The sequence below is a fragment of the Exiguobacterium sp. s50 genome (genome assembly GCF_018618175.1).
Lineage (GTDB): Bacteria > Bacillota > Bacilli > Exiguobacteriales > Exiguobacteriaceae > Exiguobacterium > Exiguobacterium chiriqhucha.
On the sequence record NZ_JACSLP010000007.1, the window covers coordinates 114,179 to 171,193 of the forward strand.

Genomic DNA, 57,015 nt, shown 5'->3' on the forward strand with positions numbered 1-57,015 from the left:
GATAATGCGCTCGCCGATTATCAAGCTTTAAAAATGCTCGAGCTAGAATTGCTCGTCGAACGCGGCTTGTTATCTGAGGCCGAACAAAAATTGTTCGCCGAATATATCCCGTTCTTCTCGCATCGTTCTGAACCGTTCAAAGTGTATGTCAATATGCTTGAAAGTCATGGACATACGAATGAAACGAAACGATTGCGTCGTCTCGCCAAAGAAAAGCGCATCCAGTTGTAACCTCATGCTGCATACGAAAAAAAGGGAGTCAATCGACATCGTCGGTTGACTCCAATACATGATATGAACGAGGGGTGTTCATCTGAAAAGGAGGGGAAGTTGGTGCAGAACTTCCTTCCTACACGTTTAGTATAAATCAGATTTGAAACCGCTTCCGTTTTAGATATTGCATTTTTGTGAACGTTTTCACGTTATTCGATGGCATTAATAATTCCAAGACCGATGACGGACAGTAACACGATCAGCACAAAAATAAAGACCATCTCATTCGGGGAGCGAAACCCCTCATATAGTTCTACCGCCTCGTCGACGATGACATTCTCGTGGACCACAATCGGTTCTTCTGTATCCGCTTGAGCCACGAGCGGCGTCCCCGCCAACAGCACTACTATCAACCACAAGCCTGTCAAATATCGCATAGTCGTCTCCTCGGTTCGTTTCTTTACATCAATTATAGCATGTCGATTTCAAAGTCATGACACGGTTTTCTTCGTTTCCCCCCAGTTAAATAATTCTCACACCCATTTCCGTTTAAAAGATCTGGTTTTGTTTTTTTCGATTCAGTTTGATACAAACCTATTTCTGAAGCCATTCTCCTGTTCTTTTTAAACGGGACTCTCAGGAAAACGCCTTAAATTCATCCCTATTTTAACCAAATAATGTTCATCATTTTAATACGAGCATTTTAAAGTGGTAACGCTTACAATTTAAGGGTGTTCCAATAAATGTAGAAAGTAGGTTGCTTTCATGAAGCACACCTTTATCGTCAAAGAAAGCCGACAACTCAAGCCCCATGAACGGTCCCTGCTCCACTCTCTCTATCCAGCAGGTCAACTTCCACATCTTTTCTGTCTGCCTGCTGACTGCTACCACTATACTGGATGGTTTCGTAACAAGCCAGTCGCCGCTGTCACAGTTGACTGCAAGGATTTCAAAACCTCGCATTTGATTCGCTTGAGCGACACCACTTGCAAAAATCGCATGATGTTAAGCGGTTTAATCGATCAGGTCCTGTTCCAACTTCGATTAGAGGTTCGTCACAACACAACGGTTTCGGTAACTCTCCCAACTGACGCACCAGGCAATTTGTTGAATGGTTTCAAGGACATTGGATTTCTTCCCCACCTCGAGGCGACGTCGTTTGAGTTCCCTTTCGTTCCGTACACAAAAACAACTTTTGACCAATGGCAATTTTGTATAGAGTATCCCGAGACGCATGGAGATTGGTTACGAAAACGAAATCAATATTTCTGGCTCTTGCCTGGAGCCGTCCCCCTTACGGCTCGGACACTTGATATGCTCCATCGAAGGCAAACAATCTTTTATTCGTTAAAATGGAAAGGCACCGTGGTCGGTACGATGTATGGCGAGATTAAGCAAGGTCAATTGTACCTCCACGAGTTGCATATCGTTGGCCAAAAAGAATTTACTCAAGAAGGCATCTCATTTTTTCAGCAATCATACTATGATAAATTTAAAAAGACAGAATTGATGAGTGTCACTGCCACTTCGATGCAGACACACGTCCTACACGCTTTATACGAGCAAGGTGCCCGTCCAACGCCATCATCCACTTATACATTATTGAAGTACTTGACCCCAGCGCGAACCGATTAATAAAAAAACACGAAACGTCCGCGGTCCGTCAATCAGACTCGTTCGTTTCGTGTTTTTATTCGGCAGCGTTTGTCGAATCCATCGCGAGCGGTGGCATCTTTTCAAAGAGATCGGTCCGAAGACCCGTATCACGTCGGTCCAACGATTCAATCCGGTCGAACTGAATTTCACGATCCGTCACACTGAACCAGTACGTGATGTGGGGCTCGTCTGTAAACCGCAGGGCGTAGTTCGAACCGTTCAAGTGAAAGTCCACTTCTGTGGATAGAAGTTCAGATGGGCCAATTTTTTTATGGGTCGTCAAGCGTTCCAGAACGACTTGCTCTTCATTGATCCGATAGTCGACAAACGTCGCAAGTGAGAGTCCAAACACAAATGACACCAGCGCGAACGCGCTGACCAATCCAAGAGTGATCTTACCGTTCATTTCGCCGTCCCTCCCTCTTTTAGTATATCGGATTCCGACAAAACGTTGTGAAGTGACAATTTGTTCAAGTTTCGTCAAACTAGAGCGAGAGGAGGGAACAACCATGCACATTGACCATACCGGAATCGCCGTCCGTGACTTAGACGAGGCGATCACATTTTACACGACCGTTCTACAAGGAAAGTTGGTCGACCGTTATACGAACACAGCCATCGGCGTCGAGACGGAGATTGCCGTCATCCACGTGGGTGACGACGTAATTGAACTGTTATTGCCGACGAGTCCGACCAGCCCAATCGCTCGCTTCATGAAAGCGCGTGGTAAAGGTGTTCACCATATCGCCTATCGCGTCGAGGATTTGGACGAGTCAATCGAGTCACTTAAACGTGACGGTGTAACTTTTTTAGAGGACACGTTGCGGACGACGGCCAAAGGCCGGCGCCTCATCTATATGGACCCCCGTCATTCCGGAGGCGTCATCGTCGAACTATGTGATTATCCAACAATAAAGCAGTGAGCGCTCCCCTCACTGCTTTTGTAATGCCTGTTCGATGATATCCCGGTTCTTCGTTTTCAATCGTTCGTTATGGGATGATACCATTGCGGTTTTCGTCGCGTCCGGATCGATGAACGTTTTCGCTCGGTTGACAGCGTTGGCCGCATCTTGGAAAGCACCCGCAATCAGATGGACTTTCCCTTCATGCGTCAAAATGTCGCCCGCTGCGTATAGACCTGGCACCGACGACTCACTGCTCGCATTGCCTTTCACGTAAAAATCGTTCACCATCTCGACTTGAAGCTCACATTCCCCGAGAAGCGCTGTATCCTGCTCATACCCATGATTGATGACGACCTCGTCCACTTCCACAACCTCGCGGGCGCCTGTTCCGCAATCGACGAGAGCGACGGCATGAATCGTCGTCCCGTCCCGGGAAATCAAATCCTCGATTTGCGTATGCAATCGACAGTCGACACGTCCACAGAGGAGCTTATCGACTTGCGACTCATGTCCTTTAAGCGCCTCTTTTCGATACGTCAAAATGACACGCTCGGCAATCGGTTCAAGCTCGTTGGCCCAATCAATCGCACTGTTGCCGCCACCCGAAATCAACACCGTCTTCCCTTTGAACGCCATGAGCGATTTGACCGTATAGTGTAAGTTGGAGACCTCGAAGCGCTCCGCTCCGCTAATATCAATTTTCTGCGGTTGCAGGATACCACTTCCTGTCGCGACAATGACCGTTTTCGATCGATGTTGCCCGTGCGTCGTATCCAATACGAAATGGCCATCGTGATCTTTCGTCATCGATTCGACCTTTTCTCCGAGCACGACGGTCGGGTCGAACGTCAAGCCTTGTTCTACCAGTTGTTCGATGAGTCGAGCCCCGGTCGTCGGCGTGACACCCCCGACGTCCCAAATCATCTTCTCTGGATAGACATGGATTTTCCCGCCGAGATGCGGTTGAAACTCAATCAACTTCGTTTTCATCCCCCGCAATCCGCTGTAAAACGTCGCATATAGCCCGGCCGGTCCGCCTCCAATAATCGTTACATCATATAGGTCCTGTTCGCTCATCGTCCTCACCCTTCCTCAAAACTCCTGCGCCATTGATTCTCATTCTCATTCACTATACCGCGAATTAGACCGCTCGACAATCTATTTTGACATCAAACAAACATTGACACGATGTGTCGCACTTGCTATAGTAAACTCGATATTGAGAATCATTATCACGGGCGTCATTTACGGAAAGGGGGAATCCATCATGTCACGGATACATACGACGGATATCGAGGTCGGATATGGGGACAAGACGATTGTAAAACAATTGAGCTTGTCGATTCCCGACCATAAAATCACGACGATTATCGGACCGAACGGTTGTGGAAAATCGACGCTCTTAAAAGCGATGACACGGATTCTTTCTCCATCTGCTGGCGCTGTGCATTTAGACGGGGCCGACATCGCGAAATGTAATACGAAAGAGATTGCCCGTAAAATGGCCATCTTGCCGCAAACGCCGGAAGGTGCCGGCGGCTTGACCGTCGGCGAACTCGTCTCCTACGGTCGATTCCCTTATCAGTCCGGATTTGGACGCCTCTCGAAACATGACCATGAAGTCATCGATTGGGCACTCGATGTGACCGGGACGCTCGCTTATAAAGACCGCAGCGTCGACGCCCTGTCTGGGGGACAACGTCAACGCGTGTGGATTGCGATGGCACTCGCCCAAGAGACCGATTTAATCTTCTTGGATGAACCGACGACTTACCTTGATTTGGCCCATCAGCTCGAAGTGCTCGAACTGCTCGAAACGCTCAATCGAGAGCAAGGGCGGACCATCGTCATGGTGCTCCACGATTTGAACCAGGCCGCTCGCTTTGCCGATCATATCGTTGCGATGAAAGACGGCGAGGTGCTCGCGACCGGTTCGGCTGAGGAAGTCATTTGTCCGCTCGTGCTCAGACAAGTGTTCCATATCGATGCCATCATCGGGCGTGACCCCCGGACCGAAAAACCGATGTGTCTCACTTACCATTTGATTAAAGATGAGCTAAAAGAAGCGCCCCCTGCCCAGCAGGCCGCCGCAACTTTGCTTGCCAATGCCCGTTAGGCTTTCTTGACGTCCCGCACATCGCGAGACGTTTTTTCGTCTCCTGCACGTTAGTGAGGAGGAAGACACGGGTAATACATCGAAGGTATTGAAAAAGGAGGCACGTTATGGATTGGCTCGATGGATTATTTGTTCTCACCTCGGTCGCTTGGCTATATGAAATTTGGCGATACCGAAACCGGTCCGAACCGACCGATGGTGCCAGTGAGCACGCCAGTTTTTATATCGTCTCATTGATGATGGTTACCGTATTCGCTATCTCGATCGGACTTTCTGTTTGGACCGATACACGTCAGGCCACACTGCAACGCCTGCTCGGCCTGAGCGGGTTCATCGCCGGTGTCTCACTTCGCTATTGGGGCATCCGACAATTGCGCCATCAGTTCACCCGCCACGTCGTCGTCCGGCCCGCGGATGAGCTCGTCAGTTCGGGACCGTATCGTTATTTACGCCACCCCCTCTACACAGGGCTCTTATTTATCACGTTCGGATTTTCACTCTTTTTCGCGCCTTGGACGATTGCTCTCGTCGGTACATGTTTGATGAGTCTCGCTCTCTTATGGCGCATCCATATCGAGGAGAAAATGTTGACATCTCACTTCGGTGTGACGTATCAGACGTGGGCCAAGTCACGTAAACGCTTGATCCCGTTCATTTATTAAGCAAAAAACATGCACGCTCGTCTTCATTGACGGGCGTGCATGTTTGGTTAAACGGAGAAACGTCCAAGTAGACGGACGATGATGAATCCAGCGAAGAACGAGAGGACACTGAGTATCCACATGATTGTCGTGTCCGGCAGACCTGGGAATACGACCGCAAGCGAGCCGATGACCAACCCGATGATGACCGAAAACGTCATGCCCGGAAAATGACCGAGCAAATAGCGAATCACTTTACTGCTGACGATAAAACCGACGGCCACTCCAAGACCGACGATGCCGATAATGAGCAGGTTCAAGTTCGACAACGCGCTGATGACGGTCGGATACACCCCGATCAAAAGCAATACGAATGAGCCACTGATTCCCGGCAACAACATCGCCATACTGCCGAGCCATCCTGAGAAGAACAAGAGAATCGTCGTCCCTGTCGAGAGTTCCGTGATGATCGCCGTATCTGCTGGTTTGATGATCGCCATGCTGGCCACAAGAATCGCCCCGATGACCATCGCGACGATATGTACCGGTCGCATGACGGCTCTCGTTCGAAATTCAAAGAAGAGCATCGGGATAATCCCGAGAATCAATCCGATGAAAAAGAACTGGGTCGGTTCATAATATTCGAGCAAGAGGAACTCAATCACGCGGCTGAGTCCTAAAATCGCCCCTGCCATCCCAATCCCGAGCGGAATCAAGAACAACAAGTGCTGTTTCCAATGCCGACTGAAGATACCGCTGATGGCTTCAATCAAACGGTCATAAATTCCTAAAATGACTGCAATCGTCCCGCCGCTGACGCCAGGAATCAAATCACTCGTTCCCATCGCGATGCCGCGCAACATATTCTTCCACTCCATACACAATCTCCTTTTTCTCTCTCAATGTGATCAAGCCTATAGTATAGCCGAGTCCCGATCGGTTTGCATCGGTTTCGTGACGTGTTCAGGCGTTCTCGCTTACCGTAAACGTCATATAATCGAACCGTCCCCCGGATATCTCAATCTCTTTCTCTTTCATAAAGCCGAGACGTTCATACAATCGACCTGCTGCCGGGTTCGTCTGATCGACGTTGAGCGTGACGCGAGGAATGTTCATGGCACGCGCATGAGCAATCGCCTGTTGAATCAAGCCCGTCCCAATCCCGCGTCCGCCGAACGTCGCGTCGACGGCGACCGAGTCGATATACAGGACGTCGCCTTCCGTTTCGACATCCAACTCGTCAGACTGACCGTTTGTCCGGAGCCAAGCTTTAATCGGTTCATCGAGCATTGCCGCCTGCTCGCCATGATACGCAATCAGGATGCCTGCAATCGTCGCATCGGATTCGGCCACCCATATGTTCTCGTAGCTCAAGCGGTTGCCAGGCTGACCAATCCACATCGCGAGTCGAACGAGCATGTGCTCTTGATCGGATGTGCCGGTCAATGAATAGGCGATTTCATGAATCGCCGTATAGACGAGCGGTGCAATCTGCAACTGATCGTCCGGTGTCGCTTTTCGAATATTCATCATTATCGCCTCCACTCAACAGTCTAGCATAAAGCTGTCCACAAAGGGTTTGTCAGTTCATGAAGTGTGGGATGATAGAAACAAAAGGGAGGAATGCATGATGAAAGCAATTTTAACAGGTATGAACGGGACCGTCGCCCCTGTCGTCGCCGAGACGTTAACGCGGCATGGCATCGAGCCCGTGGCCTGGGACCGAACGAAAGTATCGACCACAGATGAGGCCGAGATGCGACGTTTCATCGAATCGGTGCGTCCGAACTACTTTCTTCATATCGGGATGGGTGCCGTCGAATGGGCCGACACGCTAGCTCGGCTATGCGGAGAATATAAGATTCCATTTCTCTTCACGAGCACCGTCTCGGTGTTCTCTGACAACGTGACAGGGCCAATCACACCGGACATGCCTCCTGACGCGACCGATGAATACGGGGCCTATAAGCGGGCCTGCGAAGAGACGATTGCCCGGACCAATCCTGGTGCCCAAATCGTACGGCTCGGTTGGCAAATCGGGCATCGTGCCGGTTCGAATAACATGATGGATTATTTCGAGAACGAGATGAAACGACATGGCGTCATCGTCGCGAGCGCTCACTGGTACCCGTCTTGCTCGTTTTTGGAAGACACGGCCGATGCCTTGTTCGAGATTTTGACGAAGCGAGGGCCCGGGCTGTACCAATTGAACGGCAATTCGAGTCACTCTCTGTATGACATCGCGATGGCGCTCAAAGAGTCACATGATACGTCGTGGCAAATCGAACAGACTGATGAACCGAAACGTGATAATCGAATGGTCGATACGAATATCACGATTCAACCGATTACAAAACGGCTAGCGTTACACACGAAATGAGTCGCCCGCGGGCGACTCATTTATTCGTTCTTTTGAATTTGATTCAGCACGAAACGGCTCTTCGGTAAACTCGGCAAGTCGACAAAGCTATAACTGAGGTCTTGCGGCGGCACCTCGTAACGGTAACGTGTTAGAAACACGTCGATCGTCTCGCGCATGATTGCAATCGTCACCTGCTCCCCCGCACAGCGGTGTCCGAAATCGACATCCCCGCCGCCTTGCGGAATGAATGTGAACGGACTTTCCGTCCAGTCTTTGAACCGATTGGGGTTGAATGTATCCGGTTCCGTCCACAAGGAAGGGTCATGATTCGTCCCGTATAAGTCGAGCAAGACGAGCGTCCCTTCTTCGAACGTAAATCCGTTCCACGCGAAATCTTGCTTGACCCTCGCAGCGGTCACAGGGAAAAATGGATAAAAGCGTCTCACTTCTTGGACGAACCATGTCGGTTCGGTCTCACCACGCGCCAATCGGTCCCGCGCTTCCGGAAATTGGTGGAGCGCCAATACAGTGAACAACACATAAATCGAGACGGCCACGGTCGGGCGCAATATATTGATCACTTCGACAGCAACGACGTCGGCCGGAAGCAGATGACCCGCTTCATCCCGATGCCAAGAAAATTCATATAATGCTGTTTGTTCGTTTGGGAGAAGCCGGTTCGTCCGCACTTCTTCGACCATGCCACGCACCCACGCCTCGGCCGAGGAGCGGGCCGCTCGCCCACGAACATGTTTTGGTCCGAGCGCAGTCCCAGATTCAAATAGCAATCGCATCTCGTCCGTCCGGCGAGCTACTTCTCTTTCACGGAGCGGGACCCCCGCCCATTCACAGACGGCCCGCATGAGAACTTCTTGCGCCGTGTCATAGAGCACCGTCTCGTCAGCCGACGCGTCGAGCGCCCGTTCCCACTCCCGGCTGACGAGCTTCGTTAACCGCTTGATATTTTGGGGGAACATGAGCGCCATGAACATCTGTTTGCGATGTGTATGGGCCGAGCCGTCTAACGTCTGCACACCATCCTCACCGAATAGTGTTTTCAGCAACCGTTTCGGTGCCGCATCTTTGCGCACGAACTTGTCCGCGTCATAAAACAAGGCTGCCGCCTCGCCGCCTCCGAGACAGATGACGCGTTCGCCGAGCAAGCGTGTTTCAAACAGAGTGGATTGAAAGCTCTTCCGACGGTTCGGGACGTATAAATATCCTTCCCGTAGGAACGCCAGGCTATGATCGAGCCCTTCTTCTTTTGGAATCAGTCGTGTCATCATGATCATCCTCTCCAGTTTTGCTATAAAGGATGTTCCCCTGTTGCTAGCGAACAAACCTATAGGGAAAGGAGGAAATGAAATGCTATCTTTCATCTTGACGTTCCGGCGCATGTTCCGCGGGATTTGGCGTGGCTTGAAGGATGCGGAGTTTCAAGTCTTGTTCAGTCTCGCCTTCCTGACCATCCTCTCCGGGACACTGTTCTACTCACGCTTCGAAGACATGCGTTGGCTCGATGCCCTGTATTTCAGTATCGTCACACTCACGACAATCGGCTATGGGGATTTTGTCCCGACGACCGATATCGGCAAAGTGTTCACGATCGGCTATGTCATCACGGGTGTCGGCATCATGGTCGGTTTCATCACGAAAGTGTTCGACCATCTTCAACAAGCACGGCTCGAAGAGGTTCGCAAACGAAATACGCCACCGTCCCCGTGAGGATGGTGGCGTATTGGTTTAAGAGGCTTTTCGATTTCGATTTTCGAGTTCGAGCTGTTGATTGAATCGCTTCGTCTCAGCAATGACGACACCCGACAAGAACAGTAAGCCAATCAAGTTCGGGATGGCCATCAAGCCGTTGAACACGTCCGAGAGCGCCCAAACCAAGTTGAGGTTCGTCGTCATCGCACCGAGACCGGCAACGAGAACGAACGCAATCCGATAAGGAAGAATCGATTTTTGACCGAACAAGTAATGAATCGACCGTTCCCCGTAGTATGACCACCCGAGCACCGTCGAATAGGCGAACATGACGAGTCCAATCGTCACGATATAACCGCCGGCCGGTCCAAGGAATTGCTCGAACGTCGCCGTCGTCAATTCGACCCCCTCGAGGCCCGAACCGATTTGACCGCCCATGACGAGCGTGATTCCCGTGACAGAACAGACGATGAGCGTATCGAGAAACACTTGCGTCATCGAGACGAGCGCCTGACGTCCCGGCATATCCGTTTTAGCAGCCGCTGCGGCAATCGGCGCCGAACCGAGACCTGCCTCGTTCGAGAAGACGCCGCGCGCCACACCGTAACGAATGGCGGCCCCGATGGCTCCGCCACCAATTGCTTCGGCACTGAACGTGCTGCTGAAGATGAGGGCGATGGCATCCGGAATGAGCGTATAGTTCATCACCATAATCAACAATCCGCTGCCGAGATAAAAGACGATCATGACTGGTACGAAGTAACTGACGACGCGACCGATTGATTTGACACCGCCCAAGATGACCGCGCCTGTGAAAATCATAATCAAGATACCAGAGACATACAACGGCACGTCAAAGGTCGTCTTGAGCGCCATCGCGACCGAGTTCGTCTGCACCCCGTTCCCAATCCCAAATGCCGCGAGCGAGGCGAATCCTGCGAATGCGACGGCGAGCCAACGTTGCTTCAAGCCACGTTCTAAGTAATACATCGGCCCCCCGGCCATTTGTCCGCGTTCATCGGTCACCCGATATTTAACGGCGAGCACGGCTTCGGCGTATTTCGTCGCCATACCGAAAAATCCGGATACCCACATCCAGACGATCGCCCCCGGTCCACCGAGCACGACCGCGGTCGCAACCCCGACGATATTCCCCGTACCGACGGTTGCTGCGAGCGCCGTCATGAGCGCTTGGAAGTGACTGATATCCCCTTTCGATGTTTTGTCTTGATTTTTAGAAAACGCGAGCTTCAATGCGTACGGCAACTTCGTGACTTGAAGTCCCCCGAGCCGTACCGTCAAGTAGATGCCTGTCCCCACAAGCAAAATCAATAACGGTGGTCCCCACACAAAGTTCGAAATCGTACCGATGAGTTCACTGAACGATTGACTCATTTTGAATTCCCCTTCCCCTTATGTAATCGTACACCTCTATTTTTTCAGAATACTTAGAAGATTGTCAAAAGTATTGTAATAAAACAACGATTTGATTTTTAAGCTGTATCTAAAACAGCGAGCCGCCGATTAGACGTCTCGCTGAGAAGGGGGTTTTTCACGTTGTAAAGGGGCGCGCCAATCAAATTCATCCGGCACGTAGTCGAGTCCGCCCGAATGGAACGGTTGGCACCGCATTAAGCGGCGAGTCGTCAAATACCCACCTTTAAGGGCACCATGCTTTTCAATCGCCTCGATTCCATAGTGCGAACACGTCGGATAAAAACGGCAAGTCGGCGGTTTCAACGGCGAGATGAACCGTTGATACCCTTGAATCCCCCGCACTAACACTCGTTTCACTCTCATCGCCTCCAGTTTGATTACTGCCATAATAGCTTGCCCGGGCCAGCTTGTCATCTGTGGCGCATGCGACAATCAAATGACAAACCGCTCATCTTTTTTTCCTTTGTTTTACAATTTGAGCACGATGGGCGCTATTTGTTGCGTCATTTGTTATGATAAGCAACATGTATATATACGACCGAATCTATATGAAGAGGTGACGAGAATGAATATTTTAATGGTAGGTGCAGGATCGATGAGTGAGTCACTCGTACGCGGATGGCTCGCCTCTGGTGTGTCGCCTGAACAAATCACGATGACGAACCGGAGTGACCGGACCCGTTTGACAGCGTTACAGGCCGAGCTCGGCGTGCAAATCGTCGACGAGGAAGATGTCAACGCGTATGACATCGTCGTCCTCGCGATGCAACCGGACGGGGTCATTCCTTACGTGCAATCTAAAACGTGGAGCACACCGCTCCTCGTCTCCGTAGCAGCTCATATCGAACCGAGCGAGATTGAAGAGGCGTCAGGTCTCCCTGCCGTCTGCGCGATGCCGAATACCCCAGTCGCTTATCGGAGCGGGATGACCGGACTCTGGTTCGGCCCAGAGACCGATGATACGGTCCGTGAGACCGCGACGGCGCTGTTTGAACGCGTCGGACGGACGGCCGTGACGGATGCGAAGACGATGTCCGCCTTCATGGCTGCCGCCGGATGCAGCCCCGCTTTCTTTTATGAAATCGTCGGTTCGATGACGCCTGTCTTGACCGATGCCGGTTTCGATGAAGCGACGGCGCGCCAAATCGTCGCCCAGGCGATGAAAGGATCGGCTGAACTGTTGCTTCACGAGACACGGCCGACGAACGACTTGATTGCGGACGTGGCCGCGCCAGACGGTCCGACCGACCGCGGTGTCGGTGTGCTCCGCTCGCGCGATTTAGCAGACGTCATGGCTTCTGCCCTTCGCGAAAGTGCGAGAGAAGAAGTCGAACAACCGAAGAATTGAAAAAATCCGAGAAACGCATCGCGTCTCTCGGATTTTTTTATGGGACGATATGTAAAATCGAGACGATGACCGCGACCATCAAGATTCCCGGCAATAAGTTCGCGACACGAATCCGCGTGATGCCGACCAAGTTCAACCCAATCGCGACAATCATGACACCACCGGTCGCCGTCATCTCTAAAATAAAGTCATCCATGAGCGACTCCGGGATGAACTTCATGATTTGAATGGCGAGCAAGGCGATTGCTCCTTGGTATAAGAGTACCGGGACGGCCGAGAACATGACCCCGATGCCGAGCGTCGAGCTGAGGACGAGTGCCGTGAAACCGTCAATCAATCCTTTCGTATAGAGGACGTCATGATCCCCGCGCAATCCGCTGTCGAGCGCGCCGATGACAGCCATCGCACCAATGACGAAGATGAGCGTCGCCGTGATGAATCCTTCGGCGATACTTGACTTGCTCTTGCCCCCGAGGCGGCGTTCCAATTGATAGCCGACCTCGTTCAACTTCTCATCGAGCTTCCACCATTCGCCGAGTGCGGCCCCGATGACGAGACTGCCGATGACGATTAAAAAGTTCTCACTTTTCATCCCCATTTGAACGCCAAGCAAGACGACGGCGAGACCGATGGCTGCGGTGACCGTCTCTTTCATTCGTTCGGGGATGCGGTGAAACAAGAGTCCAAGTAATGTGCCAATCACGATCAACGCCGCGTTGACGATTGTTCCGGTTAAGACCATCGTATAATTCCCCGTTTCTGTATGTATTGAGAGGAATATACCAACTGTTTATGTAGGCTGTCAATTGAAAGAAAAACAAAAAAAAGCCACTTCTCGCAAGAAGTGGCGTCGCGGAAACCCACGTTCCTATGGGTTTCGCATCGGGTTTGGCACCCAAGTGATTCTGACTGGGCTCGAACCAGCGACCTCTACCCTGTCAAGGTAGTATATGAAAAACACCTTAGTACTCTTACGTATTTATCTATTAGTAAAATATAGCTTCTCCATGACAATCTAACACTTAAATAACCTTTAATATCCTTATTTCATTTATAATCCGTGACCAGTATGTGACCACTTTAATTGATGTTATACCTTCTAGACCTTAACTTAAAGGCGTCTTCCCCTCCCTCCATTACGCCACAGATTTCTGTTCTCACCGAGTCATTTTCCACCGGTCCCTCACATAACACTCTAATACCACTGGTCTCAGAGTCCATACAGAGTACTAATTCTGAATCTCCGTTTACAGGTATATTCGCGTTATGTGTTACAACTATAATCTGTCTCTTTTCTTTTGTTTTCTTTAGTCGTTCCACAATCAGATCGTATATAAGATGGTTATCTAAATCATCTTCCGGTTGATCCAGAATTAAAGGAACTTCTCCAAAAGATAATAAAAAGGTTAGGATTGCAGAAGTTTTTTGTCCAGCTGAAGCATTTGTAAGAACTCGAAATGCACTTGAGCCATTTGGTTTATATTTAACACTAATTTCATCTTCAGGAATTAAAAGCGATAGCTCATCTATTTGTTCATCATTTAGTGCTTTTATTACGTTAATCATTCTCCCGGTGAATTCAGTGTCACCTACCTTCTGATTTCTAATTTGAATAAATTCCTCTACAAGTAGGGAAATATTTGAATTGACGTCCTGACCATGTAAACATCTCTGAACAATTTTATTAATATCTTCATCGAATCCACTATTTTTTTGTAATACCGTTCTGATACTATCAGTAAAGTGGCGTTTGTCTCTATATGGCTTTACTTCTATTTTTATATTATCTGACCCACTTATAACACTTCTGATAAACTCTCTTCTCTTCAATGTAATTCCTTCTCTGCGTGAAAAGTATTGTTCTTTTATTTCAGCATTCTTTTTAATTTCACCTGAGAGGGTTTCTTCAAATGTTCTTATATTCCTCAAATTACCTTCCAAAGACGAGAGCTCACGAGTTGTTTTTTCTAACTTAGATAAATCGTCAATTCCTTTTCGAGCCATATCTTCCTTAGTTGTATTAAATTGATTACTGATTTCACCGTATTTCTTTCGCCATTCTGAATCTTTAATCTTGGTATTGTACTCATTTATTAAAGTAGTAATTCTCTTTTCCGCCTCTTCAATTAATAAATTGATTTGACTATATTCACTTACTGTTTCATTTACTATTTCATCTAATTCTGAGTGATATTGTGGATCAAAATTAGTTATGTCTGGTTTCTCACTCAAATTCATTTTACTAACAATAGAAGACAAATGATTTTTCTTATCTTCTAAATCTTTAACAAAATTCATCAGCTCTATTCGTTGTGAACTGTATTCTTTAAACTCTCGAATTAAGTCTTCAAAACCACTCTCTTTAAAAGAACTAATTAGTTCTTTTTTTTCATCAATATCAGCAATAACCTTACTCTTTCTACTGATTTCACTTTCTATTCTTCTTATTTTTGCTGACTGTTCCATGTATTTCTTTTTTATATTAAATAACTCAATTTTTGTTTCATCAATCTCATATATTGGTGCATCTATTCTTTCTCTTAAAGCATTAGGATTTTTGGCAATTTCATAAATTTGTTTTTGAGAAAATATATCTAATTTAAATGATTCTAGAAGGCTACTTTCCTCTAATTCTTTAAACTCTTCTGTGTCATCATCAAATTTATAAAATGCCATTTTTTTTTAGAACCTGTTTTCTCAAACTCTGTCATTATAATTTTGTACTGTTGTCTAAACCTCACAAGTATAACTTCGATTTCTGAGTCCTTTTTCAATACTCCATCATCGCCATCTTTTAATTTAAAGAAATTCACTTGTTCGTTTTTAAGGCTACTCAATCCTTTTAAATCACTGCTCATATCAAATAGACCTCTGATAAATCTAACTACACTTGATTTTCCAGTACCCCTCCCACCAATAATTGTTGTCATCTGAGGATTAAATGATATTTCAAAATCAGATTCATTCAATTCGGTATTTGAAACTTTCAGACTTTTAATCCAATTGTTCGGTAAAGTATATGGATGGTTTTCACTTTCAAAATCGTTCTTAATTCTGTGTTCAGGTAACAATAATGCTTGTCTCAAACTTTCTAAATTAATTTCTTCCCCCATCTTTATCCACGTATATCTCTGTCCAATTCCCCACAAACCATGTTTACTATCCCCAATTTCATGTGGATTATCTGAAAATGTTAGAATCGCTTTCTTCAATTGTACAGCTTGTCTTACACTTGTTTTCCACTCTCTATATATTCCTTGATCAATATCTTTTCCATAATATTCCGATAGTACAGGTTCAATATCTTCATTCCGTACATCACTGTTTAAAAACATTTTATGAACAACTTGAACTCCATCAATATTACTTAGTGATAATAGTTCTTCTCTACTATTAGGAGCTATATTACAAATTCCATTGAACTCATCAATATGAGCAGGAATTATTATTCCGCCTTTCTCTTTTACAATGTTTGCCATTTCCATTGTAGTCCTTCGTGAAAATGCATTATCAGCCGCAAATCTATCTCTTTCAATACCAATACTCACAAGAAAGTCCTCTACATATTGAGTACTTTTATCTTTTTCAAAAATGACTAACATATGAACTTTAGATTCTGAACATGTTACTTCAACACCTGGAAAAACAGTTAAGTTAGTATTAGCAGCTGCTTCTTTAATTCTGTCAATATATTCTCCGGTGTTATGATCAGTGACTGCAACTACATCTAAACCTTGGTCAATGCATCTCTGAACCCATTGTTCAGGAGTTACCTCCCGATCTCTAAAACATCTACTAGCAGGTGTATGTAAATGAAGATCACTTTTATACCATCTAACTCCTTTATAATCCATACTAACGCCTCCATTTCTTGTTAGTTTCAGTCTAGTGTTTATCATAATTAATTTCCACCGAATTAACTATTTTTTGAAATCAAAATAAGATCCTTCAATCCAGGATCTTATTTGGAGTTTAATTCAAATATAAATACATTTGGTTCATTAAAATTACTTTTTACTTAACATTACATCTATCATTTTAATAACTACCTTTCTGGACTAAAAGAACGAAACATAGAAAAACACCTTTACTATCTCAGATTAGTTGATAAATTCAAAGAAGATGACATTGATGATGATTTCTTTGATTTGATTACACCAAACACCTAAGCATAAAAACAATGACATCGAAAAAAGGAGACAGGCTTGTCCTGCCTCCTTTTTTCGATGCCACCAAGCGACGCGCGGTAGAAAATCATCTATCTGTTTCCTGTGGTGACCATTTCGTGACCCATACATAATTTAAACATAAAAAAAAGCCACTTCTCGCAAGAAGTGGCATCGCGGAAACCCACGTTCCTATGGGTTTCGCATCGGGTTTGGCACCCAAGTGATTCTGACTGGGCTCGAACCAGCGACCTCTACCCTGTCAAGGTAGCGCTCTCCCAGCTGAGCTACAGAATCAGGTCGTGTCCTCTCTTAAGGACACTATTAATATATCAAGAAACTAATGCCTTGGCAACTGTTTTTTAAAACTTTTTTTACTTTTTTTCAACGCGTCATTTCTTCCCGTTTCATATGGCGGCATAACCGCTCTAAATCTCCGGCATAGACAGAGACGAGCATGCCTTGATACTCAGTGTCACGGTCCCAATGCAATCCGTTCGCTTTCGCGACTCGTTGCGATGGGACGTTATCCGGATGAATCAAGGAAATGATCTCTTTCTCACCTTCTTCGAACGCATGACGCATAAGACGAGCCGCTGCCTCGCGTCCGTAGCCCATATGCCAATGCTTCGGCGCCAACCAATATCCGACTTCAAGTTCAATCGTGCCGTCGAGTTCATGGAGCAACGTGCGGGCATGACCGATCGGCTCGTCATTTTCATGCGACATCAATTTAAGCAACCCGGTTTGACGACCCGTCTGATAGCGGGCCAACTGGCGCTCGAACCACTCGATCGTCTGTTCATCCGTATATGGCTTTCCGTCCGGGCTAATAAAACGCATCACGCGCGGATCTTGGAGTAGCGATTTCACGAAATAAAAATCAGCAATCGTGTAAGGTTCGAGTCGTAGACGCTCGGATTGCAGTTTGATATGACTCATCGTCCCCGCCCCTTTCGTTCACAGTCTGAACTATTCAATTCCCGTTTTTATTCGAAGCTAATCCTGATCATGCGACAACTTTCAATCCGATGACGCTTCCGATAATAAGCAATAAGAAGAAGATACGCCACCGGTCCCGGGATTCGTTCAAGTACAGCATGCCGAGCACGACGCCGCCGGCCGCCCCAATCCCGACCCAAATCGAATATGCCAGCCCGAGCGGGAGCGTCTCGAGCGAGCGCGACAACAAATAAAAACTTAAGGCAAACGTTCCGACGGACAAGATCGACCATTTAACAATCTGATAGCCTTTCGATTTTCCCATCCAAAAGACCGCCATCATCTCGGCAAGACCCGCGCCAATCAAAAATACCCAACTCATGCCGATTCTCCTCCTGTCACTTGTTTCAGTCCAATCACACCGATGAGGAGCGTCGCGATAAAGACGAGCTTCATGCCGGTCAGCGCCTCATCGAACAAGACTGCACCGACGATGACCGTTCCGACGGCCCCGATGCCGGTGAACACTGCATAACCGGTCCCGGCCGGTAACGTCCGGAACGACATCGCCAACAACCCAAAGCTCACAACTAATAAGAGAACGGTCACGGTGCTCGGACCGAGCACCGTGAAGCCGTTCGACAGTTTCATCGTCGTGGCCCAGACGATTTCAAGCAGGCCGGCTAGAATGAGCCAAACCCAGGCCATTTGATCTTGTTTCATGTCCATCCGACTCCTTTCTTATAGATGGTGAATGCGGCCTGTTGCCGCTTGACGCGATTCGTCTCGAGCGTGAAGAGTGAGATGAGCGCGCCGTCGAGAAAACAATAGTAGGCATCGTAAACGTCCTCGAGCGACTGTTCGGGTAACGCCCCTTGCTCCATCGCCAATCGAAACTGTTCTTTCTCAAACGCTTGCAAGTCCGTCTCGACCGACCCGAGCGTCGTCTCGATGAACAATCGCAATTCAGGAGGCGGGACGAGCAACATCCGCTTCGTCAGCATCCATGTCTCCTCTTCTTCAAAGAAGCGAATCAACGTCTCGACGATGGCCTCGATCCGTTCGAGCGGTGCCGCGCCCTCAGTGGCGTCCCGCGCTTCTCGCCAGACGCGATCGTAACGATCTGCCATGTCCTCGACGACTTGTTTGAACAATTGCTCTTTTCCTTCGATATGGGCGTATAGCGACGCTTTCTTAATGCCAACATCCTCGGCGAGTGCCGCTAATGATAGTCCTTCATACCCTTCAAGCGCAAAGCGCCGCCGTGCCGCCAGCTCGATTCGTTGTTTCGTATTCATCCGTCATCGACCCCTTTCTTCATTATCACTTTACCTAACGAACGGTAGGTAGTCAAGTGTCGCGATTGCATTTCTCGTCCACACCCGGCAAACTAAAACCAGTTGACTGCGAAAGGAGCGCTTTATATGCTCGACCAATTCAGCTTCACCTTACCGACCGAGGCCATACGTGGCCGGAAGCGGATTGTCCGTGTCTATCGTCCCGACTTCGTGTCGGCTGACGAACGAATCCCGGTCCTCTATATGCACGACGGTCAAAACGTGTTCGACGGCAAGACCGCCACGATCGGCGAAGGTTGGTCAATCGACCGCCACATCGAGGACTTGCAATTGCCGCTCATGGTCGTCGCCATCGCGAGTGCCCCGGACTGGCTCGACCGCTACGATGAGTATTCGTTTTATGAGGATGAGATGCTATATCGCCGAATCGGGCCGGAACTCGCCAAGACACGGCCCACGCTCGGCGGGAGAGGTCGGGCTTACGCCGACTGGCTCATGAAAGAGTTGAAGCCGTGGATTGATGAACGCTACGCGACCGACCCGGACGACGTCGGCGTGATGGGCAGCTCGATGGGCGGGGTCATCTCGCTCTATATGATGACGGCCTATCCGTCCATCCGGCGCGTCGGCTCGCTCTCGACAGCCGCTTGGGCCAATCTCGACTCCCTCATTCGGGATGTGAAGCAGGCCGATGTGACGGCGCGCCTCTATATGGACATCGGGACGAACGAGACGAGCGGACCGATCACGCCCGAGGATTACCTCTATACGAACGCGAAACTCGTCGAGACTGTCGCGCGAACAGGGATTGCCTTCCGCTATGAAGTCGAGCCCGGTGCCGTCCATAATGAAATCGCGTGGCGGCGTCGGCTACCGAATGCCCTCGCCTTCCTCTATGAATTGACATAAAAAAGAGACGAATTCCACGAAGGGATTCGTCTCTTGCTTGATTAAATGACCCAGTTGCCGTCACGCATGATGGCTTCGCGTGAACCGTCTTCGAGTTCACCGTCGATGTTCATCTCGGCCGAGCCAATCATGAAGTCGACGTGTGTCATCGAGTCGTTCGCACCGTTCTCGGCGAGCTCTTCAGCTGACATTTGTGGTCCGCCTTCGAGACATGTCGAGTAGGCGCGTCCGAGCGCCAAGTGGCATGATGCGTTCTCGTCGAATAACGTGTTATAGAAAAGGAGACCCGAGTTCGAGATTGGTGAGTCGTCCGGCACGAGCGCAACTTCTCCGATACGACGCGCCCCTTCATCGAGGTTCAACAACTCATCGAGTGCCTGTTGGCCTTGTTTCGCTTCCGCCTTCACGACTTTCCCGCCTTCGAACCAAAGCGTGAACCCATCAATCAAGTTGCCGCTGTAGCTGAGCGGTTTCGTGCTCGAGACGTGTCCTTCGACCGAATCTTTATCAGCGAGCGTGAACACTTCTTCGGTCGGCATGTTGGCGATGAAATCGACGCCGTCGATGTTCGGACCGCCGCCGCCAAGGAAGACGTGCTTCTTCGGCAAGCCGATCGTCAATTCCGTGCCCGGTGCCTTGTAGTGGAGCTTCGCATACTTCTTATTCGTGAGTAATGTCGCTCGTTCACGGAGCGATGTGTCGTGCGTATCCCACGCCGCAACGACATCCGGTTGGTCCATTCGCGTCGCTTCGAAAATCGCTTTCCAAAGGGCCGGTACAGCGTCTTCACGGTCTGGGAAGACTTTCTTCGCCCATGCTTCCGAAGCGCCAGCGACGATTGACCAGCTGACATTGTCGCTCATGACATATTTGCGCCATTTCGCGAGCGCCACGCCGGCAGCACGGTTCGAGTCCGCGATGCGTGACGACTCAACGCCGTTCAGTGCGTCCGGGTCGTCGCTGACGATCGATAGGAACGCCGTCTTCTCTTCGGCCAATTGCTCAAAGCGGGCCTTGAGCCATTCCGGGTATTCTTTGAAAGCATCCGCCGGGGCGTTGAAGTAACGGACTTTCGTCGTCTCTTCGTCGCTCCAGTTGACATATACTTGTTTCGCGCCAGCTGCGTAAGCTGCTTTCACGATTTGACGGACGAGCGGTGCTTGGCTAATATCAGCTCGGACTTCGAGCTGTTGGCCCGGCTGAATGTTGACGCCTTTTTTGACGGCAAGCTCAGCGTAGCGGGCAAATTCTGCCTCAGTCGGCATGGTTACAGTAGACATATGTACAGTTCCTCCTTTTTCACTTATTTCTATTTTCTTAAATTTTCGGAAAAGTTGCAACCAAATCGCAAAAACGGGCATATTAGTAGATGAAGACAGAAGGAGGAATATACATGTCAGATTGGAAAACAACGTACACACACTTTTTAACGAGCGCGACCGAGGACTATACCGACAATGAAACATTAGGTGACCTCTTGGTCCAAGGCGAACTCGCTCTCGCTAAAGTGACGGTCGACGTCGCTTCGAACGAGATTAGCAATATCGAACGGGAAGAAGAACTGACGCTCTACTTCCAAATGAAACAGTTGCTCAATATGTTGCGCGCCCTCTATAACGACCAGTTCGAGATGCAGCCAGACAAACAGCACGCCCTCGTCGCCGCCGTCCTCTACTTCGTATCCCCATTCGATGCGATTCCGGATGACGCTCCGCTCGGCTTATTCGATGACGCTCAAGTCATCGATTACGTTCATGAACAGCTCGCAAGTGATATCGACCGCTTCCATAATGAATTGTAATCAATCGTCCCTTGAAATTCCGACATCGTCGGAGTACGCTTGAATGAGTTTATGTCAAAGGGGGGCGTATGGCACCTAGCCATGATCTATGTACGCAAAAACTAGAAAACGGATCGCCGTCGAAACGACCTTGTTCCTCATCGCCGGAACGATTTTACAATCCATTTTTGTCGGACTACTGCTCAAACCAAATGAAATCGGGACGGGGGGCATCGTCGGGATCACGTTGATCGTCAATGAATTGTTCAACACGCCAATCGGGTTCACGCAACTCGTCTTGAACATCCCACTCTTCATCGTCGGAATTAAATATCTCGGAAAACGGTTTATCCTTATGACCGGGCTTGTCGTCGTCTTGTCATCCATCTTGATTGACACGCTACCCGTGCTCATCCCACCGACCCCGCTCGATGACCCGCTCGTCGCCTCGGTGTTCAGCGGAATCGTTTCCGGCCTCGGACTCGCCTTGCTGTTATTCGCAGGCGCTTCGACCGGAGGACTCGACATTCTCGGGAAAGTCATTTATACGAACAACCGGAACTTATCACTCCCGAAAATCTTTTTGACACAAGATCTCATCGTCTATATCCTCGTGTTCATCACGTTCGACATTAAAGCGGTCATGTATGCGCTCGTCCTCAGTTTCGTCCGGTCGCGGACGTTGTTGACGATTCACCGGTTCTTCTCGGCGCAAAAGCAGTGTTTCATCATCTGTAAGAAAGCCGATGAAATCAACCTCGTCATCAAGCAGAACTTGAAACGCGGCGTCACGATTATGGACGCGACCGGCGGTTACTCGAACGACTCGAAGAAGATGTTGTATGTCGTCGTCCAGAATAACGAGATTCCAAAACTGCGTCAAATCGTCTCCGAGATTGATTCAGAAGCGTTCATCACCGTCTCTGAAATCGATTCGGTCGTCGGTAACTTCAAAGAACATTCGTATACACTTTAATCGACAGCAACTTGCTGTCGATTTTTTTGTGTAACAAACGCATGAACAATCCGATAATAATGGTGAGCCTCTTAGACATATACAGAAGGAGGTGCATGAGTTGACCAACCACTCGTTGCGCCAAACAGTCCCCGCTTTGCTCGTCGGGACCTTTTTTCTCGGACTTTTATTGATTCTGTTCACCCCTTACGCCTTGAGGGAGACAAGTTTGTTCGTCTATTTCACGGCGGTCACTCTCATCGCGACCGTCTTTAGCGCGACGGCCGTGTTTCAAAATCAAGGGATGCGACGCTACATACATTTACTGATTAGCGCCGGCAATGTCTGCTTCATCGCTTATTTGGTCGGACACCATTTTGGCGCATCGACAGCAATCAACCATATGCCGTTCATTCAGAACTTTTTTTATTTGATTATGTCGCTGATTGTCATCACGCAATCGATTGAAATTCGGACATTGAAACTGCGAACATTCGACATTTTCGCCTTGTTCAGCTTCGTGTTGATCGGGGCGTTGCATCTGTTCATTTATTCGAACGACGGTGGGCGTTATGCGGCTCACTTGAACGGGTTTGAAGAACAGATGGTGTTGATTAGTCTCTACATGATGCTCGGCTTCCTGTACTTGAATCGCATCACCTCGGTCGGCCAAACGTTCCGTGTGCTCTTGTTGATCGGCATTCTCGGCTTCACGACCGCCTCGATTTTGAACCAATTGCTCATCTTCAACGGCATCGGCCATGAGTTGGTGCACCTGCTTCAAGTGAGTAGCATCTTTATCATTTCAATCAGCTACGTGTTCGATGAATCGAGAGAAGATGCCCTCGTCTATGACTCCGTGTTCGACTACGTCGTCTATAGCGCAATCGTCATGCTGTTCATGCTCGCCTCGGATCGTTTGCTCGGCACATCTGTGCTCGACTCGATGACGGCGAACGCCGTCTTGTTGCTGCTCATCCGTCAGTTCGTCGTCGCCAAACAAAACGCATTGATCAGTCACCGTTTACATACCGTCAATACCGACCTCGAAGTCGCGGTGACGACGAAGGCGCATGAACTCGAGGTTCGCGAACAACAGTATCGCTCGCTATTCGCCTATCATGCCGAACCGATTTTCTTGTTCGACCTCCATGGCGAAGTGTTGTCTGTGAACGAGGCCGGCAGCTCGGTGCTTGGTCATGATACGGAAACGTTGATTGGCTCCAACATTTTAGACATTATCGAACAAAAAGACCGGTCCGCCTATGCGACCGTGTTGCACGATTTAACGAACGGTCGCCCCCGGACGCTCGACGTCGATGTCGTCACCGAAGACGGGGCGAAACGGGTGTGGCAGTTGATGAATATTCCAATGATTATCGACGGCGAAGTCGAAGGCATCTATGCGATTGTCAAGGACATCACGCAAATGATCGTCCAACAAGAACAGATTTATTATCAAGCGAACCATGACAGTCTAACCGGGCTTCATAACCGCTACGCCCTGCAAGAACAGATTGAACGGCTGATCGCGGAAGGACGTCCGTTCTCGCTCATGTTCTCCGACCTCGACGGTTTTAAAGAAATTAACGACCAGTTCGGCCATCATATGGGTGACGAGTTGTTGCAACATATCGGTAAACGTCTGCGGGGCGCCTTGTTGCCGAACGAGTATGCGGGCCGGCTCGGTGGTGACGAATTCATCGTTGTCGCCGAGCATGACGACGATGAGATGCTCGTCGAACGGTTACGGCGCTCCGTCTATCGTCCGCCGTACTTCATGGGCGGGACGCTCGTCGAGATTCACGCGTCCATCGGTATCGTCCGCTATCCTGAACACGGTTCGACGCTCAAGCATTTGCTGTCGAACGCCGACCTTGCCATGTATAAGGCGAAGGACAAAGGACGCAACGAGACCGTTTTTTTCGCTCCTGAATTACGGGCCCACAAAGAAGAGCGCAAACTGTTGATGGAAGGGCTTGATACCGCCCTCGAGAAAGGCGAGATCTCACTTTATCTTCAGCCTCAAGTTGACGCTTCGACGAAAGCCATCATCGGGGCCGAGGCGCTCATGCGTTGGCAACGAGATGGCGTCTTCATCCCGCCAAGCCAGTTCATCCCGATTGCCGAAGAGACGGGGCATATCCATGATCTCGGCCGCTGGATGATTCATGAAACATTCCAATTGATGTACGCATTCGAGCAAGGCGATATCGATTTACCAAAACTATCGGTCAACCTATCCGTCCGCCAACTGTTCGATGAGCACTTAATCGAATATTTGACGACGTTATTCGAACGGTTCCCGATTGAACCTGGCCGACTTAACTTCGAGTTGACCGAGACGGTCGCGGCCCATCAATCCGACCGCGTGTTGACACGGATTCTCGAGTTGAAGGCGCTTGGCATCAAACTGTCGATCGACGATTTCGGTACCGGCTACAGCTCGCTCGCCTACCTCGTCCGCTATCCAATCGATGAGCTGAAAATCCCGCGCGAGTTCACGATGCAACTCGAAGAAAACCGGGAGTATCAGACCGTCACCGCGACCATCGTCGCGATGGCCCGGCAACTAGGGATGGCACTCGTCGCTGAAGGTGTCGAGACCGAGTATCAAGAGAATTTCTTACGGAAAATCGGCTGTGATTCGATGCAAGGCTATCGCTATGCGAAACCGATGCCACTCGATGAGTTTGTTATTTACTATATGAAGAAGACGATGTAACGAACATGCCCCGAATCGGTATCCGGTTCGGGGCATTTGCTCATTTCATCTCATAAATCTTCACTTCGCCCGGCTTCAAATCGACCCACAGGTCCCAATTCTCATCGAACGAATGCTCGGCGTACGGCCATGACGTCGGTGAGTACACCATCTCGGCGAAACGGCTCGCGTTCCAGTTGCGGCGTCGCACCCCGTCGAGCGGGACTTTCCCTTGCAACGGTTGGTGCATATCCGTATTGGCCACGACGAGAAGCGTCTCGTTCGTATCCGGACGCAACCAAGCGAGGCCGATGAACGGGGCATCCATATGTGCCATGGCGAGCGGTTCGAAATGACTCGGGTTGACGAGGACGTCCAACCAACGACGACGCACCTCGGCCACTTGATGCATCAGTTCGATCATCTCGTCTCGCTCCGGATGATCCCAATGGAACTGGTACGCATCGAAGAAAGCAAGCTTTCCAAAGTACGGATCGGTCGGGAAGAGTTGATACGCTTCTTCCGGTCGGCAGTCGAGCCCGGTGTTCATCGGCTGTGTCTCATACAGTTCGAGTCCAGAGTTCGTCATCGGGATGCCGTTCGGTACGAAGCCGTTCAAGACGGCGAGCAAGCGACTCGCCTGCCGTCCCCCATCTCGTGTCGCGATACGGCGCGTGTCTGCCGTTTCTCCGGCCGCAAACACCGGTAACGGTAAGAAGCGCGAGTCATATACGAACTGGTGCGTCTCATGTGTATCAAAGCGTGGCTCTTTATAGAACCCGTACCCGATAATCATGTTATAGCCCGCTTCTTTCGCCGCCCACGCACCGATTTCAATCAATTCTTCAGCGATGAAGCTGAAGTTGGCGTCGAGTTCACGCGGTTGCTGTAGAATCCGTTGCGCCAAATCGACCGGCAAGGCGTGCCCCATGTCGATGCGAGCTCCATCAATCCCATATTCACGCTGATAGTGCGGAATGATGTCGGCGAGCATCGCCCAGAGCGGCTCGTTGATTTGATCGCCTCGGAATTGATTCGATTTGATCGAGTCGAACAAGATATAAGGTGCCAAGTTCGCTTCGCTCACGTAAGGTGCTGCCGCTGTCGGGTGGTCCAAGAACAGACGGAAATACGTCACATCTGACCATGGTGGCTGCGGATCATTGATGCAATCGGAGAAGGCTGGAGCGGTCGTCAAGCCGAACTCGCGCTCGATGACGGCAAGCAAGTTCTCTTCTGGATGCTCGAGCAAGTACGCTCTCACCGTCTCCCACTTGTCCGCATCGACGAGATTCGGTGCCATCGAGAAGCGACGTAAGTGCGCCCAGACGTCTTCTGACCCATAAATCATAGGTAAGAAAGCATGCTCTGGTTTCACGTTCTCACCAATTCCTGGTACGTGCGGCGGATGATAGTAATCGAGTTCGGTCACCGGAATCCAATAAAACCATTCCGGATTTTCGAGAATGAGTCGGTTGTCACGAGCACATGTACGCGGGATGACATCGATGACGACACGAATCCCCACCATGTGACATGCTTCGACGAACGCCGCGAACTCTTCTTCGACCGTCAAGCCGTCTCCGGTCAACGTCTCTTTCAGTTCCTCATCGATTCCAAAAAAGTCTTGCACGGCATAAGGAGAACCAAATTCGCCTTTTTTGTTTTTATGACTGTGTTGCGAGATTGGCAATAAGAACAACGTGTCGATTCCCATGTAAAGGAGATGCGGAATCAACGCGAGCGTTTTGACGAACGTCCCTGTGTCTTTCATGCCGATCGAGTTCTCCATTTCGACATAGCCTGATCCATCATGATCCCATGATGTCGACGTCCGGACTTGCATCGAGTAGACCGATGCCCGCTTGATCCAATCGCCGCCAGTTTGCAAATATCCGTCCGCTTGGGCGACCGATTGATGGTAACCCCGTCCGTCGACCGCATGGGGAAGAATCGCTTTTTCAATCGTCTCGATCAAGAAATCATATGGATTGACCCGTTCGACCCCATCACGTACAGGCTCTGAAGCGAATTGCAGCCGGTTCCATAACGTCGGAATCTCATAATGGACGTTCGTTCGTTTTTCTTTCAAGACTTGGTGCAACTTGATTAACGATGAGTTCTCTGGCATGTGTATTCTCCTTATGAATAAAATCGTTCCTCTATCATTGTAAACGATATCAAGAAACGCATTACTATATTTTTATACCTTTACCCGAAATTTTCCTTTTCCAAAAAAATATTTTGCGACAAAATCGGTAAATAATGTACGATTGTATGGAAGGAGGGATGACCATGTCCCAACGAAAATGGCTGACCGTACTCATTTCGTTATCCGTCTTATCCATCCTCGTTCTCGCTAGTTTCGCCTTTCAACTTCGAGACACGAGACATCAACTCGAGTCGATTCATAGTCAACGCCTCGATTCCTATGATGCCATCGAAGAGATCATGTATTTTAACATTGAACGAGCCAACGCCATTCGCGGGTTGCTCGCCTACGAAGACCGGCGTTTTTTAGAATCGTATTACAGTATGTCCCAGCAAGCTGAAGAGTTGAAGACGTCGATCACGAACGACCCGCACACACCGAGCTCGCTGATTGATTTGCTTTACCGTGACGGAATATGGGAGCAAGGCGCCGCCGAAGTGCTTGTCTTTTATGAGCGCGGCGATCTCGAGGCCGCGACCGAGCTAGCCGAGACGATGACCGATCAGCGCCAAACGATCCTCGAAGATTTGCGCGCATTGAAGAAACTACAGTATGAAGACATCCGCAAACAACTCGTCGCGACCGAGAATCAAATCGATGTGTTGATTCAAGCCCTCACGTCGATTGCCACCTTGCTCATCGCCGCACTGCTCGTTTTGCTGTTTCTCCTCTTCAAAACACGAAAAAAAGACCGTCTCCAATGAGACGATCCCTCGACCTCAATTTCCATTGTGAGGTCTTTTTATTTGGAATGAATGAGACGTGCGGCGTTCCCGATGGCGAGCAAGGCAACCCCGACGTCAGCAAACACGGCTTCCCACATCGAGGCTAGTCCGAAGAGACCGAGCAAGAGGAAGAGCGCCTTCATACCGAACGCGAACGTGATGTTTTGCCAAACAATCCGCCGTGTCCGCTTACTCAATTCAATCGCTGCCACGACGTCTCGCGGAGCGTCGTTCATCAGCACGAGGTCGGCTGCCGTGACCGCTGCATCACTCCCGACGCCGCCCATCACGAGTCCGACATCGGCTCGTGCGAGCGCCGCCGCATCGTTCAATCCGTCACCGACAAAAGCGACCTTGCCAGTTGCCGCCAACCGTTCGACTTCTGCGACTTTTTGATGCGGAAGCAATTCGCTTCTCACTTCATCGATTCCAATTGCCGAACCGACGGCGGCTGCGACTTCTTGCCGGTCCCCGGACAACATGACCGTCTGATAACCATAGCGCTTCAAAGCTTGAATCGTTTCTTGCGCATCTGGCTTCACTTGGTCTCTCAACTCGATTCGGCCGAGCCAACGGTCATTTTTGACGATATGGACGATCGTCCCCGATGTCTCCGCCGGGGTTGGATAACCCAATTTTTGAACATAGCGGGCGCTGCCGACGTAAATGCGGTTTTCACCGTCGATCGCCATCAACCCGTATCCCGGTTCTTCTTGAATCATCGAGAACGGTGCGACTGGACCCGCATGCTCGACGATTGCTTTTGCGAGCGGATGCGTGGAGGCCATCTCAACACGGGCGGCAAGCTGAAGCAACTCGTCTGTCGTCAGCTCCCCGTTTGTCACGACATCGGTCACTTCAAAGCGGCCGGTCGTGAGCGTACCGGTCTTATCGAATACGACCGTATCGACTTCGGCGAGCACATCTAAATATTCGCCGCCTTTCACTAGGATGCCCCGCCGTGAACCTGCTCCAATCCCACCGAAATAGCCGAGTGGAATCGAGATCACCAAGGCGCATGGACAACTGATGACGAGGAAAATCAAGGCCCGGTATACCCATTCCTCGAGATTTCCGACAAACAGTGGTGGAACAAATGCGACGACCGCCGCGAGCACGACGACGACCGGCGTGTATACTTTCGCCAACCGTGTGATCATCTGTTCCGTTCTCGCCTTGTTCATGCTCGCTTGTTCGACGAGGGCAATCATTTTTTGCAGGCTCGATTCAGTCGCCGGGCGTTCGACTCGTATTTCGAGCCGCCCGTCAAGGTTGACCATTCCCGCAAGGACGTCTTCCTCGGGACCGATTGGGCGTGGTAACGACTCACCTGTCAGCGACGCCGTATCCAATGAGCTCGAGCCTCGCAGCACACGACCGTCCATCGGGATCTGTTCGCCTGCTCGAACGATGATGATGCTACCGGTTGCGACCTCTTCAGGACGTTTTTCTACTTCTCGTCCATCTTCGAACACGCGCGCAATCGTCGGTTTCATGTTCAACAGCGATTGAATCGACCGTCGCGAGGCGTGGACGGCCCGCGCTTGGAAGTATTCACCGAGCTGGTAGAACAGCATGACGGCGACCGCTTCCGGATACTCCGCAATCGCAATCGCACCGATCGTCGCAATCGACATTAAAAATTTTTCATCAAACCATTCCCGATGCCATACGTTGCGAATTGCGGCATAGACGACGTCATAGCCTGCGACCACATAGGCAATCGCGTACACAAAGAGCAAATCGGTGTACAGACCGACGAGCAGCAGGGCGAACGCGACGCCAAACCGCCACAATAAGCGACCCGACATCGGCACTTCCGCCTCGTCTTTGACAAAATGTGCTCCCGGTTCAATTCGCCCCATCGTCGCTTCGATGGCGCGGAGCGTCTTCGTGTGATCCTTCGCATCATCCCATTCGATAATCATTCGACTTGTCGCAAAATCGATTTGACAAGCGGCGACACCGTCCTCTCCCGTCACGCTTTTCTCGATTTTGGCGGCACAGTTCGTACATGTGATCCCTTCGACAGGTAATACATCCCGTTTCATAATTATCTCGCCCCTTTACATTCAAATGTTCATTTGAATATATCGTAACGCTGTTCCATCACAATTACAACCGAAAAAAGAGCCGACTGGAATCCCAGCTGGCTCTTTGTCACGCATCAATTTGTTCGGCACTGTGGGCCATCGCGATCTCGACGAGTAGCCGGACGTGATCATCGTCGAGTGAGTAGTAGACTACTTTTCCTTCTTTTCGATATTTGACAAGCCCTTGCTCGAGCAACGTCCGTAAATGATGCGACGCCGTCGCGTTTGAATGTCCGATCACGGCCGCCACGTCACAGACGCACAGTTCCCGTTCTAACGTCAGGACGTACAACACTTTAAGCCGGGTCGGATCGGCGAACGCCTTGAACAATCGGCTGACTCGAACCGCATCTAGGTCTGTCAGTGCCCGTTGTAACACCGTCACATCTTCACTTTGAATGGCGATTGTTTCACACTGGGGTGCTTTCATCCGTCTCACCTCGTTTTCTGTACTCTCATTCTAACAAAATCCGATTTATAAATCTGTTATATATTATTGTTGACTTATACACCACTGTTATAATACAATCAAAACAACATAACAGCTACGTTACTTAAATAAAGGGGGCAGTTACAATGAATGAATGGGCAAGCCGACTTGAATCTTCCGTCGAATTTTATCGGAAGTTACCGGACAAGACGTGTCAAGAATGCGGGAAACAGATGGATGAGCAGTGCGAGTCTTACGAGAACACGTGCCCATCCTGTGCTGAAAAACTGCAACTTAGCGAATAAAGCAAATCCCTCGGAACAAGTTTCCGAGGGATTTTTCATGGCAGATGATAACCGAGATAGGCCGCCAGCAGACCAAGTACATAGGTCGCAAGCAAATACATCCCGAAACGAAGCCAGTCTTTGGCGACGAACCGCATCACTTCGAGCTTGAACGTCGAGAACGTCGTGAACGAACCGAGAAAGCCGACACCGAGTCCGAGCATGAGCGTTTGGTGAACACTCGCCCCGTATAAATACCCAAGTCCAAACGAACCAGTCACATTGACGATGAGCGTCGCCCACGGGAACGCCGATGTCGTCCGGGTTTTGACGAACTGACCGACCCCGAATCGCGCCATCGCCCCGAAGAACGCGCCGATCATGATGACGAGAAGCGTCATCGTACTCCCCCCTCTCGCATGACAGCCCGATCGAACCGTCGCCGCCCAAACCAAAATCCGAGCCATGAACTGAACAGCCCAAGTCCGAGACTGAGCGTCACATAAAGCAGAGCTGAACCGAATGCGTCAGCCTCTAGCAATTCAATCGTCTCCACACTGAATGTCGAGAACGTCGTAAACGAGCCGATGAACCCTGTCCCGACCGCGGTGACGACACTCGGGGAGAGTCGTCCGGACCGAAACAAGAAGTGTGTCAGCCAACCGAGCGCGAAACTGCCTGATAAATTGATGAGCAGCGTCCCGAGCGGAAACATACCGACCCAAAACGTCTCGATGCCCGTGCCGATCCCATAACGTGCCAAGGCACCTAGCGCTCCTGCCAAACCGACGTATACATATAGCATCGCCAGGCCTCCCTTCAAAAAAACACCTGCCGCGCGCACGTCGCGAGACAGGTGTTGAGTCTGTAACCATTATACCAAGCGATGCGTGATCACGAAATAGCTGCTGGTGCGAACACGGCCGAGATGGCCTCGAACGCCTCATCGAGCTCCTCTTTCGTGATGACGAGTGGTGGTGCCAATCGAATCACCGTCTCATGTGTCTCTTTGCAGAGTAGGCCACGTTCTTTAAGCGCCTCACAGTATGGACGGGCTGCTTCCGTCAATTCGATCCCGATGAACAGACCGCGACCGCGCACATCTTTAATGAGCGGATTGTCGATTGATTTCAAACGGTCCATGAAATATGTCCCGAGTTCGAGAGAACGTTGTGGCAACTGCTCTTCTTCTAACACTTCGAGTGACGCGATCGACACGGCCGCCGCGAGCGGATTCCCTCCGAACGTCGAACCGTGTGAGCCTGGATTGAATACACTCAAGACGTTTTCATTGGCCGCCACACACGATACCGGGAACACGCCGCCCCCGAGCGCTTTTCCGAGAATATACATATCTGGCTCCACATCTTCCCATTCGATGGCGAACCATTTGCCTGAGCGACCGAGCCCTGACTGAATCTCATCGGCCACAAATAACACGTTATGCTGTTGGCACAACTCGCTGGCACGTTTCAAGTAACCAGCCGGTGGGATGATGATGCCGGCTTCGCCTTGAATCGGTTCGACGATGAACGCCGCCGTATTTTCAGTGATGGCCGCCTCGAACGCATCGATGTCACCGTACGGCACGACTTTAAACCCTGGCAATAGCGGTCCGAATCCACGTTGGTATTCCGCTTCTGTCGACATCGACACCGCCGCCATCGTCCGGCCGTGGAAGTTGCCCGAGCAGACGATGATTTCCGCTTGACCTGGGATTTGTTTCACTTCATACGCCCAGCGCCGCGACGCTTTGACAGCCGTTTCGACCGCTTCCGCACCTGTATTCATCGGCAACACCATCTCTTTGTTTGTAAGCGCTGCCACTTTTTTGTAGAAACGACCGAGTTGATCATTGTAAAACGCACGTGACGTCAGCGTGATTTTATCGGCTTGGTCCTTAAGCGCTTGAATGATTTTCGGATGACAATGACCTTGGTTGACGGCCGAATAGGCACTCAACATATCCATGTAGCGGTTCCCCTCTGGATCTGTCACCCAGATCCCCTTCGCTTCCGAGATGACGATTGGAAGTGGATGATAATTGTGCGCCCCGAATTTCTCTGTCAATTCAATCACTTCTTGTGTCTTTGACATTTGATTTCCCCCTTATCAAAAAACTAACTTACTCCTTCAGTATATGATGACCGTCTTTCTTTTGACAACGACCAACTTGCCCATTCCTCGGTTTGGCAAAATAAGGTACACTGAACGTAGAATACGATTCATTTGATGTAGATTGGAGGAAACAATGTGGCTTCATTGCGTGATTTGCCGATTGACGAGTTTATCGATGCTTTATCTGTCCCATGCTGTTACATCAATCTCGATGGCAACGTCCTGCTGTGGAACGAATATGCGGAAACGCTGTTCGGATGGGGACGAGACGAGGTGCTTCACCATCCGCTCCCTGTTGTCCAACACTTACAGGATGCGCTTGAATCCTGGTCACCGATGCTCCTTCAATATCCGTTCTCGACGACGGCGATGACGCCGTTCAAACATAAAAACGGATCAGTCGTCTATGCGACTGCTTATTTACAATCTTTTTTCATCAACGACTATACCGGGTACTTCCTTGCGTTCCTGCCGAAAGGGTTTGGGCCGCTCATCAGCACGGAACAGTTCAATCTGCTTCACCACTTTCAAGCGATGATTGAACAATCGACGTATTATTTGGCAACAAACGCTTACGGCGAGATTACAGAAATCAATCCGTTGCTATGCGGATTAATCGGCGCACCCGATCATCAATTCATCGGTCGTAACTGGTTCGAGCTCATCCATCCGTCATTTGAGAATCATCCGCTTGCCGAGGACGTGCTTCAAGCACTTACGACCGACCGCATCTGGAACGGTGAAATGCCCGTCCGTTCCGAGCGGCATGTCCGCAACATGTGTTGGCTCAATTTGACGGTCGTCCCGATTTTGAGTGATGAAGGCGAAATCGTACAGTATACCGCCTTCGGCTTTGACGTCTCAGATAAAAAGCGACTCGAGCAAGAGGTCAATTATCTCGCGTACCATAACGACTTGACCGGACTCTTGAACAAGAAAGGATGGCTCCGTCAGTACAGCCACGTGTTGACGGATGTCGATCAAGGAGATGGCTTGGTTCACGTCGCCTTGTTCGATATCGATCGCTTCAAAATCATCAATGAATCGTTCGGTTCACGCGTCGGCAACGAATTGCTCCTTCAAATCAAGGACCGGGCTGCGCAGTTCTTGCCTGAGACGAGCGTCATGTTCCATCCGTCGGGTGGCTTGTTCGGGTTGATTTTCTTTGAACAGTCGAAAGAAGAAGTATTCCAGTTGCTGCGCCAACTGCAACATGAATTGCAGCGTCCGTTCCGGATTTATCATCACTCCATCATGGTATCGATTTCCATCGGGTGCGTCTTCTATCCGTCCGCCACGTCTTCATTAGAAGAACTGTACACGCGCGCCGAGAGCGCCCTGTTCAAAGGCAAACGAATCGGTGTCGGGACAATCCAGTTCGTCACGAAAGATATGGACGATGCGTTCTCACGTCAAATCCATATCGAGAAAGCACTTTATCAAGCACTTGAAGAAAAACACTTCTATTTAGAATATCAACCAAAATATGAGTTAAAGACTGACACGCTCATCGGGTTCGAGGCGCTTCTCCGTTGGCATCATGATGAACTCGGACAAATCCCACCTTCAGAGTTCATCCCGCTCGCCGAGGAGATGGCACTCATCGTCCCAATCAACAACTGGGTCATTCTCGAGGCGGCCAAACAGTTGAAAGTCTGGCAGCAACTCGTCGACCGCCCGTTGTCGATGGCCGTCAACATTTCACCGAATCAATTCCGGAGCGACAGCTTCATCAATACGCTCCGTAATATCAAGCAACAGCTCAATTTGAACCCGTCTGACATCATCCTCGAGATTACCGAGAGTCTCGTCATGCAGCAGACGGACGAGATTATCGCCCGGATGGATCAAATCAAACGTCTCGATTATCGCCTATCCATCGACGACTTCGGGACCGGCTTCTCGTCACTGCAATACTTGAAGTCGTTCCCGGTCGACGAGCTAAAAATCGATAAAGTCTTCCTCGATGATTGGTTGACGTCGAAGTCACACTTACTCGATGTCATCGTCCACCTCGGCAAGAGCCTGAATCTGCACGTCGTGGCCGAGGGTGTCGAGGACCAAGAGATGCTCGACCACTTGAAACAAACCGCTTGCGACTCGTTCCAAGGGTTCTTGTACGCCAAGCCGCTCCCTCCAATTGAAGTCGTTCGCTTATTGACGGACAACAGTCAATGAAAAAAGTCATCGCGCGTCTCCCGACGTACGATGACTTTTTATTATAGGCTAATCGTCGCCGTCCATAGTCCATAGACACCGTACGTGGCTGCCAAGAGGATGACGACCGCAATCATGTATTGCAACCGGCTGAGGTACGGCCGGCCTTGTTCGCGTTCGGCCAACATGAAGACGAACACGCCCGGCGCGTACAAAATCATGGCGATGAGCATATACTCGACACCTGACGCATAAAGGAGCCAGGCCGCATAAACGGTCGCAATCCCGGACATGACGAGCATCGGGCGTGTTCCGGTCCGCCGTGCCTCTTTCCAACCGAACAAGGCCGAGAACAAATACGGCACGAGCGCCGCGATGCCGGCGATGCTCGATAGCACCAAGTACGTCTGTTCCGAGAAGAGAGCGATGATAGTGACGAGTTGCGTGAACGCTTGTGTGATGAACAAGGCACTCACCGGCGTCTCATTTCGATTGAGCCGATTGAACAGTTTCGGAAACACGCCGTCACGACTGGCGACGTACGAAATCTCCGTCGCGAGAATCGTCCACCCGAGCAGGGCACCCGAGAGCGAGACGAGTAGTCCGATGTTGATGATGGTCGCACCGACTGGTCCGACGACGACCTCGAGCACGTACGCCATCGACGGTTCCGAAAGTGCCGCGAGTTGTTCCTGGGTCATCACCCCGAACGATAAAATCGAGATCATCATATAAATAACAAGCGTTCCGACGAGTCCGATCACCGTCGCCCGACCGACGTCTCGTTTGTGGCGGGCACGTGATGATAGGACGACCGCCCCTTCAATCCCGACGAACGCCCAAAGCGTCACGAGCATCGTCGACTTCACTTGCGGGAACACCTGTGACCAACTGAATCCCGATTGACCCCAGAAGTCGATTTGGAACGTATCGATTCGAAACGCAAACAAGATGAGGACAATAAACAAAAAGATGGGTACAAGTTTTGCGATCGTCGTGACGATATTGAGTAGCGCCGCTTCTCTCATACCGCGCGAGATAATCCAAAACAGCCCCCAAATGACGACCGCGCTCATAAGTAAGCGGAACGTCCGGTGCTCGGCCGAAAAGATCGGAAAGAAGTAGCTGAGCGTGCTGAAGATTAACGTGATGTTCGCGACCGTCCCGATCCACGCCGACATCCAGTAGCCCCACCCGCTATTGAATCCGACAAACTTGCCGAATCCTTCTTTCGCATAGGCGTAAATCCCACCTTCAAGTTCAGGACGTGTATTGGCTAAAAATTGAAACACGAACGCGAGCATGACCATCCCGATACCGGTGATCGTCCATCCGATTAACACCGAACCGACTCCAGCACCTTGTGCCATCGCTCCCGGTAAATTAAATGCGCCTCCGCCAATCATCGTTCCAACGACCATGGCAGCAAGCCCAAAAAAGCCGATTCCGGCTGACTGTGACTTCATTTAAAACCCTCCACAAAAAGTTGACGTCTGACGAATAACTATACATCGATAATGTATAATCATTCGATGATTTCCTTATTCTACTGAAACTAATGGTGTTTAGATAGGTATTTTGCTAATGTTTATATTTTCGAATAATTTAAAAAATTTTATTGCGCATTCATCTTGTTTGTAGTTTAATTGCAATATATTCGAAACAATCAGAATTTTCGGGAGGTAACACAATGCGCAACAAAAAATGGTTAGCTTTATCGGGTGTCGCTTTGCTTGCGACAGCAGCATGTGGCGGCGGAGAAGAAACAACAGATTCGTCTGAAGGATCTTCATCAAGTGATGCGAAAAAGGAAATCACGCTCGTCTCGGCGACAGATTTACCACAGCTCGATCCGACGCTCACAACGGACTCGACGTCAATCATCGTGACGAACAACGTCTTCGAGGGACTGTATCGTCTGGATGAAAATAACCAACCGGTACCGGGAATTGCTGAAGACGTAGAAATTTCAGAAGATGGACTTACATACACCTTCAAATTGCGTGACGCGAACTGGTCAGACGGTTCACCGGTCACAGCTGAAGATTTCGTCTACTCATGGAAACGTGCCCTCAATCCTGAGACAGGTGCCGAGTACGCGTATATCCTTCAAGATTTGAAAAACGCCAATAAGATTCTCGCAGGCGAAGAAGAACTCGATACGCTTGGCGCGAAAGCGCTCGATGAGAAGACACTCGAAGTACAATTGGAGGCACCTGCCCCTTACTTCCTCGGGTTGACAGGATTCCCGACGTACATGCCGCAAAAGCAAGAGTTCGTCGAAGAACAAGGCGAGTCGTTTGCGACAGCTGTCGATAAGACACTTTACAACGGACCATACGTGTTAGATAGCTGGCAAGACAATGAAGGTTGGGTCTATAAAAAGAACCCTGAGTATTGGGACGCTGAAAACGTCAAGATGGATACGATCAACGTCAAGGTCGTTAAAGAAGTCGCGACGGGCGTCAACTTGTTCGAATCGGGCGAAGTCGATTACACGCTCTTGTCATCTGAATTCGTTCCACAATTCCAAGACTCGGATGAGTTCAAGACACGTGCCGACGCACGAATCAACTTCCTTCGTTTCAACCAGAAGAACGAATCACTTCAAAACGTCAACATTCGTGAGGCACTCGCAAAAGGCTTCGATAAGCAAGGCGTCACAGACGTCATCTTGACGGACGGTTCACAGCCGGCCAACTATATCGTCGCGAAAGACTTCACGTTCACAGAAGATGGAGCTGACTTCCGTGAGAAGTATCCAGACCTTCAAAGCTATAACGTCGACGAGGCGAAAGCTGCATGGGAGAAAGGTCTTGCCGAACTCGGTGTCGAGACAATCGAACTTGAGTTCCTCTCACGTGACGAAGAAGCGTTCAAGAAAGTCAACGAGTATATCAAAGGTGAGCTCGAGAAGAACCTTCCTGGCCTCACAATTAACATTAAGCAACAGCCGTTCAAAAACTTCCTTGAACTTGAAGGCGCTGGCGACTATGACGTCTCCGCTGCCGGTTGGGGCCCTGACTATCAAGATCCGATGACGTACCTCGACATGTGGGTCACAGACGGTCCGTTCAACCGCATGGCTTACTCGAACGACGAGTACGACAAGTTGATTCAAGGCGCGAAACAAGAAGCCGATCAAATGAAACGTTGGGAAGCGATGCAAGAAGCCGAACGCATCTTGCTCGAAGATGATTTCGCGATCGCACCGATTTACCAAAAAGGTGAAGCTTACCTTGAGCGTTCAAACATCGAAAACATGTACCGCCACCCGTTCGGAGCTGACGCTAGCTTCAAATGGTTGGACGTCAACTAACCCACAAACCCTGCCGCTTGCTTGCGGCAGGGTTTGTTTGTTGGGGCTATGCCGTTGTGACGCAAAAAAAGGGGGCGTACCACGAAGTTGTGGTACGTCCCCTATCTAGATGATTACGCTTCGCGCTCAGCCCGCATATCGGCTGGTACGCGTCCGCGTTTTGAAATGATTTGTGCAATGATGAGAGCCACGATGAACGTCGCGAGGGCTGCAAAGAATCCAATCCACATCGATCCCGAAACACCGAGTACCAAATATCCGACAGCTGCCACGCCCGCTGAAATCAACGCGTATGGAAGTTGCGTCAACACGTGGTCGATATGGTGCGATCCAGCACCCGTCGAACTGAGAATCGTCGTATCCGAGATTGGTGAACAGTGGTCTCCGAACACCGCTCCGGCGAGAACAGCGGCAAGTGTCGGAAGCAAGAGCTCCGGCTCGACTGCCATAATCAAATCGGCTCCGATTGGAAGCATGAGACCGAACGTCCCCCAGCTCGTTCCTGTCGAGAACGCCATGAGACCGGCGATCATGAACAAGAGGAACGGCAAGTAAGATGGTGAAATCGAATCCGTAACGAAACTTGCCAAGTAGTCACCTGTCTTCATGTCACCGATGACGGCGATAATCGTCCAAGCAAACAACAAGATGAGCACTGCTGGCCACATGGCGCGAATTCCGCCCCATGTCGCTTGTCCATAGTCTTTCGCCGGAATCTTGCGGCCAATCAACAATAAGAGGGCGACAATCAAGCTGATGACAGCACCCGTTACCAGGGAACGTGTCACGTCTGTTGATTCGAACGCTCCGATCAACGAGAAGCTCTGACCGTCAGCGGCAAGCGCCTGTCCGCCCGTGTAGAGCATGGCCGACACCGTCGCGATAATCAAGGCGATAATCGGAACGATCAAGTCACGTACTTTTCCACCTTCATGTTCGTTCAAGTCTTCACTCATCCCCATCGGTGCACCTTTCGATGTATCGTAGAGCTCCCCTTGGAGGGCACGGAGTTCATGTGTGCGCATCGGTCCGATGGCAAGTCCCGTGTAGGCGACGTAAGCCGTCAAGAGAAGCGCGAATACCGCGTAGAAGTTCATCGGGATGATTTGGATGAACGCTGAGAACGATGAGTAGCTATCAATCGAATACTTCGCCAGGATACCTGCGATGATGGCGATGATATAAGCTCCCCAACTCGAGAGCGGGCTGATGACGCAGACCGGTGCGGCAGTCGAGTCAATCATGTAGGCGAGTTTTGCACGTGATACTTTTTTACGGTCTGTGAGCGGTCGGCTGATGTTCCCGACGGCTAAACTGTTAAAGTAATCGTCGATGAAAATTAAAATCCCAAGTCCGAACGAGACGAGACGAGCACCGCGGGCTGTCTTGACGTTTGAAGCGGCCCACTCTCCGAACGCGCGGGCGCCGCCCGACGTTTGGATGATCGATGACAAAATCCCAAGCAAGAGCAAGAACGCGATTAACAGCACGTTCCATTCATTGATGGCCCCATCCGCCCAAAATAGCGCAATGATGTTTGACCATAAATACTGAATCGATTCGAGCGGGTTGAAATTGTGAAGCAGTAGCACCCCTGCGATAATCCCGACACCGAGTGACGGAATGACTTTCCGTGTTGTGATGGCCATAATAATGGCGAGTAAAGCCGGTACGAGTGATAGTACCGAAGTTGAATAATCTACCATGCTGATTTCCTCCTCTTCTATTTGAGATGAGGCCCCCCTATGCTTAAAAAAACGCAAAGCGAGGGCATCGGCAACAAAGCCGACACCCTCGCTGGATGTTCCGTCTTTCTTAGCCGACTTGGAGCGCTCCATACGTAAATATGTATGGCAGTCTGACGGGTATTTCCCGTCAGCCCAGCACAAAGTCAGAGACATGACTTTACACTTCGGCGATCTTGCCTTTCTGTAGTCTTCACCGTTGTCATCCTCGGACTACTTACTCATCAGCATCGCACCTCTACCTCATCGATAGCACGAATATTCATTTAAAGTTACGTCTAAATTATCATAGGTCATAGTGACTAATCAATAGTTTTTTTCATCTCGGATGATTTGTTTTAACACAGCGAGTGCGGCTTGATCGTCAGACTCGACCGCTTTAAAGAAATCACTAAAGAAATGATACAAGACGAATCGTTCGGCGTGTGACGATGTATGGTCTTTAATCGTCAGTAAGACGAGTTGACGCAACCGCCGTTTCGTCCGCGTCTCGTCAGGCAATTCTTCACATCGATCCTGGAAGGCACGATACACAGAATTGATCAAATCCTCATGTTCATCATACGACCTGTTGTAAGCAACTTGTTCCATCTGTTATATCCCCCCTTTCCATTTGTACCGATGAAACTTGTCGTAACTATACCAACTTAACCAAGAGCGTTCAATCGTTTCGGGTCGTTCTTAACAAAAATCATACGTTAGACTGACTTACGACTCGATGAATGAGAACGTCGTCACGTCGAATAGTCCCATATCGGTCAATTTCAAATCCGGGATGACCGGAAGCGCCAGGAACGACATCGTCAAATACGGGTTGAAGTGACGATGGGCCCCGACGACGTCGAGCGCATCGTTCAACTGTTCGAGCACGTCCGCCACTTCCGCATAAGGACGTTTCGTCATGAGTCCACCAATTTCAAGCGGTAAGACGGCCAGCACCTTGCCTTCTGACACCGCGACGACCCCACCGCCCACTTTTTCAAGCGTCTCGGCAGCGAGCAACATATCGTCCGGGCTCACCCCGGCGATGACGAGGTTATGGCTGTCGTGCGCGACCGTGGCCGCGAGCGCCCCTCGTTTCAAGCCGAAACCGGTTACCGGTGCGAGGGCCATATGACCCGTCCCGTGGTGGCGTTCGATGACGGCGAGCGTGGCGATATCTTGCTTGAGGTCGGCACCAGAAGCATCCGGATGAAAGACGAGTCGCTCCCGTTTCGTCAAGAGACTATTCGGCAATACTTGAATCACATCGACCGCTTCTTCCTTCACGGCCAAACGGAACGAATCAGCCGTCAAGTCCGGCAGCTTCAGCTCACCTTTCATCGGTTTCGGCACTTCAATCCCGTCAGCCTCGAACGTCGCCTTACCATCTTTAGCGACGACTTTCCCGTTCACGTAGACGGTGTCAATCGTTACCGATTCGACGTCTGACAAGATGACAAAGTTCGCGCGCTTGCCCGGGGCGATAGCACCCACGTCGGTTAGTCCATACGCCTCGGCCGCGTGCAGACTAGCAACGGCATAGGCCGTCTCTGGCTTGACGCCTTGTTTAATCGCCATGCGAATGTTGTAGTCGATCCCACCCTCAACGACGAGATCGTCCAAATGCTTATCGTCCGTACAGAATAAGAACCGGTGGGCGTTGCTCTCCGTGATGGCCCGGCTGACTTTTTCCACGTTCCGGGCAACCGACCCTTCACGAATTTGAACGTAAAAGCCGCGACGCACCCGTTCGAGCGCCTCCTCAGCCGTCGTACACTCATGATCGGTCATGATGCCGGCCGTGCGATACACGTTCAACTGATCCGGGCCAAGACCTGAGGCATGACCGTCGACGACTTTTCCGGCAAGTTCTGTCTGGGCGATCTTTTGAAGCATATCCGCACTACCCGACTCGACGGACGGATAGTCCATCACTTCGCCGAGACCGTGTACGCCCGGATCTCCTAAAAACGGTGCCAAGTCCTCGGCGTATAGCTTCGCACCTGCGTGCTCGAACGGTGTCGCCGGCACACAGCTTGGGAGCATCATGCGCACATCGAGCGGCAAGCCTTTGGCATCCGCCAACATATACTCGATTCCGAGCGCCCCGTTGACGTTCGCAATCTCATGCGGATCGGCGATGACTGTCGTGACTCCGAGCGGCAGGACCGCCTTGGCGAACTCGTGAGGCGGTACCATCGATGATTCAATATGGACGTGTGAATCGATGAACGACGGTGCGAGCGTCCAGGACGGGTCGTGGTATTCCGTCTCCCCTTCGTAACCGTCCCCGATGGCCACGATGTATCCCGCATCGATAGCGACATCCGTGCGAATCGTCTCACGACTGTAGACGTCGATGACCGCCACATCTTTAAAGACGACCGCTGCTTTCTTTTTCTTCGCCGCGATGTCGATCAAATGTTGTTTCTCCATCTGTGTGTCTCCTTTTTCCTACGTATTTTTACTATCTTAACAAGAATAATCTTTCAGGCGCAATTTCTTTTTCAACTTATGCGACAATGAAAGCATATCTGTTTGAAAGGGGTTACACTTATGCAGTACAAATTAGGCAAATTGATGCCGCAAGTTGACGAGACGGTTTTTCTCGCACCTGGGTCCCACGTGATCGGTGATGTCACCATCGGCGCCCATTCCGGCGTCTGGTTCAACACGGTCATTCGAGGCGATGAGGGACCGATTCGCATCGGTTCTTACGTGAATATCCAAGACGGATCGATGGTCCACCAATATGAAGGTTCCCCGACAGTCATTCATGACCGCGTCTCCATCGGACATATGGCGATGATTCACGGCTGTGAGATTGAAGAAGGTTGTCTCATCGGGATGCATGCCACCGTTCTCGACGGTGCAAAAATCGGGAAGGGCTCGTTCATCGCCGCTGGTGCTCTCGTCACACCGAACATGCAAATTCCGGAAGGCGTCATGGTCATGGGCGTCCCTGCCAAAGTCGTCCGTCCGCTTAACGACGAAGATCGCTTCATCATGGAACGGACCGTCAACAAATATGCGAAACGAGCCGAGCAGTACAGACAGACGTGTGAACCACTGACATCCACATAAAGTTTGTGAAAGCGTTTACAAGATTCATAAAATGTTAACGATTTCCCCGATTTTTCTTTATGTTTCCTTTGTATACTGAGGATGTAGTCAAGCCGACGTGTCGAAAGGGGCCAATTTGTATGTATCCAAATCATGCCGAACTGATGTTAGACTTGTACGCTTCGTCCGTTAACCCAAGTTATTGCCTGCATATCGAGGATTCGTTCGATGATACGCTACAAGGTACACATCGAGAGGTTTGGGAACGACTGCAATTGGATAATAATATAGAGAAAGAAATTAAAACTGAGGGAACGTGAACACGATGATTCCAACGAATGTCATTCAAGACTGGCTTGCAGCCAAGTTAAAAAAATAAACCGAGCGCTCACATGAACGGCTCAGTCTCATTGACCTATAAAGATTGGCCCGGTCGTAGTCACCTACGCTCGGGCCTTTTCGTTCACTCAAAAATTGTCAAACTAGCGTCAATCGATTGACGTTGCTTCGTCGGTGGCACGTCTTCGTAACGACCGAGCTGGAGTAACCCGACAAACGTCTCACCTTCAGCTCCAATCATCTCTTGAAGCCTGGCATCCTCAAAAATACCGCCCGTCCGCCAGACGAGGCCGATTTGTTGCTCACTACACAATAAATGAAAGTTTTGAATCATCGTCGCCGTCGCGAGTAGCGCATCTTTCTTCCCTTTGTCCGTCTCGAACGCTTTCGTCGTCACGTAGACACATGCGGCCGCGTTACGAATCCGCCCGGCGATCTTCTCACGTTTCGATTCCGGTCCATCTTGAAACGCCGGTTCGAGCGCCTGAAGCAAGACGTCTTTTCCATCCCCGTTGAACAAATAGAGATTCCACGGTTCGACTTTGTTATGAAACGGCGCTTGGTGAGCTGACGCCAACAACTCATAGAGTACTTTCGTCGCAATTGGTTCTTCCGTGAACATGCGAATCGTCCGCCGCGATTCAATCAACTGTTGTCCTGCTGTCTTTTCCATTGAAGTCACTTCCCCCTCTGTTCTCTCTCCCCCATCATAATTAAAAGCATTTCTCATTTGAAGAAGAACGACTTCCATTAAAAAACGCATCCCTGAATCAGGAATGCGTTTATGGCGTCACGTCGATTGTCCGACAATCTCACAGGCGACCAAGTCTTCGAGCGTCTGTCTCCGGACGACGAGACGATGTGTCCCGTCTTTCACGAAGACGACGGCCGGGCGGAGCATCTGGTTATAGTTGCTTGCCATCGAGAAGTTATACGCTCCCGTCGCTTTGACGAGCAAGAGATCACCAGCTTCGACCGGCGGGATAAGCGAACGGTTCGAGATGATGTCTCCCGACTCGCAGCACGCCCCGACGATTTTCGCCTCGAGCGTCTTCGCTTCATCCATCCGTGTCGCCGCAATGACGTCATATTCAGCGTCATAGAGAGCGGGACGAATGTTATCCGTCATCCCTCCATCGACCGAGACGTACGTGCGGACACCGCTCACTTCTTTCACCGTCCCGACTTCATAGAGCGTCGCGCCGGCGTTGGCGACGAGCCAACGGCCCGGTTCAATGCCGATTTTCGGAAGCGGCAAGCCGAAGCGTTCCACTTCCGCGACGAGCGTGTCCATCACTTGCGTCATCGTGTCGGCGAAGTCGAGCGGGTCGTCCGACTCGAGATAGGCGACACCGAAGCCGCCACCGATATTCAAGACGTCGGCCGTATACCCCGTCTCTTGACGGATCGTCTCGATGAAGTTGACCATCGTTTTGACCGTATTGATGAACAGCGTCGGTTCTTGAATCTGCGAGCCGACGTGACAGTGAATGCCTCGCAGTTGCAGTCGTTCCGCTTGTAGCGTTGCTTTGATTGCTTCGAGATACGTATCATCATGGGTCGGGAAGCCGAATTTCGTATCGACCCCGCCCGTCTGAATCGCCTCATGGGCGCCTCCGACGACTTGTGGGACGATGCGGAGCAAGACATCGACGTCTACCCCTTGCTCAGCGGCCAGACCCGACAACAGCCCAATCTCACGCATGTTGTCGATGGTGAAGTGGGTAATTCCGTTCTCGAGCGCGAACGTGATGTCCTGCACCGTCTTGTTCGAGCCGTGGACGTGAATCCGGTCAGCCGGGACACCGGCGTGGAGCGCGACGAACATCTCGCCCCGCGAGACGACGTCGATGCTCAGACCCGCTGCCATCACTTTATCGTATACGGCCGCAATCGACATCGCTTTCGATGCGTACAGCGCGTACGTGTTCGGATACTTGTCGAGGAACGCGTTCCGGACAAGGTCGAGACGACGTTCGAGTTCAGGCTCGCTCATGATATAGAGCGGTGTCCCGTACGTCGCTTGAAGTTCACGGACGGACACGCCTTCGATCATACAAACTGATTGGTTGGTGGTGTACATACATTGCCTCCTTCAAAGCGATGCGGGACACGCCATGAGCGTGCGCATAATTGTTCTGAGTTATTGGCGTGACCGGTACGGGTCACGTCATCGATTTTCGTAAGATGGCCATACAGCTCCACACGATCTCCGACTTGTACGGTGTCATCGACGCGTAAAAAACTGTGGCTCATGAAAATGTTGCTGATGAACGGATAGGCTCGTCCTTCGATATGGGCTGGTAAGAAGCGCCGGGCTCGCATGAGTCCGTCACCATAGCCGACCGAGAGTACGGCGATGCGTTCTTTCGTCTCGGCCGTGTAGCCCGTACCGTAACCGACGTGGGCACCGGCCTCGATGTCATGCACGGCGACGACTTCTGTTTCCCAGCGAAACGCCGGGATGAGCCAATCGACCGGTTCGACCGAAGAGTAGCCATAGAGAAAGATACCGACACGGACGTGCGTGCAATGCCCGAGACGCGGATCCGCTTGAAGCGTCGCTGCACTGTTGGCTGCGTGCACGATATCGAACGTGTGCCGCTCCATGAGACGATTCGACCAGTCGGCGAACCGCTCCACGTGCACACTGTGCTCGATTTCGGCGTTATCCGCGTCAGCGAGTGGGAAATGTGTACATAACCCGACAAGATCGAGCCCCTCGTCTTGGCAAAAGGCGACGATGGCCAACGCTTCCTGGAACGTCTTCGCACCGAAGCGGTTCATGCCGACGTCGAGCTTCAAATGAAGCCGGACCCCGTCGAGCTGGTCCCGTTGCGAGACGAGCCAGTCATAGGAACCGATGGCGACGTCAAGTTGGTCACGATGGACGCTTGTCCACTCGTATACCGGGTTCATGACAAGAACGCGTGCTTCCGGAGCTGATGCCCGGACCTCGCTCGCCTCGTCAAGCGTCGTCACCATGAAGTGACGCACCCCTTCTTCGTACAGTGTCGTCACAACTGGCTCCATCCCTAAGTTATAGGCGTTGTTTTTTACGACGGCGAACACCGGTCGGCCAAGCGCTTCAATCCGACGTTTGTTTTCGCGAACCGCATTCAAGTCAATTGTGACTCCCATACAAAAAACTCCTTTACTCTTTGACTCCAGCTTTGACGAACGTGACCCAATCACGGTGGCCTGCGATTTGTCCTGTCACAGCCTCACGGTAACGCGAGAGCATATTCGTCGCGACCGTTTGAACGCCGCCACCAATCGAAATATTGTCGATTTCGATGACGCTCGTCACTTCAGCCGCCGTTCCTGTTAAGAAAATCTCATCTGCGACATATAGTTCGTCACGTCCGATGTGGCGTTCGATGACCTCGAACCCTTCCTCACGGGCAAGTTCGATCACCGTTTGACGCGTGATGCCGTCGAGCACCGAGCAATCGAGTGACGGTGTGAAAATTTTGTTTCCTTTTACGAGGAAGATGTTGGCGACGCTCGCCTCGCTGACGTTTCCGTTCATGTCGAGGGCAATCGCTTCGTCATATCCGTCACGGACCGCTTCTCCTTTAAGGAGTTGCGAGTTCATATAGTTCGCTGCCGCTTTCGCTTGCATCGGCATCATCGTCGAAGAGACACGGCGATACGAGGCGACTTTCGCGCGGATTCCAACCGTCTTGCTGAAATATTCGCCGAGCGGCCAGCACGAGATGGCGACGTGTACTTTCGTTTCCTGCGTCGGCATGAGTGCCTGCCAAGGTGTGCCGAGGAAAACGAATGGGCGGATGTAACAAGCTTCGAATCCGTTGCGTTCAATCAATTCGATTGTCGCTTGTTCGAGCTCATCGACCGTGTACGGCAAGTCGACGTGATAGTATGCACACGAACGAACGAGTCGCTCCAAGTGTTCACGGAGTCGGAAGATGGCCGGGCCTTCCTCTGTGTGGTATGCCCGAATCCCTTCAAAGAACCCACTACCGTAGTGAATTGCGTGCGTCATGATACTCGTGTTCGCATCACTCGGCTCGATCCAAGCCCCGTCTTGCCACATCCATTGTCCATACTGTTCCATTGTTCAACTCTCCCATTCATTTTTGATATTTTCTGTCTATTATACGTTACAGGGAGCGTAAGTCATCAACAAGTTGTGTTTTTTCTGCGGTTTTTTCATCTTTTTGCTTAATGACGCGGGCTGGTGTACCGGCAACGACGACGCCTGGCGGTACGTCTTGCGTGACGACACTACCTGCTGCGACGACGGCATTTTCACCGATGCGGACGCCTTCCAAAATGACGGCGTTCGCACCGACCATGACACCGTCTTCGATGATGACCGGATCTTTTGAAGGTGGCTCAAGAACACCCGCCACGACAGCGCCAGCGCCAAGGTGGACGTTTTTCCCGAGTGTCCCGCGGGCACCGATGACCGCGTTCATATCGACCATCGACCCGTCACCGATGACGGCACCGATATTGATGACAGCACCCATCATGACGACGACGTTGTTCCCGATTTGAACGTGGTCGCGAATGAACGAACCTGGTTCGATGCGGGCATTCAACTGCGTCGTATCGAGCATCGGTACGGCGCTGTTCCGGCGATCGTACTCGAGGTGCGTGTCCGTGATGACGGCAGCGTTCGCTTCTAGGAAAGCAGCCGCACGTTCAGCCGTTGTAAGGAACAGTTTCGACTCGTCTGTTCCAAAAGCTTTGGCATCTTCGATTGTCAGACCGGCCAATTGACCGTTAACGTACAATTTGACAGGCGTTTCTTTCTTGGCATCTTTAATGTATTGCGCGATTTCATAAGCGTTTGTGAGTAACATGAGTGGCCTCCTCGTATAGGTTCGTTAAATTGTATAGTCCGGCTGGGCGGTCAAGAATCGTTGCCGCCGCAGCGAGTGCCCCGTTCGCGAAGACGCGTTTGGACAGGGCCGTGTGTTTCAATTCAAGCATTTCGTCGTCTCCGGCAAAGAGGACGGTATGTTCTCCAAAAATCGTCCCCCCGCGTACCGAATGCATGCCGAGTTCATCGGCTGCACGCGCTTCGCGGCGCGGTGTCCGGTCATATACCGGTGTCACGTCGCGTTTCGCCTCGATGGCACGGGCGAGCAATTCCGCCGTCCCGCTCGGTGCATCGACTTTTTTGCGGTGGTGCGCCTCAATCACTTCGATGTCATAACCGAGCGTGAGCGGGACGAGTTGGTCGAGCAACTGTTTCAGGAGCGCGATCCCATAAGACGTATTATACGACTGGAAAATCGGGATCTCCTGAGACGCCGCTTCAATTTTGGCGAGCTCTGCTTCCGAGAAGCCCGTCGTCGCGATGACGAGCGGGATTTGCTTGGCTTTCCCGAACGCGAGTACGTCATCCAACAACGCCGGGTTCGAGAAGTCGATGACGACATCGACGTCGGCCTCGACATCTTGTATCGAGACGGGATGTTCCCCTCCAGCCGGTGAGACGATGGCTGCAACGGTCAAGTTTTGTGTCCGGGCGACTTCTTCGACGATCTGTCCCATCGCGCCGTATCCATGAATGAGTAAGTTCACTGTCTCACCTCATTGAACTGCTCCATTGCCGATAACAAGCGGGCCTCGGCCGTCGCGCTCATCGGGACGAGCGGGAGACGTGGTGCACCGAACTCGAAGCCGCGCGCATTGAGTGCTGCTTTGACCGGAATCGGATTCACTTCCGCGAACAATTCGTCAATGACCGGGAGCAGTCGGAGCTGCCAGCGGCGCGCCGTCTCCAAGTCTCCAGCGAGGAGCGCTTCGGCTAAGGCGACCGTCGCACCCGGATAGACGTTCGAAAGGACCGAGACAACACCTTGCGCCCCCCAAGCCATATAAGGAAGGATTTGATCATCGTTCCCGCAATAGACTGGGAAGCCTTCCGGCACGTGCGCCATCATTTGAGCCATCACCGAGATATCCCCGCTCGCTTCTTTAAGCGCAGCGATGCGTGGGTGATCAGCGAGTTCCCCAACCGTTGCCGGATCAAGGGCGACGCCCGTCCGCGATGGTACGTTGTAGAGCATGAGCGGAATCGGTGACGCGTCGGCGATCGCTGTGAAATGGGCAATCAGACCCGCTTGCGTCGACTTGTTGTAATAAGGCGTGACGACCATCGCCATCTCGGCTCCGAGTTCGGCGGCCCGTTTCGTCTTTTGAATGCTGAGCGCCGTGTTGTTCGACCCGGTTCCAGCGATGATAACGGCGCGGCCGGCAGCGACTTCAATCGCTTTGACGAGAAGCGTCTCGAACTCTTCGTCCGTGATGGTCATGCCCTCACCAGTCGTTCCCCCGATCACGAGACCGCTGACACCTTCTTTAATTTGATCTTCAATCAACGCTTCCCATGCTGTGAGATGTAGCTGACCGTCTGCTTGAAACGGTGTAGCGAGTGCGGTTGCGACTCCTGTGAACATATAATCTCCCCCTTATTTCGTAGCAGTCTGCCCAATCATGCATTGGGCGATTTGGACGGCGTTCGCTGCCGCGCCTTTTCGAACATTATCAGCGACGCACCAGAGATGGAACGTGTTCGGCTGTGACTCATCGACACGGATACGACCGACGTACACGTCGTCTGTCCCGTTCGCATCGAGCGGTGTCGGATAGACGAGCTCCCCTGGGTTATCCATCAAGACGACACCTGGCGCGTCCGCGAGCACGGCTTTCACTTCTGCGAGCGTCGCGTCGCGGTCGAGCGTGACCGTGATGGAGACGGCATGGCTGTTGCGGACCGGGACACGGACACATGTTGCGGTGACACCGAGGTTCGGCGCGTTTAAAATCTTGCGTGTCTCTTCAATCATCTTCTGTTCTTCTTTCGTATAACCGTTCTCTAAGAACACATCAATGTGTGGCAAGACGTTATCGTAAATCGGATACGGATAGTTCTTCGGCTCTTCCCCACGTGCTCCGCGTTCCAAGTCTTCAATCCCTTTTTGGCCCGAGCCAGAGACGGCTTGATACGACGTATAGGCGACACGCGTCAATCCGTATACTTCCGCGAGTGGTGCGAGCGCGACGACCGATTGGATCGTCGAGCAGTTCGGGTTGGCGATGAGCGTCTTGTCCGGGCTCAGTTCGACTCGGTTCACTTCCGGTACGATGAGCGGAATGTCCGCCTGCATCCGGAATGCACTCGAGTTGTCGATGACGATGACACCTTGTTCACTCAGGCGAGGCGCATATTGTTCACTGATGCTCCCACCGGCTGAGAAGAGCGCGATATCGATTGGGTCCGCATAAATCGCGTCCGACAGTTCCCGGATGACGACGTCCTTGCCGTTCACGTTCACGGTCTTCCCGGCCGAACGGGCCGATGCGTACAACATCAATTCGTTAATCGGGAATTCATACTCGGTCAATACTTCAATCATCTTTTGGCCGACGGCACCGGTCGCACCGACGACGGCTACGTTATACATGTGGCGTCCTCCTTATAACTTGAAGCGGGTCGCGATGGCCGCGACGGCTGCTTCGACGTCTTGTTCGTTAATCGTGTACGAGATGCTAATCTCGGATGTCGTGACTTGATAGAATGGGATTCCGCTCTCGCGGAACGTGGCGAACAGTTCGGCTGCGACACCGGTCGCGTCACGCATGCCGATGCCGACGACCGAGATTTTCGCATGCTCGGTATGACGGTCGATTTTGATTTGTGGGAACGTCTCAGTCAGTTCCGCGAGCGCCTCTTCGAGAAACGCTTCTTCATCGAGCGGACAGGTGAACGACAGGAATACTTCACCATCGAACGCGGTCTGACTGATCATATCGATATTGACATGACGCTGTGACAATTTCTCGAAAATGTCGGCAACTCCTGCCACCGAATGTGGAATATGTTTGATTGAGACGCTGAGCACGTTCTTCACGACGCTCACGCTCGTCACCGCTTTTTGTTCCATCGCCTGTGTCATATCCATGATCCATGTTCCTCCTTCGCTCGCAAGCGTCTTTCCTACAAAGATGTTCACATCAAATTTTTTCGCGAGCTCTACGCTACGCATCTCCATCACTTTCGACCCGAGCGCGCTCATCTCCATCATCTCGTCATACGAGACGGTATCTAATCGGCGGGCCGTCGGATGGATGCGCGGGTCAGCCGTATAAACACCGGCGACGTCTGTGTAAATCTCACAGCGTTTGCTGAGGACGGCGGCCAAGGCGACAGCGGTCGTATCCGATCCGCCTCGTCCGAGCGTCGTCACATCACCGAACTCGTTGACACCTTGGAAACCGGCGACGATGACGACGTCATATGTCCGGAGCTTCTCTTCGAGCACTTCTTTGCGAATCGCCTTGATTTTACTTTTCGTGTGAATGCCCATCGTGTCGATCCCGGCTTGTTGTCCGGTAAGCGAGATGGCAGCCACGCCTCGAGAGTTTAAAGCGATGCTGAGCAGGCTGATCGTCTGCTCCTCACCGACCGCGAGCAAGCGGTCCAGTTCACGAATCATCGGGCGTTCCGTGATTTGTTTGGCGAGTGACAACAGTGAGTCAGTCGTTTTCCCCATCGCGGAGACGACGACGACAAGTTTTTCTCCGGCCGCGGCCCGTGTCTGTAAATATTCGGAAATGGCCTGGATTTGTTCAATCGTGGCAACGGAGCTGCCTCCAAATTTCAATACGGTTGTCATCAGGTTCCCCACTTTCATGATGTCCACCAACAGAAAAAGCGGCAGACCGGTAGGAAGCACTCTCCCTACGGTCTGCCGCTTGTACGCGCAGTTGAAAAACGATTAAAGAATCGTTCCGTAGATAGCGCTCCATGGCATTTCATCCATGGCAGTGTAGGCGTTATTCACGACTACCCCAGCCTTCGTTCGTACGCATGCGAACGTCGACTTCGGCGAAATTCCCCTTTCGGCTCGATCCGGAATGCGTCCGTGTCGATCAAGCGTACTCATGTCATTCGCAACCTCTATCTGTCAGTTGTTAGTTTTAGTTATAACAAATGCATCCCGGCTTGCCAACCTTTTTTTATAAAAAAGGAAAATTTCTAAAAACAATCACCACGTCTTTTTCATCATCCGATGCGGGATGTCCGCGTCTAAAAATTCGTCCCCGTACGCCTCATATCCGAGACGCTCATAGAAAGGGAGTGCCGTCAGTTGAGCGCCAAGTTTGAGCTCATGTAACTCGCTCGTCCGGGCGACGGACTCGATAGCGAGCATAACCTCTTTCGCATACCCGTTGCCGCGCGCCGAAGCGAGTGTGGCGACCCGCTCGACTTTCCCGACCGCGTCACCGATTGGACGCAGACGCGCCGTCGTCACCGGCTCACCGTCCACTGTCCCGACGAAATGGATGCAGGCTGGGTCAAGCTCATCATACTCGATTTCAGGGGCGATGCCTTGCTCGTGAATAAACACTGTCGCCCGCACAACCCGTGCCTGTTCAATCAGTTCTGCTCCCGTGCCGTGCTCAATCTTCAACATGATACCATCCCTTCCTGAAGCCGTTTCACGATTTCTGCCGTCGCGCGTTCCAACTCGATGACCGATTCGAATCGGGCCTGGGCTTGTTTATGACTGCCGCCACCGCGACCGATGCCGAGGTCGTCGAGCGTCCGTTTTAAGAATTTACCGATGGCGATGTCATGTGTCCCGTCATGCATGAGCCATAGCTTTTGACCCGTATGATTGGCTCCGACAGCGATTCGGCCCGTCGCGGCGATGCGTTCGACGATGGTCGTCGTCAACGTCTCCGCTTCCGTCTTACCGATATGGGTGATGACGTAATTGTCTTCCTGCAAAAAGGCAGCGACTTTCGCTTTCGCGACGCGCGCCTCGAGCGCCTTCACTTCCTTGTCCCGCTCGAGACGAAGATTTCGTTCCTCGAGGACACGGGCAGCGACCGTCTCGTTCGTCGTCGATAACGTTTGGTGAATCGTCCGCAACGCCGTCCGTGACGAATGGATGGCGGACAAGGCCCGGTGACCGGCAACATACGTCAAACGAACGTTCCCACGAACTTTCTTCATCGAGGTCACATGGACGATCCCAAGTTGGCCGGTCGTCTCGACATGTGTCCCACCGCACGCGTTGTAATCGAGTCCCTCAATGTCGACGATCCGGATCATCCCGGTGCGATCGGTCGGTTTGCGTAACCGATTGACCTCGACCTCTGCGGACGCGAGTTCGTACGTGGAGACGGGACGGTTCTCAAAGATGATGCGTTGCACGTCTCGTTCCAACGACTCGATTTGAGTCCAATCGAGCGTCTCTGTCTCGATTTCAAGCGACGACTCCTCTTGTCCGATGCCGAAGCTGAGCGTCTGAATGCCGTATTCGTCTTCCAATAAAGCCGTCAACACGTGCTGAGCCGTGTGTTGAATCGAGTGGTCGTGACGGACCGCTTCATCGACTATGCCGGTCACGAACGTCCCACGTTCGAGCCCCGGTTCGACTAAATGCCAGACGACCTCCTCGACCCGTTGCACATCGAGAACGGGTTGTCCGTCGAGTGTTCCGACGTCCGGAGGTTGGCCCCCGCCTTCCGCATAAAATAATGTGGATTCAAGCGCGACCCACGTCCCGCGCGCATCGGTGCGCACGTCGGTCACCGTCGTTTCAAATTGCCATGGCTTCATCTTGATCGCCGCCTTTTCTGTAGGATATGTTCAGACAACTAGTCTAATTTGGTCTATAATAAGAAACACTTACTTTAGCAGTCAGGAGCGATATGCATGTTACAGATTGATAAACAATCACCGCTACCTATTTATTATCAAATCGAAGCCTATTTAAAGCAACAAATAGATGCCGGCGAGCTCCAACCCGGGGAATCCATCCCATCCGAACGGGAGTTTTCCGAGCGCTATAACGTGAGTCGGATGACGGTCCGCCAAGCGATCACAAACTTGGTCAACGCCGGTTATTTGAGCCGTCAAAAAGGCCGAGGCACGTTCGTCGCCAACAAGAAAATCACGATGGCCTTGTCCGGATTGACAAGTTTCTCGGAAGAAATCAAACATCGGGGCATGCGTCCGTTTAGCCGCCTGTTGTCGTTCCAGACGATTTCAGCCCCGGCCAAAATCGCCCAAAAATTGAGCGTCGCGCTCGACACGCCCGTCTATGAGATGCGACGTCTCCGTCTCGCCGATGAGAACGTGCTCGCCCTCGAGACGGCATACATCCCGGTCGCCTTACTACCGAACTTGACCGAGACAGATGCCGTCGGTTCGATTTACGAGTTCGCCGAGCAGTCAGGGCTCCGGTTGAAGAATGCGACCCAAACCCTCGAGGCGAGGAGCGCGGGACCGGAGGAAGCAAAGCTGTTGACGATTTCTCCGAACGCCCCTGTGCTCTTAATCGACCAACGGACGTATCTCGAGAACGGGGACATGTTCGAATATAGCCGTTCCTTGTTCCGCGGCGACGCCTACTCGTTCACCGTTGCGATGGAACGCACATAAAAAAATGGTTTGCCGCGGACGGCAAACCATTTTTTTATTGTGCTTCATACGTGATTCCGGCTGGGTCGTACATATACGTCTCAAGCTCGGTATCGGTCATCGGCTCGACTTCATTCCCGGCATCGGCCTGTTGGACGCGGTAACGAACTTCTTCGAGCAACGGCTCGTTCAAGAAGTAATAGAAATGACCGTCGACACCGCGGGCCCCTTCACCGGTCAACTGATATTGAACCGTGTTGTTGAGGGCGCCGACGTCCTCGATTAAACGCATATAATCGTTCGGACCGAGCGTCGTCTGCATGTTGTCCCCGACTGCTTTCAACACTTTGTCGTAGTTGTTGATGAGCGACGTGCCGAGCGCTTGGTCAAGGACGGCATTGATGACTTCCATCTGACGCTGTCCGCGACCGATGTCTCCGCGTGGGTCGTCATAGCGGTTACGGACGTAAGCGAGTGCCTCTTCGCCCGATAACTGCTGAAGCCCTGCTTCGACTTGGACGACTTCTCGTGAGGCGTCGTAACTCTTCTGTTCAGACGAGAACGGGACGTCGATTTCGACCCCGCCGACGGCATCGATGAAGTCGACGAACCCTTGGAAGTTGAGGGAGACGACGTGGTCGATGTCGATGCCGACCAAGTCTTCAATCGTGTTCGTCGCCATCCGCATACCGTTGTTCGGGTTCGATTCATCCATCGACCCGAAGTAATAGGCGTGCGTGATTTTGTCTTGATCGAGACCCGTCTTACCGTACGGGATATTGAAGCCCGTATAGTCGATGTTGACGTACGAGTCACGCGGGATGCTGAGCATCGTCGTCTGTTTGTTTTTCTTGTTCAGAATGACGACAATCATGACGTCAGACCGACCATACTCGCCGCGCGCTTTCTTCTGCGGGGACAAGTCCGTCCCGAGCACGAGGAAGCTCTCGGTATCCTCTTTATCAAATCGAGTCGGTTCGATAGTCGGATCATCCTCAAGCGTCACTTGAGTACCTGACAGCATGTTATGCGCTTTATAAAAAGCCGTTCCATACATGCTTGAGCCAACGATGACGGCAATCAATACAAGGGCGCTGAACAGCTTATAAAACGCAGACGGGCCTTTGCGCCGTCTACGAGCTTGGGTTCTTGAATTCATGAGTTTCTCCTTCGCGATCGAATGATATGAGCTTCACCTATTATAGAGGAAACCTCGACTTTTGTCGAAAACGTTTTGATTACAAATCCATTTCCATACAATTTCCCACAGTTAACGAGAAAAAACCTGGAGACACTTGTCTCCAGGTCATCAAGCTCGGATCGAAAAGAATCGGTCGGCCGCTTCACTGCCACGCGCCTGTAACACATTGCTACAAGCCGAGGCCGCTTCGGCATCGAGCACGATGGTCACACTTGGATGCGCCTGTAAGATGGAAGCCGGCCAGTCAATCGTCGGCACGCTCTCAATCATGTGATGCACGGCTTCGGCTTTACGGGTACCGGTCGCGACGAGGACGATCTCGCGTGCGTTCATAATCGTATCGAGTCCCATCGTGATGGCCTGCGTCGGCACGTCTTCGATTGAATCGAAGAAACGGCGGTTCGCTTCACGCGTCGACTCGGTCAGTTCGGTCACATGCGTCTTCGCATCGAGCGCGGTACCCGGCTCATTGAAGGCGATATGTCCGTTCTCTCCGATGCCTAGCAATTGCAGGTCGACACCAATCGAGCGGACGAGCTGTTCATAGCGAGCCGCTTCCGCTTCCGGGTCGGCCGCGTCACCATGAGGCAGATGGCTCTGTTTGAATGGGATGTCATTGAACAGCTTCTCTTCCATGAAGTGATGATAGCTTTGCGGATGACTCGGCGCGAGCCCGATATACTCATCAAGATTGACGCTCGTCACATGACTGCAGTCGAGCCGATCTCGTTTGAACATCTGATACATCCCGACCGGTGTACTGCCCGTCGCGAGTCCGAGCACGAAATC

The 57,015-nt window shown here is 51.2% G+C and carries 55 protein-coding genes, 1 tRNA gene, 1 pseudogene and 2 riboswitches (2 of these 59 only partly in view); of the genes and pseudogenes, 18 read left to right on the forward strand and 39 right to left on the reverse strand.

Annotated features, from left to right (window positions below; translation table 11 throughout):
• Window positions 1-231: the end of a hypothetical protein gene (locus KNP68_RS11270; protein WP_021065276.1), read on the forward strand. Its footprint begins 684 nt before the window's first position; only the last 231 of its 915 coding nucleotides appear in the window; its start codon lies beyond the left edge, outside the window; the stop codon is at window positions 229-231.
• Between the two features lie 191 nt (window positions 232-422).
• On the opposite strand, the gene KNP68_RS11275 is transcribed toward KNP68_RS11270, so the two are convergent.
• Window positions 423-650, reverse strand: coding sequence for a hypothetical protein (locus KNP68_RS11275; protein WP_021065275.1), 228 nt, complete (start codon window positions 648-650; stop codon window positions 423-425).
• A 328-nt stretch (window positions 651-978) separates the two neighbouring features.
• On the opposite strand from KNP68_RS11275, the gene KNP68_RS11280 reads away from it, so the two are divergent.
• A complete protein-coding gene (locus tag KNP68_RS11280; RefSeq protein ID WP_214799595.1) occupies window positions 979-1,848 on the forward strand; it encodes a hypothetical protein in 870 nt (289 codons plus the stop codon).
• 55 nt (window positions 1,849-1,903) lie between these two features.
• Here the strand turns inward: KNP68_RS11280 and KNP68_RS11285 are convergent, their stop codons facing one another.
• Window positions 1,904-2,275, reverse strand: coding sequence for a hypothetical protein (locus KNP68_RS11285; protein WP_021065273.1), 372 nt, complete (start codon window positions 2,273-2,275; stop codon window positions 1,904-1,906).
• Between the two features lie 103 nt (window positions 2,276-2,378).
• Between KNP68_RS11285 and KNP68_RS11290 the strand changes: the two genes are divergently transcribed.
• Complete coding sequence (locus tag KNP68_RS11290; protein WP_131472437.1) at window positions 2,379-2,792, forward strand: VOC family protein; 414 nt, start codon at window positions 2,379-2,381, stop codon at window positions 2,790-2,792.
• A 9-nt stretch (window positions 2,793-2,801) separates the two neighbouring features.
• On the opposite strand, the gene KNP68_RS11295 is transcribed toward KNP68_RS11290, so the two are convergent.
• A complete protein-coding gene (locus tag KNP68_RS11295; RefSeq protein ID WP_021065271.1) occupies window positions 2,802-3,851 on the reverse strand; it encodes an NAD(P)/FAD-dependent oxidoreductase in 1,050 nt (349 codons plus the stop codon).
• Window positions 3,852-4,041: 190 nt separating this feature from the next.
• Here KNP68_RS11295 and KNP68_RS11300 point away from each other — a divergent pair, with 190 nt between their 5' ends.
• Together KNP68_RS11300 and KNP68_RS11305 are read left to right on the forward strand one after the other, a co-directional pair.
• Complete coding sequence (locus KNP68_RS11300) at window positions 4,042-4,890, forward strand: ABC transporter ATP-binding protein (protein WP_051627751.1); 849 nt, start codon at window positions 4,042-4,044, stop codon at window positions 4,888-4,890.
• A gap of 107 nt (window positions 4,891-4,997) precedes the next feature.
• Complete coding sequence (locus KNP68_RS11305) at window positions 4,998-5,552, forward strand: methyltransferase family protein (RefSeq protein WP_021065269.1); 555 nt, start codon at window positions 4,998-5,000, stop codon at window positions 5,550-5,552.
• A gap of 47 nt (window positions 5,553-5,599) precedes the next feature.
• On the opposite strand, the gene KNP68_RS11310 is transcribed toward KNP68_RS11305, so the two are convergent.
• On the reverse strand, window positions 5,600-6,409 hold the full coding sequence (locus KNP68_RS11310) for a DUF368 domain-containing protein (protein WP_021065268.1): 810 nt from the start codon (window positions 6,407-6,409) through the stop codon (window positions 5,600-5,602).
• An 85-nt stretch (window positions 6,410-6,494) separates the two neighbouring features.
• Window positions 6,495-7,061 carry a GNAT family N-acetyltransferase gene (locus KNP68_RS11315; protein WP_242679030.1) on the reverse strand — a complete coding sequence of 189 codons (567 nt, stop codon included), beginning with the start codon at window positions 7,059-7,061 and terminating at the stop codon, window positions 6,495-6,497.
• 100 nt (window positions 7,062-7,161) lie between these two features.
• On the opposite strand from KNP68_RS11315, the gene KNP68_RS11320 reads away from it, so the two are divergent.
• Window positions 7,162-7,911: a sugar nucleotide-binding protein gene (locus tag KNP68_RS11320; RefSeq protein ID WP_029596072.1), complete on the forward strand. Its 750-nt coding sequence runs from the start codon at window positions 7,162-7,164 to the stop codon at window positions 7,909-7,911.
• Between the two features lie 20 nt (window positions 7,912-7,931).
• On the opposite strand, the gene cypC is transcribed toward KNP68_RS11320, so the two are convergent.
• On the reverse strand, window positions 7,932-9,179 hold the full coding sequence (gene cypC, locus KNP68_RS11325) for a CYP152 family fatty-acid peroxygenase CypC (protein WP_371819372.1): 1,248 nt from the start codon (window positions 9,177-9,179) through the stop codon (window positions 7,932-7,934).
• 79 nt (window positions 9,180-9,258) lie between these two features.
• On the opposite strand from cypC, the gene KNP68_RS11330 reads away from it, so the two are divergent.
• Window positions 9,259-9,618: a potassium channel family protein gene (locus KNP68_RS11330; RefSeq protein WP_131472430.1), complete on the forward strand. Its 360-nt coding sequence runs from the start codon at window positions 9,259-9,261 to the stop codon at window positions 9,616-9,618.
• A gap of 18 nt (window positions 9,619-9,636) precedes the next feature.
• On the opposite strand, the gene KNP68_RS11335 is transcribed toward KNP68_RS11330, so the two are convergent.
• Both KNP68_RS11335 and yidD read right to left on the reverse strand, forming a co-directional pair.
• A complete protein-coding gene (locus KNP68_RS11335) occupies window positions 9,637-10,995 on the reverse strand; it encodes an alanine/glycine:cation symporter family protein (protein WP_021065263.1) in 1,359 nt (452 codons plus the stop codon).
• 129 nt (window positions 10,996-11,124) lie between these two features.
• On the reverse strand, window positions 11,125-11,400 hold the full coding sequence (yidD, locus tag KNP68_RS11340; protein WP_082665786.1) for a membrane protein insertion efficiency factor YidD: 276 nt from the start codon (window positions 11,398-11,400) through the stop codon (window positions 11,125-11,127).
• A gap of 202 nt (window positions 11,401-11,602) precedes the next feature.
• Here yidD and KNP68_RS11345 point away from each other — a divergent pair, with 202 nt between their 5' ends.
• Complete coding sequence (locus KNP68_RS11345) at window positions 11,603-12,385, forward strand: pyrroline-5-carboxylate reductase family protein (RefSeq protein ID WP_029596075.1); 783 nt, start codon at window positions 11,603-11,605, stop codon at window positions 12,383-12,385.
• A gap of 37 nt (window positions 12,386-12,422) precedes the next feature.
• On the opposite strand, the gene KNP68_RS11350 is transcribed toward KNP68_RS11345, so the two are convergent.
• The 7 genes and pseudogenes from KNP68_RS11350 to KNP68_RS11385 all read right to left on the reverse strand — a co-directional run bounded on the left by KNP68_RS11350 (window position 12,423) and on the right by KNP68_RS11385 (window position 18,791).
• Window positions 12,423-13,127 (reverse strand): DUF554 domain-containing protein, encoded by a 705-nt coding sequence (locus KNP68_RS11350; RefSeq protein WP_131472428.1) that lies wholly within the window; start codon window positions 13,125-13,127, stop codon window positions 12,423-12,425.
• Between the two features lie 338 nt (window positions 13,128-13,465).
• Window positions 13,466-16,239: pseudogene (locus KNP68_RS15365) on the reverse strand (TrlF family AAA-like ATPase).
• A 536-nt stretch (window positions 16,240-16,775) separates the two neighbouring features.
• A tRNA-Val gene (locus tag KNP68_RS11365) sits at window positions 16,776-16,848 on the reverse strand.
• 87 nt (window positions 16,849-16,935) lie between these two features.
• Window positions 16,936-17,493, reverse strand: a complete 558-nt coding sequence (locus tag KNP68_RS11370) for a GNAT family N-acetyltransferase (protein ID WP_214799601.1) — start codon at window positions 17,491-17,493, stop codon at window positions 16,936-16,938.
• 67 nt (window positions 17,494-17,560) lie between these two features.
• Window positions 17,561-17,875, reverse strand: coding sequence for a DMT family transporter (locus KNP68_RS11375; RefSeq protein ID WP_021065258.1), 315 nt, complete (start codon window positions 17,873-17,875; stop codon window positions 17,561-17,563).
• On the reverse strand, window positions 17,872-18,201 hold the full coding sequence (locus tag KNP68_RS11380) for a DMT family transporter (protein ID WP_214756710.1): 330 nt from the start codon (window positions 18,199-18,201) through the stop codon (window positions 17,872-17,874). Before KNP68_RS11380 ends, KNP68_RS11375 begins: the two co-directional genes overlap by 4 nt.
• An 11-nt stretch (window positions 18,202-18,212) precedes the next feature.
• Window positions 18,213-18,791, reverse strand: a complete 579-nt coding sequence (locus KNP68_RS11385; RefSeq protein WP_021065256.1) for a TetR/AcrR family transcriptional regulator — start codon at window positions 18,789-18,791, stop codon at window positions 18,213-18,215.
• A 126-nt stretch (window positions 18,792-18,917) separates the two neighbouring features.
• Here KNP68_RS11385 and KNP68_RS11390 point away from each other — a divergent pair, with 126 nt between their 5' ends.
• Window positions 18,918-19,700 (forward strand): alpha/beta hydrolase, encoded by a 783-nt coding sequence (locus KNP68_RS11390; protein WP_029596078.1) that lies wholly within the window; start codon window positions 18,918-18,920, stop codon window positions 19,698-19,700.
• A 41-nt stretch (window positions 19,701-19,741) separates the two neighbouring features.
• On the opposite strand, the gene KNP68_RS11395 is transcribed toward KNP68_RS11390, so the two are convergent.
• Entirely contained in the window at window positions 19,742-20,980 is a 1,239-nt protein-coding gene (locus tag KNP68_RS11395; protein ID WP_214756694.1) for an aminopeptidase, read from the reverse strand.
• Between the two features lie 113 nt (window positions 20,981-21,093).
• Here KNP68_RS11395 and KNP68_RS11400 point away from each other — a divergent pair, with 113 nt between their 5' ends.
• The 3 genes from KNP68_RS11400 (at window position 21,094) to KNP68_RS11410 (ending at window position 25,160) form a co-directional block, all read left to right on the forward strand.
• Window positions 21,094-21,501, forward strand: coding sequence for a YkvA family protein (locus KNP68_RS11400; RefSeq protein ID WP_214756696.1), 408 nt, complete (start codon window positions 21,094-21,096; stop codon window positions 21,499-21,501).
• Window positions 21,502-21,589: 88 nt separating this feature from the next.
• Complete coding sequence (locus KNP68_RS11405) at window positions 21,590-22,456, forward strand: YitT family protein (protein WP_214756697.1); 867 nt, start codon at window positions 21,590-21,592, stop codon at window positions 22,454-22,456.
• Window positions 22,457-22,556: 100 nt separating this feature from the next.
• On the forward strand, window positions 22,557-25,160 hold the full coding sequence (locus tag KNP68_RS11410) for a putative bifunctional diguanylate cyclase/phosphodiesterase (RefSeq protein ID WP_251131498.1): 2,604 nt from the start codon (window positions 22,557-22,559) through the stop codon (window positions 25,158-25,160).
• 40 nt (window positions 25,161-25,200) lie between these two features.
• On the opposite strand, the gene KNP68_RS11415 is transcribed toward KNP68_RS11410, so the two are convergent.
• Window positions 25,201-27,270 carry an alpha-amylase family protein gene (locus KNP68_RS11415; protein WP_251128747.1) on the reverse strand — a complete coding sequence of 690 codons (2,070 nt, stop codon included), beginning with the start codon at window positions 27,268-27,270 and terminating at the stop codon, window positions 25,201-25,203.
• Between the two features lie 164 nt (window positions 27,271-27,434).
• On the opposite strand from KNP68_RS11415, the gene KNP68_RS11420 reads away from it, so the two are divergent.
• Window positions 27,435-28,055, forward strand: coding sequence for a hypothetical protein (locus tag KNP68_RS11420; protein WP_251131499.1), 621 nt, complete (start codon window positions 27,435-27,437; stop codon window positions 28,053-28,055).
• A gap of 38 nt (window positions 28,056-28,093) precedes the next feature.
• Here KNP68_RS11420 and KNP68_RS11425 read toward each other — a convergent pair whose 3' ends face one another.
• Window positions 28,094-30,127, reverse strand: coding sequence for a heavy metal translocating P-type ATPase (locus KNP68_RS11425; RefSeq protein ID WP_251131500.1), 2,034 nt, complete (start codon window positions 30,125-30,127; stop codon window positions 28,094-28,096).
• Between the two features lie 109 nt (window positions 30,128-30,236).
• The gene (locus tag KNP68_RS11430; RefSeq protein WP_214708921.1) at window positions 30,237-30,599 is read right to left on the reverse strand and encodes an ArsR/SmtB family transcription factor; all 363 of its coding nucleotides are present in this window, start codon (window positions 30,597-30,599) and stop codon (window positions 30,237-30,239) included.
• Window positions 30,600-30,745: 146 nt separating this feature from the next.
• On the opposite strand from KNP68_RS11430, the gene yhfH reads away from it, so the two are divergent.
• Entirely contained in the window at window positions 30,746-30,904 is a 159-nt protein-coding gene (gene yhfH / locus KNP68_RS11435; RefSeq protein WP_021065246.1) for a protein YhfH, read from the forward strand.
• Window positions 30,905-30,939: 35 nt separating this feature from the next.
• On the opposite strand, the gene KNP68_RS11440 is transcribed toward yhfH, so the two are convergent.
• From KNP68_RS11440 to KNP68_RS11450, 3 genes are all read right to left on the reverse strand, one after another.
• Complete coding sequence (locus KNP68_RS11440) at window positions 30,940-31,284, reverse strand: fluoride efflux transporter FluC (RefSeq protein ID WP_214799605.1); 345 nt, start codon at window positions 31,282-31,284, stop codon at window positions 30,940-30,942.
• The gene (gene crcB / locus KNP68_RS11445) at window positions 31,281-31,688 is read right to left on the reverse strand and encodes a fluoride efflux transporter CrcB (protein WP_214799607.1); all 408 of its coding nucleotides are present in this window, start codon (window positions 31,686-31,688) and stop codon (window positions 31,281-31,283) included. Before crcB ends, KNP68_RS11440 begins: the two co-directional genes overlap by 4 nt.
• Before the next feature lie 89 nt (window positions 31,689-31,777).
• A complete protein-coding gene (locus tag KNP68_RS11450) occupies window positions 31,778-32,980 on the reverse strand; it encodes an ornithine--oxo-acid transaminase (RefSeq protein ID WP_029596085.1) in 1,203 nt (400 codons plus the stop codon).
• 156 nt (window positions 32,981-33,136) lie between these two features.
• Between KNP68_RS11450 and KNP68_RS11455 the strand changes: the two genes are divergently transcribed.
• Window positions 33,137-35,179 (forward strand): EAL domain-containing protein, encoded by a 2,043-nt coding sequence (locus tag KNP68_RS11455; protein ID WP_214799609.1) that lies wholly within the window; start codon window positions 33,137-33,139, stop codon window positions 35,177-35,179.
• A 41-nt stretch (window positions 35,180-35,220) separates the two neighbouring features.
• Here the strand turns inward: KNP68_RS11455 and KNP68_RS11460 are convergent, their stop codons facing one another.
• Window positions 35,221-36,624: a basic amino acid/polyamine antiporter gene (locus KNP68_RS11460; protein WP_214799611.1), complete on the reverse strand. Its 1,404-nt coding sequence runs from the start codon at window positions 36,622-36,624 to the stop codon at window positions 35,221-35,223.
• A 224-nt stretch (window positions 36,625-36,848) separates the two neighbouring features.
• On the opposite strand from KNP68_RS11460, the gene KNP68_RS11465 reads away from it, so the two are divergent.
• Entirely contained in the window at window positions 36,849-38,477 is a 1,629-nt protein-coding gene (locus tag KNP68_RS11465; protein ID WP_214756700.1) for a peptide ABC transporter substrate-binding protein, read from the forward strand.
• 113 nt (window positions 38,478-38,590) lie between these two features.
• Here KNP68_RS11465 and KNP68_RS11470 read toward each other — a convergent pair whose 3' ends face one another.
• The 3 genes from KNP68_RS11470 to ade all read right to left on the reverse strand — a co-directional run bounded on the left by KNP68_RS11470 (window position 38,591) and on the right by ade (window position 42,640).
• Window positions 38,591-40,183: a Na+/H+ antiporter NhaC family protein gene (locus KNP68_RS11470; protein WP_214799614.1), complete on the reverse strand. Its 1,593-nt coding sequence runs from the start codon at window positions 40,181-40,183 to the stop codon at window positions 38,591-38,593.
• A 113-nt stretch (window positions 40,184-40,296) separates the two neighbouring features.
• Window positions 40,297-40,471: riboswitch (Lysine riboswitch) on the reverse strand.
• Between the two features lie 57 nt (window positions 40,472-40,528).
• Window positions 40,529-40,813 (reverse strand): hypothetical protein, encoded by a 285-nt coding sequence (locus tag KNP68_RS11475; RefSeq protein WP_138859995.1) that lies wholly within the window; start codon window positions 40,811-40,813, stop codon window positions 40,529-40,531.
• A gap of 117 nt (window positions 40,814-40,930) precedes the next feature.
• Window positions 40,931-42,640: an adenine deaminase gene (gene ade, locus KNP68_RS11480; protein ID WP_058765696.1), complete on the reverse strand. Its 1,710-nt coding sequence runs from the start codon at window positions 42,638-42,640 to the stop codon at window positions 40,931-40,933.
• A gap of 120 nt (window positions 42,641-42,760) precedes the next feature.
• Here ade and KNP68_RS11485 point away from each other — a divergent pair, with 120 nt between their 5' ends.
• Complete coding sequence (locus KNP68_RS11485) at window positions 42,761-43,288, forward strand: gamma carbonic anhydrase family protein (protein ID WP_029596089.1); 528 nt, start codon at window positions 42,761-42,763, stop codon at window positions 43,286-43,288.
• Between the two features lie 442 nt (window positions 43,289-43,730).
• Here the strand turns inward: KNP68_RS11485 and KNP68_RS11490 are convergent, their stop codons facing one another.
• The 11 genes from KNP68_RS11490 to KNP68_RS11540 all read right to left on the reverse strand — a co-directional run bounded on the left by KNP68_RS11490 (window position 43,731) and on the right by KNP68_RS11540 (window position 54,221).
• Complete coding sequence (locus KNP68_RS11490) at window positions 43,731-44,279, reverse strand: nitroreductase family protein (protein WP_021065234.1); 549 nt, start codon at window positions 44,277-44,279, stop codon at window positions 43,731-43,733.
• Between the two features lie 117 nt (window positions 44,280-44,396).
• Window positions 44,397-45,689 (reverse strand): diaminopimelate decarboxylase, encoded by a 1,293-nt coding sequence (lysA, locus tag KNP68_RS11495; RefSeq protein WP_058765694.1) that lies wholly within the window; start codon window positions 45,687-45,689, stop codon window positions 44,397-44,399.
• Complete coding sequence (gene alr / locus KNP68_RS11500; protein ID WP_021065232.1) at window positions 45,659-46,747, reverse strand: alanine racemase; 1,089 nt, start codon at window positions 46,745-46,747, stop codon at window positions 45,659-45,661. Before alr ends, lysA begins: the two co-directional genes overlap by 31 nt.
• Window positions 46,748-46,760: 13 nt before the next feature.
• Entirely contained in the window at window positions 46,761-47,687 is a 927-nt protein-coding gene (locus KNP68_RS11505) for a branched-chain amino acid transaminase (RefSeq protein WP_021065231.1), read from the reverse strand.
• Window positions 47,688-47,733: 46 nt separating this feature from the next.
• Window positions 47,734-48,441 (reverse strand): 2,3,4,5-tetrahydropyridine-2,6-dicarboxylate N-acetyltransferase, encoded by a 708-nt coding sequence (gene dapD / locus KNP68_RS11510; RefSeq protein ID WP_021065230.1) that lies wholly within the window; start codon window positions 48,439-48,441, stop codon window positions 47,734-47,736.
• Window positions 48,419-49,168, reverse strand: a complete 750-nt coding sequence (gene dapB, locus KNP68_RS11515) for a 4-hydroxy-tetrahydrodipicolinate reductase (protein ID WP_029596093.1) — start codon at window positions 49,166-49,168, stop codon at window positions 48,419-48,421. The genes dapD and dapB overlap by 23 nt, the downstream gene beginning before the upstream one ends.
• Window positions 49,165-50,046, reverse strand: a complete 882-nt coding sequence (gene dapA / locus KNP68_RS11520; RefSeq protein ID WP_214799616.1) for a 4-hydroxy-tetrahydrodipicolinate synthase — start codon at window positions 50,044-50,046, stop codon at window positions 49,165-49,167. Before dapA ends, dapB begins: the two co-directional genes overlap by 4 nt.
• A gap of 12 nt (window positions 50,047-50,058) precedes the next feature.
• Complete coding sequence (locus KNP68_RS11525) at window positions 50,059-51,054, reverse strand: aspartate-semialdehyde dehydrogenase (protein ID WP_214799618.1); 996 nt, start codon at window positions 51,052-51,054, stop codon at window positions 50,059-50,061.
• 12 nt (window positions 51,055-51,066) lie between these two features.
• Entirely contained in the window at window positions 51,067-52,266 is a 1,200-nt protein-coding gene (locus tag KNP68_RS11530) for an aspartate kinase (protein ID WP_021065226.1), read from the reverse strand.
• Between the two features lie 114 nt (window positions 52,267-52,380).
• Window positions 52,381-52,561, reverse strand: a riboswitch (Lysine riboswitch).
• 77 nt (window positions 52,562-52,638) lie between these two features.
• Complete coding sequence (locus tag KNP68_RS11535) at window positions 52,639-53,067, reverse strand: GNAT family N-acetyltransferase (protein ID WP_029596095.1); 429 nt, start codon at window positions 53,065-53,067, stop codon at window positions 52,639-52,641.
• Entirely contained in the window at window positions 53,061-54,221 is a 1,161-nt protein-coding gene (locus tag KNP68_RS11540; RefSeq protein WP_214799619.1) for an alanyl-tRNA editing protein, read from the reverse strand. Before KNP68_RS11540 ends, KNP68_RS11535 begins: the two co-directional genes overlap by 7 nt.
• A gap of 96 nt (window positions 54,222-54,317) precedes the next feature.
• On the opposite strand from KNP68_RS11540, the gene KNP68_RS11545 reads away from it, so the two are divergent.
• Window positions 54,318-55,046, forward strand: a complete 729-nt coding sequence (locus KNP68_RS11545; RefSeq protein WP_029596096.1) for a GntR family transcriptional regulator — start codon at window positions 54,318-54,320, stop codon at window positions 55,044-55,046.
• A 34-nt stretch (window positions 55,047-55,080) separates the two neighbouring features.
• Here the strand turns inward: KNP68_RS11545 and KNP68_RS11550 are convergent, their stop codons facing one another.
• Window positions 55,081-56,184: an LCP family protein gene (locus tag KNP68_RS11550; protein ID WP_021065222.1), complete on the reverse strand. Its 1,104-nt coding sequence runs from the start codon at window positions 56,182-56,184 to the stop codon at window positions 55,081-55,083.
• 150 nt (window positions 56,185-56,334) lie between these two features.
• Window positions 56,335-57,015, reverse strand: the 3' portion of a protein-coding gene (nagB, locus tag KNP68_RS11555) for a glucosamine-6-phosphate deaminase (protein ID WP_021065221.1). 84 nt of this gene lie beyond the right edge of the window; only the last 681 of its 765 coding nucleotides appear in the window; the start codon falls outside the window, past its right edge — the gene reads right to left on this strand; the stop codon is at window positions 56,335-56,337.

What these genes read in the sequence shown, in the direction of transcription:
- KNP68_RS11370 (WP_214799601.1), bottom strand. Translation starts at nt 17,493, where the DNA reads ATGAGTCATATCAAACTGCAATCCGAGCGTCTACGACTCGAACCTTAC.
- KNP68_RS11450 (WP_029596085.1), bottom strand. Translation starts at nt 32,980, where the DNA reads ATGTCAAAGACACAAGAAGTGATTGAATTGACAGAGAAATTCGGGGCG.
- KNP68_RS11305 (WP_021065269.1), top strand. Translation starts at nt 4,998, where the DNA reads ATGGATTGGCTCGATGGATTATTTGTTCTCACCTCGGTCGCTTGGCTA.
- KNP68_RS11280 (WP_214799595.1), top strand. Translation starts at nt 979, where the DNA reads ATGAAGCACACCTTTATCGTCAAAGAAAGCCGACAACTCAAGCCCCAT.
- yhfH (WP_021065246.1), top strand. Translation starts at nt 30,746, where the DNA reads ATGAATGAATGGGCAAGCCGACTTGAATCTTCCGTCGAATTTTATCGG.
- KNP68_RS11425 (WP_251131500.1), bottom strand. Translation starts at nt 30,127, where the DNA reads ATGAAACGGGATGTATTACCTGTCGAAGGGATCACATGTACGAACTGT.
- KNP68_RS11430 (WP_214708921.1), bottom strand. Translation starts at nt 30,599, where the DNA reads ATGAAAGCACCCCAGTGTGAAACAATCGCCATTCAAAGTGAAGATGTG.
- ade (WP_058765696.1), bottom strand. Translation starts at nt 42,640, where the DNA reads ATGGAGAAACAACATTTGATCGACATCGCGGCGAAGAAAAAGAAAGCA.
- KNP68_RS11395 (WP_214756694.1), bottom strand. Translation starts at nt 20,980, where the DNA reads ATGTCTACTGTAACCATGCCGACTGAGGCAGAATTTGCCCGCTACGCT.
- KNP68_RS11295 (WP_021065271.1), bottom strand. Translation starts at nt 3,851, where the DNA reads ATGAGCGAACAGGACCTATATGATGTAACGATTATTGGAGGCGGACCG.
- KNP68_RS11460 (WP_214799611.1), bottom strand. Translation starts at nt 36,624, where the DNA reads ATGAAGTCACAGTCAGCCGGAATCGGCTTTTTTGGGCTTGCTGCCATG.
- KNP68_RS11345 (WP_029596075.1), top strand. Translation starts at nt 11,603, where the DNA reads ATGAATATTTTAATGGTAGGTGCAGGATCGATGAGTGAGTCACTCGTA.
- KNP68_RS11550 (WP_021065222.1), bottom strand. Translation starts at nt 56,184, where the DNA reads ATGAATTCAAGAACCCAAGCTCGTAGACGGCGCAAAGGCCCGTCTGCG.
- dapA (WP_214799616.1), bottom strand. Translation starts at nt 50,046, where the DNA reads ATGTTCACAGGAGTCGCAACCGCACTCGCTACACCGTTTCAAGCAGAC.
- lysA (WP_058765694.1), bottom strand. Translation starts at nt 45,689, where the DNA reads ATGTACACCACCAACCAATCAGTTTGTATGATCGAAGGCGTGTCCGTC.
- KNP68_RS11400 (WP_214756696.1), top strand. Translation starts at nt 21,094, where the DNA reads ATGTCAGATTGGAAAACAACGTACACACACTTTTTAACGAGCGCGACC.
- KNP68_RS11290 (WP_131472437.1), top strand. Translation starts at nt 2,379, where the DNA reads ATGCACATTGACCATACCGGAATCGCCGTCCGTGACTTAGACGAGGCG.
- KNP68_RS11545 (WP_029596096.1), top strand. Translation starts at nt 54,318, where the DNA reads ATGTTACAGATTGATAAACAATCACCGCTACCTATTTATTATCAAATC.
- KNP68_RS11465 (WP_214756700.1), top strand. Translation starts at nt 36,849, where the DNA reads ATGCGCAACAAAAAATGGTTAGCTTTATCGGGTGTCGCTTTGCTTGCG.
- KNP68_RS11490 (WP_021065234.1), bottom strand. Translation starts at nt 44,279, where the DNA reads ATGGAAAAGACAGCAGGACAACAGTTGATTGAATCGCGGCGGACGATT.
- KNP68_RS11390 (WP_029596078.1), top strand. Translation starts at nt 18,918, where the DNA reads ATGCTCGACCAATTCAGCTTCACCTTACCGACCGAGGCCATACGTGGC.
- KNP68_RS11320 (WP_029596072.1), top strand. Translation starts at nt 7,162, where the DNA reads ATGAAAGCAATTTTAACAGGTATGAACGGGACCGTCGCCCCTGTCGTC.
- KNP68_RS11475 (WP_138859995.1), bottom strand. Translation starts at nt 40,813, where the DNA reads ATGGAACAAGTTGCTTACAACAGGTCGTATGATGAACATGAGGATTTG.
- KNP68_RS11350 (WP_131472428.1), bottom strand. Translation starts at nt 13,127, where the DNA reads ATGGTCTTAACCGGAACAATCGTCAACGCGGCGTTGATCGTGATTGGC.
- alr (WP_021065232.1), bottom strand. Translation starts at nt 46,747, where the DNA reads ATGGGAGTCACAATTGACTTGAATGCGGTTCGCGAAAACAAACGTCGG.
- KNP68_RS11525 (WP_214799618.1), bottom strand. Translation starts at nt 51,054, where the DNA reads ATGTATAACGTAGCCGTCGTCGGTGCGACCGGTGCCGTCGGCCAAAAG.
- KNP68_RS11300 (WP_051627751.1), top strand. Translation starts at nt 4,042, where the DNA reads ATGTCACGGATACATACGACGGATATCGAGGTCGGATATGGGGACAAG.
- KNP68_RS11405 (WP_214756697.1), top strand. Translation starts at nt 21,590, where the DNA reads ATGTACGCAAAAACTAGAAAACGGATCGCCGTCGAAACGACCTTGTTC.
- KNP68_RS11540 (WP_214799619.1), bottom strand. Translation starts at nt 54,221, where the DNA reads ATGAAGCCATGGCAATTTGAAACGACGGTGACCGACGTGCGCACCGAT.
- KNP68_RS11275 (WP_021065275.1), bottom strand. Translation starts at nt 650, where the DNA reads ATGCGATATTTGACAGGCTTGTGGTTGATAGTAGTGCTGTTGGCGGGG.
- KNP68_RS11310 (WP_021065268.1), bottom strand. Translation starts at nt 6,409, where the DNA reads ATGGAGTGGAAGAATATGTTGCGCGGCATCGCGATGGGAACGAGTGAT.
- KNP68_RS11315 (WP_242679030.1), bottom strand. Translation starts at nt 7,061, where the DNA reads ATGAATATTCGAAAAGCGACACCGGACGATCAGTTGCAGATTGCACCG.
- KNP68_RS11415 (WP_251128747.1), bottom strand. Translation starts at nt 27,270, where the DNA reads ATGCCAGAGAACTCATCGTTAATCAAGTTGCACCAAGTCTTGAAAGAA.
- KNP68_RS11535 (WP_029596095.1), bottom strand. Translation starts at nt 53,067, where the DNA reads ATGTTGAAGATTGAGCACGGCACGGGAGCAGAACTGATTGAACAGGCA.
- KNP68_RS11385 (WP_021065256.1), bottom strand. Translation starts at nt 18,791, where the DNA reads ATGAATACGAAACAACGAATCGAGCTGGCGGCACGGCGGCGCTTTGCG.
- KNP68_RS11420 (WP_251131499.1), top strand. Translation starts at nt 27,435, where the DNA reads ATGTCCCAACGAAAATGGCTGACCGTACTCATTTCGTTATCCGTCTTA.
- KNP68_RS11285 (WP_021065273.1), bottom strand. Translation starts at nt 2,275, where the DNA reads ATGAACGGTAAGATCACTCTTGGATTGGTCAGCGCGTTCGCGCTGGTG.
- yidD (WP_082665786.1), bottom strand. Translation starts at nt 11,400, where the DNA reads ATGAGAGTGAAACGAGTGTTAGTGCGGGGGATTCAAGGGTATCAACGG.
- KNP68_RS11335 (WP_021065263.1), bottom strand. Translation starts at nt 10,995, where the DNA reads ATGAGTCAATCGTTCAGTGAACTCATCGGTACGATTTCGAACTTTGTG.
- KNP68_RS11505 (WP_021065231.1), bottom strand. Translation starts at nt 47,687, where the DNA reads ATGGAACAGTATGGACAATGGATGTGGCAAGACGGGGCTTGGATCGAG.
- crcB (WP_214799607.1), bottom strand. Translation starts at nt 31,688, where the DNA reads ATGCTATATGTATACGTCGGTTTGGCAGGAGCGCTAGGTGCCTTGGCA.
- KNP68_RS11380 (WP_214756710.1), bottom strand. Translation starts at nt 18,201, where the DNA reads ATGGCCTGGGTTTGGCTCATTCTAGCCGGCCTGCTTGAAATCGTCTGG.
- KNP68_RS11470 (WP_214799614.1), bottom strand. Translation starts at nt 40,183, where the DNA reads ATGGTAGATTATTCAACTTCGGTACTATCACTCGTACCGGCTTTACTC.
- dapD (WP_021065230.1), bottom strand. Translation starts at nt 48,441, where the DNA reads ATGTTACTCACAAACGCTTATGAAATCGCGCAATACATTAAAGATGCC.
- cypC (WP_371819372.1), bottom strand. Translation starts at nt 9,179, where the DNA reads ATGATGACACGACTGATTCCAAAAGAAGAAGGGCTCGATCATAGCCTG.
- KNP68_RS11485 (WP_029596089.1), top strand. Translation starts at nt 42,761, where the DNA reads ATGCAGTACAAATTAGGCAAATTGATGCCGCAAGTTGACGAGACGGTT.
- KNP68_RS11440 (WP_214799605.1), bottom strand. Translation starts at nt 31,284, where the DNA reads ATGACGCTTCTCGTCATCATGATCGGCGCGTTCTTCGGGGCGATGGCG.
- KNP68_RS11530 (WP_021065226.1), bottom strand. Translation starts at nt 52,266, where the DNA reads ATGACAACCGTATTGAAATTTGGAGGCAGCTCCGTTGCCACGATTGAA.
- KNP68_RS11330 (WP_131472430.1), top strand. Translation starts at nt 9,259, where the DNA reads ATGCTATCTTTCATCTTGACGTTCCGGCGCATGTTCCGCGGGATTTGG.
- KNP68_RS11375 (WP_021065258.1), bottom strand. Translation starts at nt 17,875, where the DNA reads ATGAGTTGGGTATTTTTGATTGGCGCGGGTCTTGCCGAGATGATGGCG.